Source organism: Colwellia sp. C2M11 (assembly GCF_018860915.1).
Lineage (GTDB): Bacteria > Pseudomonadota > Gammaproteobacteria > Enterobacterales > Alteromonadaceae > Colwellia.
Genome location: NZ_JAHKQD010000036.1, coordinates 1 through 57,671 on the forward strand (window position 1 = coordinate 1; position 57,671 = coordinate 57,671).

Genomic DNA, 57,671 nt, shown 5'->3' on the forward strand with positions numbered 1-57,671 from the left:
GTGTCTTGGCTACCCATTAAGTTGGGTACCACAACACTTAACATCATACCGATAATAACAATTACCACCATAACTTCTAATAGGGTAAAACCTTGCGATTTTTTGTACGTATTCTTTAATTTATTACTAACCATTATTTTTCCTAACACCTATCTAATTTAACTAATTTTGTTAACCTAATAATGACTCAACCCCAATTTATGTTGGGATCTAACCATTAATCTTCTCGCGTAACGCGCAATACTTCTTCCAGCGTTGTTTGCCCCAACATGACTTTATCAAAGCCATCACGTCTAATTGACGCAGTGTTGGTGCGTATATATTTCTCGATGCCTTGCTCACCATGCCCATTATGAATAAGCTCACGTACAGTATCATCAACCACTAATAATTCATGAATACCGGTTCTGCCGCGATAACCTTTAAAGTTACATTCTTTACACCCTTTAGGGTGATAAATGACTTGTTGGTTATCTTTAGGTAAACCAAGTAACGCACACTCTTCTTCACTAGGTAAGTGACTTTCTCTACAATGTGGACAAAGCGTTCTTACTAAGCGTTGTGCAAGTACGCCCAATAAACTAGACGATAATAAAAACGGCTCTACGCCCATATCTTCCATTCGCGTTATTGCCCCTGCTGCGGTATTGGTATGCAAGGTTGATAACACTAAATGACCGGTTAAACTGGCTTGTACACCAATTTGTGCCGTTTCTAAATCTCGAATTTCACCAACCATCACTACATCTGGGTCTTGACGTAAAATAGCACGTAACCCTCGAGCAAAGGTCATGTCGACCTTGGTATTCACTTGGGTTTGTCCGATGCCTTCAATAGCAAATTCTATCGGGTCTTCGACGGTCAGAATATTACGCTCTCGAGCATCTATTTGTGTTAACCCAGCATACAAGGTGGTACTTTTACCAGAGCCGGTTGGGCCCGTGACAAGTATAATACCGTGTGGTTTTTCAATTAATTGACTAAAGGCGTGACGATTAACGTCGGTCATACCTAAATCTTGTAAATCTAATCGCGCAGCGTTTTTATCAAGTAAACGTAATACAACGCGCTCACCATGCCCGGTTGGCATAGTTGATACACGTACATCAACCGCACGCCCACCAATACGCAATGAAATACGACCATCTTGTGGGATACGTTTTTCAGCGATATCAAGCTTCGCCATGACTTTAATACGTGAAACAAGCAATGAGGCAAGTTTACGGTTTGGTTTTAAGACTTCACGTAACACACCATCAACACGAAAACGTATTTGTAGCGCATTTTCAAAGGTTTCAATGTGAATATCACTGGCACCTTCTTTAATGGCTTCACTTAACATGGCATTGATAAGTTTGATGATAGGCGCGTCATCTTCATTTTCCAATAAATCTTCGCTTTCGGTCATCTCATCAGCAAGTGAGTATAAGTCGACTTCGTTACCAATATCTTCCATCATCTGTTGTGCTTCTGATGAATCACGTTGATACGCTTGTGTGAGTAATAACTCAAAGGCGGCAACCTCTTGTACGCGAAAGCTAAACGGCGCTTTAATAATGCGGCGTACTTCAACAATGGTCTCGACACTAATCGTTGGTAAGCAATGCAGCACATAGTGCTCATCTTCTTTCGCGAGTAAAACACTGTAGCGTTTTGCAAAGGCGAAGGGTAAACGCCAAGCAATAGCGGTCTCTTCACTGATTTGTGCTAACTCATCGCGCTCACTGTCACTAAGGTTATCAGTATCTTTGTTAGACTCGCTGTCAGTGACCTCATGGTTGGTGTGACTAACTAAACTATCAACCAAGTTATCAACATCATCAGCAATCGTGCCACTGTCTAAATCAACCGACTCACCAAGCGCTGTTGCGTTTTGCTCATCGATTGTATTTACCGGACTACTTTTGCTTGCACTGCTGCCTTTTATTACATCGTCAGACATTATTCATCATTCTCATTCACATCATTGACCGGCAAATCATCTTTTACTGAGTATGCTTTAAGGCGCTTATCATCTTGTACTGATTCTTGGTACGCTTCAAACGATGGAGGTAACGCTAATGCATCATTCCATTTTGGCAGAATAGGTAAGTTGTCATCATCCATCAATGACAAGCCTTCTTCTTGCTTACGTAATTGGTCAGCGCGAATAAAGTTATACTTATCTTTCGCCATATTATGCATCATCGTTGAATCAGTAATAATTTGTGGCTTAAGAAATACCATCAAGTTACGCTTACGTGTCGTTGTGCTAGTTGATTTAAATAAATGTCCTAGAATTGGAATGTCGCCAAGTAACGGAACTTTCTGCTCACTCTCTTGCACGTCTTCATCAATGAGGCCACCTAAAATAACCGTTTGGCCACTTTCAACCATTACGGTAGTTTTGATTTCACGTTTGTTAATTGAAATATCAACACCCGTTGCGCCACTAACAGAAGAGACCTCTTGCTCAATGGTAAGTTGTACACTGTTACCTTCGTTAATTTGTGGTGTTACTAAGAGTTTAATCCCCACTTCTTGACGGTCAACGGTTTGAAAAGGGTTTGAGCTGCCAGTACTTGACGCTTGCGAGCCAGTAATCACCGGAATCTCTTGACCTACCAAGAAGTACGCTTCTTCGTTATCCATCGTCGTGATACTTGGCGTGGCAAGAATATTAGAATTGGTGTTTGAGTTAACCGCTTGAATAATTGCGCCCCAGTCATTTTTAGCAATACCAAACATACCGCCACTTACAGTGCCAAGTAGTTGTGCCAAAATAGTATAGTCACCATTCGTATCAGGGTTTTGTGTTTCGCCAGACTCGGTAATAACCACAGTACCTTCTGTTTCTTCAGCGGCTTTAACACCCGCGGCAATACCTGATATAGGCGCTACACCGTTAGTAAACTGAGTAAAACCACCCGCTTCACTGTACCACTGCACACCCAGTTGTGCGCCATCGCTTTCATACACTTCAACAATAATCGCTTCAATGTGTACTTGTGCGCGTGGTACGTCTAGTTGGCGAATAACCCCTTCTAATGAACGTAACATCTCAGGTTGCCCGGTGATAACAACCGTATTGGTTGCTTCATGCGCTTCAATACTGGTTTCGTTTTGTGCGTTGCTCTTACTCGCTGCCCTTGTGGCTTGTGCTTCAGAGGAAATAGTTTTACTCACACCACTAAGCACTTTGACTAAGTCTTCAGCTTTTGAGTATTTTAAGTAGTAAACACGAGTATTGCCGTTAGTTTCTAATTCACTGTCAAGTCGCTTCACTAAACGCACAACGCGCTCACGTGCTTTAACTTCACCGCTAACAATAACGCTATTACTACGGTCATCAGCAACAATCGTTGGAATTAAAAATGTCGCTTGCGTAGTTTTACCACCGCTTGGCTTATTCATTGCCTCGATAATACGCACCATTTCACCCGCAGATGCATATTGTAATTTAATAATTTCTACGTCTTGGTCACCCGCTCTATCAACACGCTCAATGATGTTCACTAAACGATTAACCGTTGCCGCTGTGCCCGTTAACATAATCACGTTTGCCGGGTCATAGTTTGTGACGTTACCACCACCTGCTTGGTCAGACAGTTGACGTAATAACGGCACCAGCTCACGTACCGTCACATTCTTTACTTCAACAATACGTGTCACCATTTCATCGCCAATAAGACTGCCGCCACTATCAACCACCGGAATCGCCGAGGTCTTAGCATCTTTATTACGAATGATTTTTACAATGTTATTTTCACGCTCAATCGCAGAAAAACCATACACCGCCAACACGTTTAAGAAAAACTGGTAGTACTGCTCTTCTGATAATAAGTCATAACTGCGCACGTTAATTTTACCACGCACGTTCGGGTCAACAATCATGGTCTTTTTCAAGTTTTTACCCACAATAGTGACAAACTCGACAATTTCAGTGTCTTTAAAGCTTGGTGAATACTCCGCCGCGCTCGCTTGTCCCACGGCAAAAATACCGCTAAAGCTCAATGCGGTCACTAAAACCAAACTCAATGATTGAAGTTGCTTAAACTTGTGGCGTAATGGCTTAACCACAATGGCGTTTAAGGTTGTGCCCATGAAAAATTCCTTATTGCTTCTTTGCTATCCACGATGAATACCAAAGGTTAATACTAATGGCTCACACTCAAGATAAGTGCAAACGTTAATGCTAAAATAGGTTGTTATTCAATACTAAACATTATTTCAATCAGCTCGTTGTTTCGCTCAACTAACAATGAAATGTTTTGTGCTGTTTTTAAGGCTGACATTGCTTGTGCTGCCTCTAAAGGCACCAATAAATCATGCCCATTCATTTGTGTTGCCACATCGCCTGACTTTAAGCCCGATAAAGCAAAAAACTCAGGGTTTTTGCCTGGTGATAAGCGATACCCCGAAATCTGACCGTTTTTACGTGCCGGGGTGATGCGCAAGTAATCCGTTATTTTCCCTGGGTTGTTGTTTAAATCATTACGTAATGACTGTGCCGCTTGTTTGAAATCATTATTCTTGCGTTGGTCAATAACAGTGCCTTTCGTTGCGGCCACTTTCGGACCACTTTTTTCAGCGCGCGTCGCCTTAGCCGCATTCGCATTACTCGCTTTTTTATGAGACACACTTTGCGCTGGTTGATTATAGTCTGCACCATCAAGCATCAAGGTTTCTAAACGCCCCGACTGTTTAATAATAACCCGGTCGATTAATACTTTTTCAAGTGTAGCTCGGGTGCCTTCAATAATGTCATCAATACCATAAGTTGCTTGTTTTTTCTTATGCTCAATAACCGCAGCCGCAATCGCCATATCATCACTAGCGACTAACCCTGATAACGTTAACTGTAAACGGGTTTCAGGTGCTGAAGCTATTTCTTCTATCGTTTCTGTTTTGGCTGCTTGATTATATTCACCAAACAAATGTAACGATTGTAGCTGTGATAAATCAACCTGGCCACCTTGTAATTGGCTTTGTGCTTGTCGTTGAGCTGCCGTTAAGTTGCCCGCATTTTTATTACCAATGTTTTGTCCCGCCGTTGGCATGACCAGCCACGTGATCTTGGCCAAGATAAAAGCGATATAAATTAATAACAACACACTTATTGCTTGTGCAATAGTTCGTTGTGGTAATTTTGCTAACGCAGTCGAGAGTGATGTAAAATTATTAGTTAAAGTCATTGATATTTTAAACTTCTTTTTTACTTCATCATTTAAAGTGATTTATCACTTTAAATGTAAAATATGTGCAATTACAATATAAGGCTACCGATAATACTTGACCATTAGCCCACCAACAAGCGATGACCGTCGTTTTTAACTAATATTTACAAAAAAACACAAAAGAGTGCGCAGTTTATACTGGAATATGCTATTTTTCTGCTAAATAAATCTCTAAAATTAAATACATGCATTTTATAGTAACAACATCAATAAAACAGTCTCTATATGGCAACAACGCTTAAAGTTAGTTCAATATTATCGTGATTAACAAAAGTTAATATAGATCTCTGAATACTTATCATTGATAACTCTGCCAAAGCCCATATTATAATCAAAAGCTAATAGTTATTTAAGCACTGTTAACGTGATGGATTTTTAATTATATGACAATCATAAAGAACGCTGAACTTACCTCAGCTAGATTAGATAAATGGCTCTGGGCTGCACGTTTCTACAAAACTCGTGCTATAGCAAAGCAAATGATAGATGGCGGCAAAGTCTTTTATAATGGGCAACGAGCCAAATCAAGTAAAGCTGTTGCTATTGGTGATTTTATCAAGGTGCGACAAGGTTTCGACGAAAAAGAAGTAGAAGTCATTGCGTTAGCCGATAAACGCCGAGACGCAACTTTTGCTCAAACCTTATTTAACGAAACGGCAAAAAGTATTGAGATAAGAGAGAAGAATAGCTTAGCTCGCAAACAAGGCATTTTACTCAGCCCTGCAAGTGATACTAAACCCGATAAGAAACAACGCCGAAAATTACGAGAATTCAAAGAAAGGATATAATCACTATGTCTACAACCGACATCAGTAAAACCGACGTACTAAACCGCTACTTATTTAACGATAGACATGTACGTGGCGAATTAGTGCAATTAAGTCAAAGTTATCAATCTATTATTAATAACCATAACTACCCTCTTGGTGTACGTTTATTATTAGGTGAATTGCTTGCTGCTACTTGCTTGCTTACAGCTACCTTAAAATTTGAAGGAGAAATAACCGTTCAATTACAAGGAGATGGTCCGGTAGGTTACATGTCTGTTAATGGTGATAATAATCAAAAATTACGTGGTATTGCTAAAGTTGTAGAAGTAGAAACTGCTAATAAAGCACATTCCCTAAAAGAGCTTATGGGTAAAGGTAATATGATCATTACTGTTAAGCCTGAGAAAGGTGAAGCCTATCAAGGCGTAGTCGCGCTAGATCAGCCGACTCTTGCCCAATGCTTTTCCCAATATTTTGAAATATCAGCACAAATTCCAACACAAGTATGGTTATTTAGTGATGATGAGAAGCAGCAAGTTGCTGGTAGTTTAGTTCAATTATTGCCTGACGGTGATGGCAGTAATGAAAATAAAGCCCAACAACAAGATGATTTTCAGCATTTAGCACAATTAACAAATACCATCAAAGCCGATGAAATTTTTTCGCTCGAAGCTGAAGCACTACTTTACCGCTTATATCACCAAGAAAAAGTTAGTTTGTTTGAGCCTCAAGCAGTGAGTTATCAATGCGGTTGTTCAAATGAAAAATGTCTTAGCGCTATTGCGCAAATAGAAGGCGATGAAATTGAAAAAATACTGGCTGAACAAGGAAAGATTTCAATGACCTGTGACTATTGTTTGACTACATATGACTTTTTTAATGAACAATTAAAAAGTTTCATTTCGAAAGATAGCCATTAGTTACTAACTTTCAATTGTAACGCTAATTTTCTTTATCGATGCCATTTTGGTTAATTATTACTTAAATGGTGTCGTTCTTCACCCTTCTACAGCCCTTATCAGTATTAATGTTGTAAACTTACAAACAATATTAGCACCGCTAATTTAACCATTCATGTCGCTTATACTGAAAACTTTCATCTTAGGTTATTTTTTACTTTCGTTTTGAGTATTTATCAAATAGAATGTCGGATTATTAGCTAGATGAAAACTTTTATACCCTATTACACAGTAATAAATACTAACCAGATCGAACTAAACCACAACTTAAAATTCGTCATACCTTAGGAGTAAAGTCGCTATGACCGCCCAAAAAAACTCAATTGATTTGTCGCAATACGGCATTAGTAATGTTGCAGAAATTGTTTACAATCCATCTTATGAGTTGCTTTTTAGTGAAGAAACCAAAGCAGGCCTCGAAGGCTTTGATAAAGGCGTAGTCACAGAGCTTGGCGCTGTCAATGTTGATACAGGTATTTTTACTGGTCGTTCACCTAAAGATAAGTACATTGTTCGTGATGATGTAACGCGAGATACTGTTTGGTGGTCTGATCAAGGTAAAAATGACAACAAAGCTATGAGCCAAGAAACATGGTCTGAGCTTAAAAGTTTAGTTACTACTCAGCTTTCTGGCAAACGCTTATTTGTTGTTGACACTTATTGTGGCGCAAACGATAACACTCGTTTAAAAGTACGTTTTATCACAGAAGTAGCTTGGCAAGCACACTTTGTAAAAAATATGTTTATTCGCCCAAGTGACGAAGAACTTAAAAGCTATGAACCTGATTTTGTTGTAATGAATGGTGCTAAAGCCACTAACCCTAATTGGGAAGCACAAGGTTTAAACTCTGAAAATTTTGTGGCCTTCAATTTGACTGAAAAAGTACAGTTAATTGGCGGTACATGGTACGGCGGCGAAATGAAAAAAGGTATGTTCTCAATGATGAACTATTACCTTCCATTGCAAGGTATTGCCTCAATGCACTGTAGTGCTAATGTTGGTAAAGATGGTGATACGGCAATTTTCTTTGGCTTATCAGGTACAGGAAAAACAACACTTTCAACAGATCCTAAGCGCCAATTAATTGGTGATGATGAACATGGCTGGGATGATAATGGTGTGTTTAACTTTGAAGGTGGCTGTTATGCGAAAACAATCAATCTAAGTAAAGAAAATGAACCTGATATTTATAATGCTATTCGTCGTGATGCGTTATTAGAAAATGTAACTGTTAATGACGAAGGTAAGATTGATTTTGATGATAACTCAAAAACTGAGAACACTCGTGTATCTTACCCAATTCATCACATTGATAACATTGTAAAACCGGTATCACGTGCTGGTCACGCTAAGAAAGTAATTTTCTTAACAGCTGATGCTTTCGGTGTATTACCACCAGTAGCTAAATTAACACCAGAGCAAACTGAATATTACTTCTTGTCTGGTTTTACTGCTAAGTTAGCAGGTACAGAACGAGGTATTACTGAGCCAACACCTACTTTCTCTAGCTGTTTTGGCGCAGCTTTTTTAAGTTTACATCCTACACAATATGCTGAAGTATTACATAAACGTATGGAAGCTGTTGGCGCAGAAGCTTATCTAGTCAATACCGGCTGGAACGGCACAGGTAAACGTATTTCAATTAAAGCGACTCGTGCGATTATTGACGCTATTTTAGACGGTTCAATTGATGAAGCTGAAACAACAGTAATACCAATGTTCAACTTAGAAGTACCTAACGTTGTTGCAGGTGTAGAAGGTGATATTCTTGATCCAAGAAATACTTATCACGATACTGCTGAATGGCAAAACAAAGCAACTGACTTAGCAGAACGTTTTGTAAATAACTTCAATAAATTTACTGATACAGATAATGGCAAAGCGCTTGTTGCTGCAGGACCTCAACTGTAATAACAGTATAAAGTGATAAAATAAAAAGTCGCTAACAAGTCATTGTTAGCGACTTTTTTTACAAAAATATTCAGCTAAATATTCTTATAACTGACTAAGTTAATAATCAAAAACCACACCAAAAGTAATTAAATCTGCGCCTTTTAATTCAACTGATATTTTTATATTAGCTCGTTCAGCTAAAGTTTTAACAATAGCTAAACCTAAGCCAAAATGGGTTTCAGATGTTCTGGCATTATCTTTTTGCCACAGCGGTTCGAACATATTATTTATATCTGCTGCCGTTAATTGCTGCAGTGGTATGTTAGATATGGTTAGTTTTGGCTTGTCATTAATAATATTCAGTTCAATTGTTACTATACTTGCTTCTGGGCTGTAATGGATCGCATTGTTAATAAGATTTGTTAGTATTGCTTCTAAGGAAAACACATCATTCGTAATAACAATGTTATTGGTAAGCTTGGTGCTAATTCTTTGTTCAAAATTAGGTATTGTTATTGCTAGCCTTTCTAAAATACAGAACACTTTATCTGATAAATCTATATCAACCATGGTTAAGTTAAATTGCTCAGTACTCACTTTATTTAATAGCAATAATGACTCTACAATATTTTTCATACGTGTAGATATAGATAAAACATCATCTTTATAGTTTTCGATAACCTCTTCATTTTCTGGATATTTAATTGCTATTTCACTCACACTCATTAATTCAGTAATAGGTGTTTTTAACTCATGTGCAATATCAGAAGTTAATCGTTTTTCATTTTTAAGTAATGCCCTGTTTTCAATTAAAAATTGATTTAATTCATCAATAATTGTTTTAATTTCACTCGGAGGATGATCAATGAAAAATTTTTCTGATTCATTATTAATGTCAATTTCTCTGATCTGTTTATTAAGTAAGGTGATTGGCTCTACCCCCTTAGAAACAATTTTATTCACTAAATAGCGAACAAAAAATGCAGTACCGATAGCAGTAATTAAAAAAACAATATCAATTAATATTAAAATTTGTTCAAGCGTTGCACTTGACCGAGCAAAAACTAGGTATATAGGAGACTGAATATCTGTGGCGTCATTGTCATTCGTCGGTATAAATTTAAATAAAAAAACACGCCCACTTTCACCATTGGGTAAATCAGCTTGCGTAATCATATGTCCGCCAAGTGACAATGCTACGCGATTAAAGTCAAATTCAGGTGTTTGATTTAATGTCGGTGAATATTTTAATATTTTATCATTTGACCAAATTTGAAAATATTCAGCATGTTCTGTGCGGCTAAACTCCGTCATCACATCAATTAGCATGGTTAATTGTAATGAATTTTCTTTATAACTAATTAAATTAACGAGACTCTTACCTTTCTGTTCTAAAGCATCATCAAATTGTTTATCTACATACGTATCGACACTAATGTCTAAAAATAAGAGAACAATAAATAAAATAAAGGTAATAAGTGTGGTTAGTTGCTTAACTAAAGACTGCTTTATTGACTTCATGTTGAACCTTACAGTTTATTGTTAATAATGTATTGCTCAAGCATTAGTAGCAACATAGCCAAATCCACGTTTATTTTTTACAGGGAATACAGCTGAAAACTTTTTCAATTTTTTACGAATAGATGAGATATGAGCTTCTAATGAGTTTTTATTAATGGCATCGTATTTACCAACAATATACTCCCCCATCTTTTCAGCGCTCACTACTTTCTCTTTATTAATAAATAAACATTCTGTAATTTTATATTCTGTTGGGGTTAAGTCTATCGCTTTACCTGAAAAGCTAAGCACTTTTGCTTGTAAATCGACAACAAAATCATTAATAGTGATTGTGTTTGATGTTCTTAATAACTCACCTCGCCTTGTTAACGCGATAATTCGAGCATGCAACTCATCAAATGAAAAAGGCTTAGTCATATAATCATCGGCACCGGTAAACAAACCATCAATGCGATCTGACAGTTGATCTTTAGCAGAAAGAATAAGTACCTTACTTTGTTTTTTATGCTTTCTTAGCGATTTTAATATTGATAAGCCATCAACACTGGGTAACATTAAATCTAAAATAATAATGTCATAATCATCTGATAATGCCATCGCCAAAGCATCGGCTCCGTCACCTGCTTCATCAACAGCAAATCCTAAGGCAACTAAGCCTATACGCAAACTACGCCTTAATTTATCAGAATCTTCAACAAGTAAAATATTCATATTAATCATCAATAGCATTTTTCTTTAATTTATCACGCTAAACTTAAGATTGGCTGAATTTTATAAAAACCGCGAATAAAAGAGACCTTTTATAATATAAACATCGGTATATTCAGTAAATCTTAAGCTCCCCTTCAGGTGCACTTAAGTTCACTTTGCTAAATTAATGATGAAAGATTATTTATTATTGAGTTAACAATGACAATACAAAAACATAAAGGTGCTAAACGCATTTTTCTAGCCTTAATTAATTCATTACAAGGCTTTAAATGGTTAATAAAAAATGAAACAGCTTTCCAACAAGAGTTAATTATAATCCTTGTATTATCAAGTGCTAGCTGCTTTCTCAATATCAGCTTATTACTGCATTTATTACTAATTGTGTCACTGCTGTTTGTTCTATTAGTTGAAGTTATTAACACCGCAGTAGAAGCCACGATTGATCGCATCGGGTTAGAGCATCATTCATTATCTGGTTTAGCAAAAGACTTAGGATCTCTTGCTGTATTGATTAGTTTAGCAATCGCTATTGCTACCTGGGGAGTAGTTTTATGGGAGCTATAATTTATCCGTAAACAAGAAAATTCAGCAAAAATTCAGTTTACGCTCAGTTTTAATTAAGGTTGAAAAGGCACACTATTATTTTTACTAAAGAGATAAGATTGTGCAAAAAATATTTTCTAAAACGCTATCATTAAATTCAGCAACAATATTGTTAAGCCTTTATTTTTCGCTTGTTTTTAACTTTCCGTTTTTACAAAAAACGTATTATGATTTAATTAAGTTAGATAGCTTTGATTTTGCCTACTTTATATCTCTCCCCTTATTTTTAAGCACTATTTTTGTTCTGCTATTTAGCCTATTGCCGAGAAGGTATGTTTATAAAACAGCGATGACTGTTCTGATCATATTATCAGCCGTATTCTGCTATGCAATGAGTAGTTATGGCATTATTTTTGACTACGGTATGGTTGAAAACATGGTTGAAACATCTACGTCTGAGGCTTTTACCTACCTTAATTTATCAGCTATTTTTTATATAGCATTATTAACAATTACGCCTTTAGTGATATTAAGAAAAATTAATTATCGGTCAAATTCGCTGGGCTTAAGCGTAAAACACCGTTTAAAGCTAATTGTTTCTGCCCTAATCATCTTTATCATTATTTTTTTTAGTCTGTATTCTAGTTACGCATCTGTTAACCGAAATAATAGAGATTTAGCAAAATATATTGTGCCAATACCAACATTAATTGCGAGCTATAAATACATTAAACGAAACCATTTCGCTGAGCCAATAGTATTTAAAGAGTTAGATTCTCATCCTAAAATGCAAACATCACTTAAAGCAGATAAAAATGTCGTGGTAATGATTGTAGGAGAAACAGCAAGAGCAAAAAACTTCTCGTTAAATGGTTATGCTAAACTAACCAACGAATATACAGAGAAGTTTAATATACAGTCTTTTAAGCAAATGTATTCCTGTGGTACAGCAACGGCCGTTTCTGTTCCTTGTATGTTTTCATTATTAAACAAAGACCAGTTTAATAAGCAATCAGCGTCTTCACAACAAAATCTATTAGATATTGCGCAATTAGCAGGTGTCGATGTGTTGTGGGTTGATAATAATGAAGGTTGTAAAGGTGTCTGTAAGCGAGTAAAAACTATTAATATTGACAAAAATAAAAGTAATTCATTATGCGATGGTGACTATTGTTTTGATGAAATATTATTAACGCAATTAGATAATAAACTAACCACGTTAAGCGCTCAAACCACATTAATTGTTCTGCATTTAATGGGTTCACATGGGCCAACATATTATCGTCGTTACCCACAAGAATTTGCTACTTTTCTACCTGACTGTCAGCAAAGTGATATACAAAACTGTACATCAGAGCAACTAGTAAACACTTACGATAATACAATACATTATTCAGATTATGTGATTTCTGAAGTAATAAATAAATTAGCTAAATTTACCAAAAACAATACTCAGACGATAAATGCAAAAATGATTTATGTATCCGACCATGGGGAATCATTAGGTGAAAATGGTCTCTATTTGCATGGTTTTCCATACGCCATTGCGCCTATCGAACAAACCCATATCCCGCTATTATTTTGGTCAAATAACACTCAGGAATACTTCCAAAATAATTGCTTAGAACAGAGTACGCAAACGATATATAATCATGACAATATATTTCATTCCATGCTTGGTGTATTAAATGTAGCGTCATCAACATATCAACCAAAGCTTGATGTTTTTAAACCATGTCGAGATAACACCAACATAATGCGTATCGCTCAAAATTAAATGAACAAAAATCGATAAGCAGTTTAGCCAACGTCGAGCTGATATATAGCAGTAATTTAGATGCCGAAAATGAATAACCTATAATAACATTAGTTTCTTATTATTATTCTACAAACTATGCCAGCCAAACATATCCCGCGACAGGTTTAGAATATATAGATGGATTTAGATTTAACGTTGTTTTCTGGTGCACTTAAATTTCAGCTCCCGTTAAATGATTCAACTATAGGAACATGAGATCTTACCGGTAGCTCAATAGAACAAAAATATAATGTAGATTTCAACTTTACAGAGTTAAACTCGACTAAATCATCAAGCAAACTCTAGCGTGAATTTTACAAACAACAATTCTTATTCTAGTAATTGACAATCAATATATTGTTATAAAAAATCACTAATTCTCGTTAGAACTAAGAATTAGTGATAAGGCTAAGTCTATTATTTAGTCTAGAGATATACCGGTTGGTAAGCTCATACCACGTTGAACAGCAGGACGTGAGCCAACATGCTGGTACCATCTTAAGAGATTTGGATAATCTTCAATATTAAGCGTTGTCCATTCGCTAACGCTAATCCAAGGATAAGCAGCCATATCGGCAATCGAATACTCTCCGGCTAAATATTCATTATCTGCGAGGCGATCATCTAACAGACGATAAACACGTGCGGTAAAATTGGCATGGTAGTCTAATGCTTGAGGTAACTTTTCTACGGCTAAATCAGACCAATAATGTGCAGACGCACTATGTGGCCCTAATCCAGTTAATGCCACCATTAGCCACGACAGTGTTTCGCCACGCTCTTTACTGTCGACAGGAAGAAATTGTTTACCCGCTTCAGCAAATTGTATTAGAATTGCGCCTGATTCAAATAAAAGACGTTGCTCTTCACGCTCTTGCCAAACAACAATTGGCACTTTTCCAAATGGATTCAGATCAGTAATTTCAGTAGCAAATTGTTCTTTCGCTCTGATATTAACAGGGTGAACATCAAAATTAAGACCCAATTCTTCAAAAAGAATTGATATCCGTCGCGAATTGGGCGTTGCCCACATATATAGTTTAATATTATTCATTTGTATAGTATGACTTAATGATATAACAAACAGCACTACCCGAAAGAGTGGATATCAATAAACTACCCCTTTGGGTGGTATAGCGGTTGTTGCTAAGGAGTATCTTAATTTGAGTAAAATAAACTGTTCAACGTATCGACTTTGAATAGTTTAAAGCAAGGCCATCAAACAATAACAATAATTATAAAAAGATCACTATAACAAAAATATATTTAAGGCGAGGTAATTACCCCATGTTCAAATTTAGAATGAAAAACTCATTATCATCTGCGATCACCGCAGCTTTAGCTTTATCATCTTTAGCCCCCGTTTATGCATCTGCACAGTCTACAGCACCTTTACAAGAAGAGGTACCTGCGCAATCAGACATCGAGACTGAAGAAATTGAAAAAATATCTGTTACTGGTTCACGTATCCGTAGTGGTCGACAAGCGGCCTCAATTCCAGTTGATGTCGTTTCGTCAGAACAAATAAAATTATCAGGCTTTCAAAACGTTGAAGAAATTCTAAATAACATGCCACAATTTGTGCCATCTGGTACAGCCTCAACAAACTCTACAGCAAATCCAACAGCCACAGGTGCTGCAACCCTAGATTTACGCGGACTAGGCTCTACTCGTAGCCTAGTATTAGTTAATGGTCGACGATACACTTTTTTCGATTCTAGCCAAACAACCGATATTAATACTATTCCAGCTTCACTAATTGAACGTGTAGAAGTGGTTACCGGTGGCGCGTCAGCGGTTTATGGCTCAGATGCGGTAGCTGGTGTTGTTAACTTTATAATGAAGGATGATTTCGAAGGTGTTGAATTACGTACTCAATTCAACCAAACCGCGGAAGGTGATGGCAATACTAAAGACTTTACCCTAACTATGGGTGGCAATTTTGCTGATGGAAGAGGTAATGCTGTTATTGCCTTAAATTATTTAGATCGCGATGCAATTTATACAACAGATCGTGATTTTTCTTCTTCTGTTTTAACTGATGGTACTGATGCCAACGGCAATAGAGTTTTAGTACCTGGTGGTAGTAGCTTTGTACCAAATGGTCGTTTTACCGGACTACCAAGTTCAGCTGAAGGTATTGCTGCTATTCCTGGCTTAGATAGCGCACTCGCAGCAGCAGGGCTTACCGGTATCGGTGGTGACGGATTCATTCCAGATGCAGATGGTAATGTTCGCCCTTTTTCTCGCCCTGATGATCTATATAACTACACCTTAGATAATTTTCTACGTATACCGCAAGAGCGACACAGCTTAACGCTGTTCGCTGATTATGAGATCAATGATGATTCTAAGTTATATATTGAAGGTGCTTATACTCACAACGAAACCTCTACAGGTTTTGCCCCTTCTTTTATCAGCACATCATTACCTATTGACGTTACCAACCCTTATATCAGCTCAGAATTAAGTGATGTATTACAACTTGTAGATGCTAATGAAGCAGGTGTTGCTCAAAATGATGGTTTAGTTAATCTTGGTGTTAATCGTCGTTTAGTTGAAACTGGCGCTCGCCGTAATAACGATAGCCGTCACTCATTCAGAGCATTAATTGGTGTAGAAGGCGTTATCGATGATTACAACTATGATCTGTATTATTCTTATGCCCGCTCTGACAATACACAAACTCAAATAGGTAATGTATCTAGTTCTGCTTTTGCTGCTGGAATTTTATCCGTTGATGGTGCTGCACCGATAGTGAACCCATTTGGTCCGAATATTTCAGCTGAAGGAGTAGATTATATCAGTATTGATACTATCAATACTGAAGTCACTGAACTCAACGTGTTTGGTGCCAGTATCAGTGGCGATTTATTAGAAGTACCTCATGGCTTTCTATCGGCTTCATTCGGCGTAGAATGGCGCTCAAATAAAGTTGTCTTTGCTGTTGATCAGGCTTTACTTACAGGTGATGTTGCCGGATTTAATGCCGTACAACCAACCGCTGGAGAAATTGAAGTTTGGGAAGTATTTGGTGAAGTCTTTATGCCTATATTAGCAGACGTAGCAGGCATTAAGTCTTTAGATGCTACCGCAGCATACCGTTATTCAGAGTATGATCTTGAACAAACAGATGGCGTAAGTACTTTTCTTGTTGGCTTAGATTGGATGGTGAATGATTCTCTTGCCTTCGGTGCTCAATTCCAAAAAGCAATTCGTGCTCCTAGTCTTGGAGAAGCATTTGGGGGTCAACAGCTGTTCCCAGTTGCCGCAACAGATCCTTGTGCCCTGCCTAGTGCTGCAACGGATGCAACTATTCGCAGCCTTTGTGAAGCAACAGGTGTACCTGCCAGTCTTGTTGGCAGCGCAAACCTTCAGCCAAACAACGAAATACCAGGTGTTTTTGGTGGTAACCCCAACTTAAGCGAAGAAGAATCAGATACTATTACTGTTAGTGCAATTATTACACCTACCAGCATACCTAACCTACGTGTTTTAGTAGATTATTTCGATATTGAAGTTGATAACGCAATTGGCGCGTTTGGTGGTTCAGTAAATAACATACTCGATATTTGTTATAGCCAAGTACAAGATATCAATAGTACTGCATGTCAGGCTGTTAGTCGTAATTCTACTAGCGGAGTTATTGATACTCTTAATCCAGTTACTGCAACCAATGTTAACGTTGGCGGTTTAGCAACATCTGGGGTTGATTTCCAAGTAGACTATAAAGTTGAATTGGATGCTAGCGAGATTAATATTTTATTTAATGCAACCTTACTTAATGACTATGACCTAACCCCTATTGCCGATTTAAATACAGTGAATGACTGTGCTGGCGCATTTGGCACAACCTGTGGCGAGCCTAAATCAGAACTGAAAATGAACACTTCAGTTACATGGACAGATGGTGATTTAACTCTTGGTTTGAGACATCGTTGGTCTGAGGACACTACCCTTGACCAAGTACAATTTGGCGCTGATCCATCAACGTCTGCGGTTCCTGAACTTTCAGGCTACAGCTATCTTGATATTTCTGTTAACTATAATCTTAGTGATAACTCAACTATATGGGGTGGTGTAAATAACGTGTTAGATAAAAACCCTCCGCTATTAGGTTCACGTCAAAGTAGAGCAAATACTAGACCTGATACCTATAATGCAACAGGTGCTGAATTATTTATAGGTGGATCTTACCGATTCTAAGTTAAGGTAGAAGAAAGGAAGGTTTATTAGCCTTACTGGCATTAAACCTTCCTTCCTATAAACATACACCATACTTTAATAGGTAACTTAATGGACAATCAGAATGATAGTCTTTGGGAATGGAGTGTTTTCTGGCACTCTAACCAGTTGCATTCTTGCATGCCAGTTAACAATGAATCTGACGCATTAGCACCGATATGGCGCAATTTTTTTAGTGAGTTACCCTCAGGCGCCAAGATTTTAGATTTAGGAACAGGAAATGGAAGTTTAGCTGTACAAGCCGTTGCAGTTTCCCATAAAAAGCATCCTCCTTTTTCAATTCATGGGGTAGATCTCGCAGATATAGCACCTGCTAAGTATGTTGCCAATGCCAAAGAACAGTTATCAGATGTAATTTTTCACCCCCGAACTCCTATGGAAAAATTACCTTTTGAAGCCGATACATTCGATGCTATTGGCAGTCAATTCGCTATCGAATATTCCACAATTAATGAGAGTTTACGGGAAGCGTGTCGTGTATTAAAACCTGGAGGACGATTACGATTTTTGTTACATGCGAATGACGGCATATTAAAAGAGCGTTGTCGTCAGCAATATGAACAAGCCCAGATAATTTTAGCTAGCGAATTATTTTCAATCACGACTCAATTACTAATAGCACTAAATGAAGCTGAAACTTGCAATACACCACAAGCCATACAAACAGCAGAAAATTTAATATTATCCGTTAAGCAGGTATTTGATGAATTAGAAAAACGCTTTGCTGGAACCGAAGAACGAAGTCTTATCGATAACTTGTTTGCTGCTGTTCGCAACCTTCTAGGATTACGCAAGTCTTACGAAATTCAAGTTATCATAAAAATGAATGAAGATATAAAACTATTATTATTAGCACAATCAAAGCGCCTGCAATCCATGCAAAACGCAGCTTTAGATGACACCACGGTGACTGAAATGGCTGAACAATTGCACCAGCTTAACATTGATAACGTGTCATTAGAATTAGCTACAACAAATACAGGAAACCGTAGCATCGGCTATTGGTTATCCGGAGAAAAGCCCCAGCGAGTGGGTGAGGAAATATTATGAAAAGACGTGAATTTTTAGTAGCTGCTGCTGCCTCGGCTACGGGTATTATGCTCTCTGGTTGTACGCCGCCAGACAGATCAAACGTGTTACGAGCAGTTATGCACGCCGATTTACAATCTTTAGATCCTATTGTGACAACCATTGGTATTGTACAGCGACACGCATTAATGGTTTATGATTTTTTATTCGGTCGTGACACCAATGGCGTTCCACAACCTCAAATGGTTGGGCACTGGAATGTAAGTGAAGACCAACTCAATTGGGAATTCACCTTACGTAATGGACTGTTATTTCACGATGGCAGCCCAGTAACAACAACAGATGTTATTGCTTCACTGAAACGCTGGGGACAACGCGATGTTTACGGCCGACAAATATTTGCTGTAACAGAGCAGCTAGAAGCCATTGATGCGCAAAAATTTGTTTGGAAACTTAATCAGCCATACAGCTTATTATTGCATGCATTATCTAAAACTGGTGGACCGGTTGCTGCCATCATGCCTGCAAGTATTGCAGCAACAGATCCATCAACGTCAATTCAAAGTAGTATCGGCTCAGGTCCTTATGTTTTTGACACCGCAGCCTGGGTTCCAGGTGCAAAAGTTGTTTACCGAAAAAACCAGCATTATATACCACGTAATGAAACCCCAAATGGTACCTCAGGTGGCAAACATGTTTATATAGATACAGTAGAATGGCTGAATATTCGAGACCCTCAGTCTGCAGTCTTAGCCCTTGCTAACGGTGAGATAGACTTTTTTGAAAACCCATCACCTGAATTTTTACCGCTTTTGCGTGATTCAGGTGTTGTTATTCAACGTGCTGATCCACTTGGATTTCAAGGCATGTTACGCATGAATCATTTACACCCTCCATTTGATGATCCACGCGCGCGTCAGGCCTTGTTATACCTAATCGATCAAGATCGCTACTTGCAAGCCATGTTTGGTGATCCTGAAGTCACCAATAACTGTAGCGCATTTTTTGTTTGTGGCTCGCCACATGAAAGCTTAGCAGGTGTACCTAAAGGTCTTGGTAAAAACCGTGAAAAAGCAAAAGCATTAATGGCTGCCTCAGGTTATGATGGCCGTCCAGTCGTCATTTTACACCCCACAGATATTCAGTTTATGAATCTTGCTACCTTAGTGCTTGCTGACGACTTAAGATCAATTGGTGTTAATGTTGACTTACAAGCAATGGATTTTGGTGCTATGGGGTCACGACGTATCAATCGCTCTAGTCCACAAAATGGCGGTTGGGATCTTGGCTTAACTTATTGGCCAGGCGGTAACATTACTGACCCTATTGGTAATGTACCTATGCATGCAAACTGTGAAGATGCTTGGCCTGGCTGGCCATGCGATGCTAAACATCAAGCTTTAATTGAGCAGTACCCTTATGCGCCTAATGAACTTGAACGTAAGAAATTAGCTGACAAAATCCAAACCAGCGCTTATGAATTAGTACCTTATGTGCCAATTGGACAATGGTTTGCTCCCGTTGCTTATAGTCCACGTATAACGGGGATGCTTGAAGTGCCTGGCAGCACTGTTTTTTGGAATATTAAGAAAAAACCTTACCAACCAGCTTAGTTCACCCAGACTCAGTTTAAAGTGTTTTTAATCAGTTGAAATAAAACTATTTCAACTGATTATACTAACTTACCTGAACTCGGTTTAAGATATTTTTAATCCATTGAAATAATTACTAATAAAATTTAACTTATACTCTAGCTTGATAGTTTTTCTTTCTTCAAGGCAAATTTCGCGTTAATAGCTAGTCTATTGAAAGTAAATTTAACGATGAAGCAAGTAAAAGTAGCTGTTAGAGAAGAATATATTAAGCGAGCTCAGGTTAACTTGATAATTGCTCTACTTTGGCAATAACAAATAGCTAAATTTCACCTCAATCACGAGTCTCTGATCAATAAATTAAGGATGAAATCAGCAAAAGCAATCACTAGATAAGCATATGCCCCATCAGACATGCTTTGTGCTTACTCGGTTAGCTAATAAGTATGACTTAACCGATATTCTAGGCTAAGTCATCCTCTTTTCTAAGCTTCTTCTTTCGCGAAATGACAAGCTGTTTTGTGCCCTGGGCCTTGTACTTCTAAGGCTGGCTCTTCACTTGTACAAATAGGTTGAGCGATTGGACAACGAGTACGGAAACGACAACCTGAAGGCGGGTTTGTTGGACTCGGAATATCACCTTTCAAGACAATACGATTATTGATAGCATCTGGGTCACTATTTGGTACTGCGGATAACAATGCTTTGGTATAAGGGTGCTTAGGCGAATTAAAAATACTCTTTTTATCAGCAATCTCAACAACTTTCCCTAAATACATTACAGCAACATGTGTCGATATATGCTCAACAACAGCTAAATCATGGGCAATAAAAAGATATGCAATCCCGAGCTCTTTTTGCAAGTCCACCAGTAGGTTAATCACTTGAGCTTGTACTGAAACATCAAGCGCTGATACTGGTTCATCAAGAATAATCAACTTAGGGTTTGTTGCCAACGCACGAGCAATCCCAATACGTTGTCGTTGACCGCCTGAAAATTCATGCGGAAATCGATCGACCTGATCCGCACGTAAACCAACACGTTCAAATAAGTCTTGTACTCTATTCTTCAATTCGTCGCCGCTTTTTAAGCCATAATTCCCAATAGGCTCTGCAACCGTTTGGCCAACAGTACGACGTGGGTTTAATGATGCAAACGGGTCTTGAAACACTACTTGTAAATGCTTCCTTAATGGGCGTAATACCTGTTCAGAAACATGTGAAATATCCTGCCCGGCTAATTCAATTGTACCTTTTGTTGGTTCAACTAGACGCAAAATAGAGCGTCCTACGGTTGATTTACCACAACCACTTTCCCCAACAAGCCCCAAAGTTTCACCTTCAGCAATACTAAAACTAACGCCATCAACTGAACGTACAACACTCGCTTTTTGACCAAGCATTCGGTCAATAATACCTGTGCCACCAATCTCATAATGTTTAACCAGATCTTTGACAACTAATATATCGCTCATCGCGGTACTCCAACTTTTTCGCTATGCCAGCACGAAGCCAAATGGCCCGTGTTACCAACAGGTTGTAATTCAGGTGCATCTGTTCGGCATTTATCTGTCGCCAATGAACAACGCGGAGCAAAAGCGCAACCTATGATTGGCTCAAGTAATGAAGGAACTGTTCCTGGTATTTCTGTTAGCCGAGCCTGAGAGTTTGTGTCACCTAATCGTGGCATTGCACCAAGCAAACCTAAGGTATAAGGGTGCTTAGGGGTTCGCAATAAATCACGCACAGGTGCTTCTTCAATTTTTCTTCCGGCATAAACCACAATAACGCGATCAGCCATTTCAGCAACAACCCCCAAATCATGCGTGATTAAAAGAATTGCGGTACCTAAACGGTTTTTTAAATCTCGCATTAAATCTAAAATCTGCGCTTGTATTGTTACATCAAGCGCTGTAGTGGGTTCATCCGCGATAAGTATTGAAGGAGTGCAAGCTAACGCCATTGCGATCATTACACGCTGACACATTCCTCCTGACAGTTCATAAGGATATTGATCTAAGCGCTTTTCAGGTTCGGTAAGCTGTACAAATTGCAACATTTCCAACGCACGGGCACGAGCAGCCTTTTTGTCAAGATGCTGATGTAGCTGCACCGCCTCACAAATTTGCTCAGCTATTGTCAGTACAGGGTTAAGACTAGTCATTGGCTCCTGAAATATCATCGCGATTTCATTACCGCGAATTTTTTGCATTTCACTCTCAGTCATACTGAGAATCTCTTTATCGTTGAACTTAATAGAGCCACTATCAATTTTACCCGGCGGATTAGGAATCAAACGCATCAATGCCAACGCACCAACGCTTTTTCCTGAGCCAGATTCACCAACAATCGCCAAGGTTTCACCTTCATTTAAGGAATATGAAAAGTTTTGCACTGCTGGAACATTACCTCGCTCGGTACGAAAAGTAACCGAGAGGTCTTCTACTGTGAGTAAAGGATTTAATTTTTTCATGTGCGACTCACAAAACGAGGGTCAAAGATATCACGTAAGCCATCACCTAGTAGATTTACACCCAGTACAGTAAACGATAACGCTATACCTGGGAACATTACAATGTGCGGCGCGATTGAGAATACGGTGCGACCTTCCGCAATAATATTACCCCAACTCGGTGTTGATGGCGGTGTGCCAGCACCAATAAAGCTCAATATAGCTTCAGTCAATACCGCTGAGGCAAATATATAGGTCGCCTGCACAAGTAAAGGGGCCAAGGTATTAGGCAGTATATGTCGCCATAAAATCAGAATAAAAGGTGTTCCTGCTGTAATAGCCGCCTCAACATAAGGTCGTTCTTTCAATTGCAATACAACACTACGAACTAACCTAGCAACCCTAGGAACTTCCGCAATTGAAATAGCAATAATGACATTTTTCAAACTGGCGCCAGTCAAAGAGATTAATGCCACAGCAAGTAAAATAGAAGGGATTGCCATTAAGCCATCCATTACTCGCATAAGTATCTGGTCAACCCAGCTGACAAAACCACTCAGAATACCAATGAGTAAACCGAAGAAAATACCGATAACGACAACACCAAGCCCTACAGCAAGAGAGATACGTGCTCCGTAAATTGTTCGGCTATATACATCACGGCCAACTAAATCACCACCGAACCAAAATTCAGTACCCGGGACTTCCAGTCGATTAAAAGGCGCAATCGTTTGTGGGTCAATAGTACCTAACCATGGGGCGGCAATAGCAGCGAAAACTGCAATGGCCAACATAGCACCACCAATAATAATATTAGGATATCGCTTCCAAATTCGCATAAGACCGGTGGGCGAAGATGGGGTCTGTGTTATTGCTGAAATACTCAATATTTAATCCTCGGATCAAATAAACTATAACTGAGATCTATAAGTAAATTAACCACAACATAGGTTGCAGAAAATACCAATATAACTCCCTGTATCACGGGATAATCTCGACGAAGAATGGCATCAACCGTTAAACGACCTAGCCCTGGTATATTGAATACAGTTTCTGTCACAACAACACCACTAATCAACAGAGCAAAGCTAATGCCTATAACGGTAACAATAGGAATCGCAGCATTCTTTAATGCATGTCGAATCAACACTCTACGTACCGAAAGACCTTTCGCTCTAGCAGCTCGAATATAATCTTGATTTAGTATTTCAAGCATTGTAGTACGTGTAATTCGGGCAATAAGCGCAGCGTTAATTATACCGAGTGATAACGCAGGTAAAATAAGATGTTCCAAGAAAGGGCCAATACCATAAGCAATGGGTACATAGCCTTGAACGGGCAATAGCTTCAAGTCAACCGAAACGACAGCGATTAGGATATAAGATAAGACAAAGACTGGTATTGAAAAACCAAGTACCGCGAAACTCATCGCCATACGGTCAATCAAGCCACCTGCACGCCACGCAGCAATAACACCAAGAGGTACAGCAATTGTTACCGCAATAAATAACGAAGCGATTGTCAACGCTATTGTTGGCTCTAGTCTTTGAACTATTAATTCCATCACCGGCCGTTGAGAGAAAATAGAGATACCGAGATCTCCTTGAAACACACCACCGATCCATTGACTAAAGCGAACCAGAAAAGGCTGATCCAGACCAAGTGTGCTACGTAAGCGATTAATATCTTCTATAGAAGCTTGTTCTCCTGCTAGTACGGCAGCTGGGTCACCGGGCGTTAAATAAAGCAGTGAAAATACGATAATGGCGACAACTGCCATGACCGGAATTGTTGCTAATATTCGCCTAATTGCAAGCGCTAGCATTTACAGACTCCTAGGCGCAGAACGTTTGTTTTAAAGTAATTTAACATGCGACTCTCGAACAGTAATTTTCAGCTATTATGTCCTTATACTCGATAACTGTACAACTACCCCTTAGGGTGGTTTGCTGTGATACCCTAAAGACTATCCTTTTAATAGGCGCTATGCAGACTTACATCGCGCACCAATAATAGGATAAACAAAACTAATGTGTCGTTGGTTGGCTTATATCGGAGAACCCAGACTTATAGAACAATTTCTATATGATGGTCCACATTCCCTGTGTGAACAGGCTCTACATTCACATAAAGCAAAACTCGGTGTACATGGCGATGGTGGAGGCTTAGGCTGGTATGGTAAACCAAGCGCTCCTGGCTTGTATCGAGATGCTGGCCCTGCATGGGCTGATACGAATTTGCGGGAATTAACCCGTGTCATTGAAAGTGATGTTTTTTTTGCACATGTGCGCGCTTCAACTGGCGCAGGTAACTTATTGGTAAATTGCCATCCATTTCGCGCTGGTCGATTGTTATTTATGCACAATGGCCAAATAGGTGGCTTTCATCTTTTACGGCGACAGCTGTTATCAATGCTATCAGATAAGAGTTTTGACTGTATTGAAGGTGGTACCGATAGTGAATTGTTATTTCAACTCATGATCACTTTTGGCCTTAGAGAAGACCCAGATAACGCGATTAGAAAAACCATTAGCGTGGTCGATGAATTACGACAGAAAGAAAACATTCAAGAAGCTTTTCGCGCAACATTTGCAATAACCGATGGAAAAACTTTACGGGTCGTCAGGTGGGCTTCAGATACATACGCACCGTCTTTATATATAAACCAGACACAAAGCGGTACACTCGTCGTATCAGAGCCATTAGATGAAGATATTTCAAAATGGGTATCCGTATTGCCGAACACTTTAGTACGCCTTGAGTTACAAAACAATAATGAAGTTAAGGTACATAGCGAGTTGTTTTTAATATAACATGATAAATAGTTTACAAAAAAGTTGTCATTGGTATGAAAACTAAATTTATTACCCCTATTAGCCGTTCAAAAATGATGAATCGGCATAAGCTATTAAAATCAAGCAAAAATAAACGAGAACCAAAACTGACATTAGTTGCTGCGCCCGCCGGTTTTGGTAAAACGACATTGCTAACTCAATCACGAGAAAGTTTACTGTCTGATGGTTATTTAGTTCCTTGGATATCTCTCGGTGCCGACGATTGCAGTGTTTCTAATTTGCTAAGAAATATTGTCGAAGCTATTCAATATGCAATCCCAACCTTTGGTGCTCGAACAGCACGAATTATTAGTGCTTGCGCTCGCCTTGATGTCACTCGTACACTGAGCGATTTGGTTGAAGACATACGTGATACAGAAGCTCCATTAATTTTGATTCTTGATGATTATCATTGTGTTAGTGGTGGCGAAACGGATGAGTTGATCGAATTATTGCTAAACCTTGCCCCTGAAAATTTTCAGATGATTGTTGCCTCAAGAACACGACCACAGTTTGGTTTAGCCGCACTGCGTGTTAGAGATGAGCTACGAGAAATAACGCCTACTCAATTACGATTCGACTTATCTGAAGCGTCAGAATTTCTCCTGGAAATTCGTAATTTAGGCTTAAACGACGATCAAATTGAAAAAATTCACCAGCATAGTGAAGGCTGGGTTGCAGGTCTGCAACTTGCTTCCTTATCCCTACGAGATCCTGAACGACGAGACGGATTTATCGAGTCTTTTTCCGGTAGCTTACAGGATATTGCCGAATATTTGGCAAGTGACGTACTAAACCAACAACCCAAAGCAGTACAAGAATTTCTATTGCGAACATCGGTGTCCAATCGTATTAACGGTGAGCTTGCCGCCTACCTAACAGGTAATGATAATGCTCCTACAATGTTGGAAGAGATAGAACGTGATGGATTATTTGTATCGCCGTTAGATCAAAACCGAACATGGTATCGCTACCACCAGCTTTTCCATGAATTCTTGCTTGCTGAGTTACGTCGACGTCACCCTGGCGAACTAGTTTGTTTGTATCGTAAAACAGCTATATGGTTTCAAAAACAAAACTTATCACGTGAAGCTGTTGAGTACGCATTACTCGCCGGCGATTTTAACATTGTAACCACATTAGTAGAGCAGCAATCATGGATAGAGTTAATGGCAGGACGCATGCCGCAAGTTATCACTTCGATTCGTAGAATTCCAGATGACGTGCGTAACGAAAACCCTAAAATACTCTACTTGTTAGGTACAGCACTTTACCATGCGAATAGCGCCGATGAGAGTGACGACGTACTGTCAAAAATGATTTCGCTTGTTGATAAGCAAGAAGCCTCTGCAGCATCAGACGAAAGTAAATACTTAAGTGAGCAAACACGTTTATTGTCGGCTGGTATAGCTATTGCTAGGGACGATCCTCATAAAATAATTGAACTACTCTCAGATGAATTTTATTACTTAAGTGACTTTGAACGTGGGCTTGCCTGTAATTTTCTAGGTTATGCACTATCGGAATTAGGTGAATTCGGGCCAGCAGCAAAAACCTTATCTGATGGTAGACACTATCATTTATTAGCTGGTTCAGAGTTTGGTGCTATTTACTCAGAGTGCTTCTTAGCGTTAACGGACTTTTCTAATGGTAACTTGGATCATTGTTTTGCACGCTTTTCTCCCGAAAGTAGAAGTTTTTCGAAAGAGAAGTACGTGGCACCGATACCGCAAGTAATTCAGGGTATTGTCTTATACCAATGGAATAGAATCGATGAAGCCCTAGAATGTTTACAGCCTAACCTGCCTTTAATTGGCGAAGTTGGTTTTACCAAATTACTCGTGTTTGGCTATACCGCACTGGCTCGAATAAGTGGCTTACACGGTGATCATCGTGCGGCAATGCGTTGTTATGATTTAATTGCCGCTGTAGGCGCTCGCTGGGGTGCTCCTTATGAACGCCATCAAGCACTAGTTGTCGGTGCTCGCATTGCTTACCTTTTACAAGCAGAACGCCTAAATGAAGCCTTAGATCATGCACTAATTAATGACATAGATGTAGACGCCGATACTTTATCACTACCGGCAGAATGGGCTCGTAAACCTTGTCGAAACGCACTCACTTGGGCAAGGCTACAAATAGCCACGGGCCGACCTGAAGTGACACTTCCTGTGTTGGCTGAGTTACGCAAACTTGCCACTGAATCACGTTGGGGAATGCGTGTCCTTGAATGTTATATTCTTGAAGCTCGCGCTCGATTTTTACAAGACAAAATTAAAGCGCGTAGTCTAGTTGATGAGGCACTTGCAATTGCCGCGCCCAACCATTCCGTGCGTTGTTTTGTTGATGAAGGTAGTGAAATTGACTCATTACTACTCGATTTACGACAAAGTGAAATCAAAGGTTGGTCGTCTTCTAAAAGAAGTTTTTTGGAGGATGTTACTCTATCAATCGTAACCGAAGAATCTGAAGAAGCTGAGGTTACTAATAATATAAGCCCTGTTGCTGGTTTAATTGAACCGCTCAGTGATAGGGAGTGCCAAATATTAGGGCTTATTTCCGCCGGTTGTACAAACAATACAATTTCCACAACCTTGTTTATTAGCTTAAATACCGTTAAATGGCATTTGAAAAATATTTTTGGCAAACTTGGCGTGAATAATAGAACTTCTGCAGTAGCTGTCGCTCGACAGCTAGACTTGATACCTATGTAAAAATCGATAATAGCTACTTAAACCTTGAAGTGTCCTATATATAATCTATAGTACACTTCAAGGCGCTACTTTGGAGTTAACTTAATTACTGACACTCATCGGCAGCAAACGGGAAATACCTTCGCCATCCACGCCTAAATAAATATAACCATCACTCCCTTGAATCACATTTCGATATCTACCACCAGTTTCAGTTACTACCTTGGTTTGTTTTACTACTTTGCTATCTTTCACTTCTAATAATACTAGGTGATTAAATTTCAATGATCCAAGCAATATTTTCCCTTGCCATTGTGGATATTTATCACTGGTAATAACTGCCATACCAGACGGTGCAATAGAAGGATCCCAAAAAAGTTTAGGCTGTTCCATCCCAATTTTTTCAGTCAAGTCCGTAAATGCTGAGCCATTATAATTAACACCGTAACTTATTATCGGCCAACCATAGTTTTTCCCTGCTTCAATTAAATTAACTTCGTCTCCGCCCTTTGGTCCATGTTCATGTGACCATATGACTCCTGTATCACCTAATTTAACTAATCCTTGAGGATTACGATGTCCATAAGAAAAAATAGCTTTTTTCGCACTATTACTCTGAACAAATGGATTATCATCCGGAATAGAGCCATCTAAATTTAAGCGATATATTTTACCGCCATCACGCGATAAATCTTGTGGATTTAAATCACGTGCTCCTCTGTCGCCTATTGAAAAATAAATATAATCATCATCTACCACTATTCGGCTACCATAATGTGAGCCTTTGGTGGTATTTCCTTCACCTTTATAAAGAACTTTTTGCTGTGTAAGGCGATTATTTTTTATGTCTAACTTAGCTTGCATTAATGCCGTATGACTGCCTTTACCCTCACCTTCAGGGCTAGCATACGAGAATAATATCAAGTGATTTTTTTCATAATATGGATGCAGAGCAATATCAAGTAAACCACCTTGATTATTTACATGTATTTTCGGTAAACCTTGAATTTCAATGGCGGGTTCATTCTCTGTTAATAAAAACAAGGTACCCGAACGTTCAGTCGCTAGCATTTCTCCACCGGGGAGTTGTACCATACCCCAAGGAATCGATACCTCTGGCCACATTAACTCAGTTTTATAAGTACCTTTATTCTTTTCTAAGTAAATAGAATGCTTTGCGTGTGCTGTTGATGATAAAAAAATCAACACAGTTACTATCAAATATCTCATAGTGTTCCTTATAATTTAACTCGGATTATTTGGCTATGGTGCAAAATTTATAAACCTTACATAAGAAACAGTAGACTTTTATCGTGTTGAAATCAATAAAGCCAATTGACTCATATTTATCGATAACACTACCTGATTTTTTATAAACCAATAAGAAAACAAAAACTTAGCTCAATAGTTTAAATAAAAAAGCATCGTTAAAAACGATGCTTGACACTATTTGACACAATTTTAATCACTGCTAAGCTGACGAAGCTATATCAAAAAAGCTTCAGCCAATCGCGACATTTACACCTTAAATGTACTTGCTATATCTTGTAACGAAGCAGCTAGCCTTGCCTGCTCTTGCGCTGTCAGTAATATTTGGTTTGCACCGGCCGTTGTTTCTATTGATTTTTCTTCAACAGAAACAACATTTTTTGCAACATCTTGAGTGACAAGGGCTTGCTCTTCTATAGCCGTTGCAATTTGATCTGTCATAGCAAAAATATCACCTACTGATACAGTGATTTCTTCTAACATGTGTTCAACATCTTTCGAATTACTCACCGCATCAACCGCTTTTTTCTGACTAGTTTCAATAACATTAAAAGCAGAGTTGGCATCATTTTGTAAGGAGCCAATAAAGCTCTCAATTTCAGCTGTCGACTCTTGAGTACGTTGAGCTAAGGTGCGCACTTCGTCAGCAACAACCGCAAAGCCACGCCCTTGCTCTCCTGCTCTTGCTGCTTCAATTGCAGCATTTAAGGCCAATAAATTTGTTTGTTCCGCAACCGCTTTAATTACATCAACAACACTGGTAATTTTTTGACTACTTTCATGCAACTTATGAATTCGTAGGGCTAAACTATCAATTTCATCTGCTAGTGCTTCAATTGAATGGTAAGCTTTTTGTACTATGCATAAGCCATCTTTCACCTTCTCGTCAGCATTTTTGGCTGAATTAGCAGTGTTTTGCGTATTTTCTGCCACTTCATTTACCGTAGCAGAAAGTTCTTCAATAGCGGCCGCAATTAAGCCAATACCGTTTTGCTGCTCAAATAACGATTGAGAATTATATTCACAAGTTTGTGCCGTCTCTTCTGCTGCTGACGCCAAAGTTAAGCTTGAAGATGATATATCAGTAACAACATGAGAAAAACTATCGATAGTTGCGTTTAACGCAATTGATATCTGTCCTAATTCACTACTACCACCGTAAGGACTATGCACAGTTAAGTCATTTTCAGCTCGTACTTTCGATAAAACATTCGTTAAACTTCTCACCCTGCCGGTAAGCTCATTGATAACATAAATACTAATAACTAACGCCAAAATAATCAAAATAACGCTAGCAATACTATTCACTAGCATGCTGATAAAAGCATCATGCTGCTTTGTTCTAACTAATGCTAATATTCTCTTATCCAACTGATTTTCTATTTTTTTTAGTTGTCCAATACGTTTGGTAGCTTGTTCAAACCAGTATTCAGCATCAACACTAAAATCAACTTGCTTGTCGCGAGCAATGTTTCGCATTTTATTTACGGCTGTTGACGAACTATTCGCTAATTGTTGATCAAAATAGGCCTTGTTATCCGAGTTACTAAAATATTTAAAGTTATCAAAATAGGTATTTTGTTCACTAACTAGCGTAATAAACTTAACAAACATACCTGGACCAAATTGATTTTGGGCAAAGGTATTACTTAATACTGCACGCTCAATTCCGGCACGTTCTTTACCTTGTAAAAAGCTAAAATATGCGATGGTTTCTTTGGTAATAAGAGCATCCGAACTGATTTCAGCGTTTAAAATAGCAACACTTAATAACTTTTTATTCAATTGAGTATAATAAGAAATAGCTGCGGTATTGGATATTAACTGGTTATCAACTTGTTGACGTATAGTGCTTAGCTGTTGAATTAGTTCAGTTATCGAAGAGTTCAACTGTACTATACTAGGTAAGGTAAAATCATGATCTAGCCAAAAACTCTCATATTTAGCACGTTGTTGGTCGGTACTTCGGCGTTGGGCGTTCAAGCTATTAACAAACTTAGCCCCTTTAGAGCCTAAGAAACCAGCTGTCATGCCTCTCTCTTTCTGTAGTTCATGCACTAAATCACTATAAACAACTGATAGTTCAGTTAAAGGTGCAATAGTTTGCATCTCGCTTTCAATTTTTATCGTGTCAAATATAGTGCTAATACTTAACCAAAGAAATCCTAAAGCAGGTAAAGCCAATAAAGTAAAAATTTTATTCTTAAAAGAGAGATCAGAAATATTCATCCATGTTCCAAAGGTTTGTATTAAATTAAAAACCTAATCATTGTATGTTGTAATAAAATGATAATTAAGCTCTAAATTAGATTTTATCTTGATATAAAACAATTAAATAGTAATTGACACACAAGAAAACTAATGGTTTATAATCAATGTATTACACAATTTTAAGGTAAAAAAAAGCCGATAGCAAAGCTATCGGCATATTAGCTATGGGGGAGAGCTAAAATATAAAATTATTACAAAAAGAGTTCATATAAGGAGAACAAAAAGAATTATAGAGTATATACTCTAAAAAGACAAGTTGAATATGTAATTAAATTACAATTATGTTATTTTTATTCTTTATCTACATATAGGTTTTAACTACAACGCATTATCGTGATAATTTTTAACTGATATTCAGCACTAACGAGTGTTTTAAATCAATAAAAGACACTTCGATATTTGGTTATCCTACTGACATAAAGTAAACTATTACCAATTTTCGTTATTAGTGAATAAAAGATGCCTGCTCAACAACAAAATCAATCACCAAAGCAACCCGAACCGTCGTCAGATAACACCACTCACTTTGGTTACAAAACCATTGATAAAGAGGATAAAGTGCCTATGGTGGCAGGTGTATTCCATTCGGTTGCAAAGCAATATGACGTAATGAATGATTTAATGTCATTTGGTATTCATCGCCTATGGAAACGCTTTACGATTGATGCAAGTGGTGTACGACCTGGTAATAGCGTTTTAGATTTAGCTGGTGGTACCGGTGATTTAACGGCAAAGTTTTCTCAATTAGTAGGTAAAGACGGTAAGGTTGTACTAGCTGATATTAACAGTTCAATGCTTAATGTTGGCCGCGATAAGTTACGCGATAAAGGTTTAGTACAGAATATAAAGTATGTGCAAGCGAATGCCCAATATTTACCTTTTGAAGATAACACTTTTGATATAGTCACTATCGCTTTTGGTTTACGTAACGTTACTGATCAAGATATGGCTCTGCGCTCTATTTACCGTGTATTAAAGCCAGGTGGTCGTCTATTAATACTAGAGTTTTCTAAACCTGAACATGAATTACTTAATAAAGCTTACGACTTCTACTCATTCAATATCTTACCAAAAATGGGGGAATTAGTAGCAAAAGATGGCGACAGTTATCAATACCTTGCTGAGTCAATTCGCATGCACCCTAATCAAGAAACATTAAAAAGTATGATGGATAACGCTGGTTTTGAGCAAACGAGTTTTAAAAACTTAACCGGTGGTGTAGTCGCTTTACACAAGGGTTATAAATTTTAATCAGGTATTATTAACCGTAAATACAGGGTTATTATCATGTTACAGCAAGTCTTCACTGCGTCAATAGAGTTATTAATTAATAAAGTATTAGCATTAAATACTGAGAAGATTGATCTAAAAAAGTTAGAACAAAAAACCCTCTCAATTTTTTTGTCTGAATTAAAGTTTCCAATTAGTTTAACAATTAATGCTAATAAAATATTGGTCTCTGGACTAACAGAAAATGTTGATTGTACGGTAAAAACAAGCATCAAGACCTTACAAGTATTAAAAGCCGAACAACAGTTAACAGAACTAATTAAACAAAATAAACTTGATTTAACTGGAGATATAAAAGTTGCTCAACAATTCATGCAGCTGGCAGAAAGCCTAAATATTGATTGGCAAAGCGAGTTAGCTAGCCATATTGGTGATGTACCAACACACAAGTTAATGCAACTAGGTAAGCGTGTTGCAGGAAAATTACAATTTGCGAGTAAACAAATTAAAGCAGATGCTAGCGAGTACCTAGTGCATGAACAACGCTTAGTAGTTACTCGCAGCGAACTTGAAGCGTTTAATCAACAAGTCAGCCAAGTGAGTAAACACGTTGATAACATATCAACGCGACTCGATGCATTAACCAAAGGATATTCAAACACGTGAGTAACAAACGACTATATCGCATTGTTAAAACATTTTTAGATTATGGTTTGGACGAGCTGGTACCCAAGAAAATGTTACCGTGGTACGCAAAACTTGGACGTTTATCTTTATTTTGGTTACAAAACAAACACAAAAATAAAACTGTTGCTCAACGTTTCCGCCTAGCAATTGAAGAGCTAGGCCCTGTCTTTATTAAATTTGGACAAATGCTCTCAACCCGTCGTGACTTATTACCACCTGACTTCGCTGATGAATTAGCCTTATTACAAGATCAAGTTACCCCCTTCGATGGTGAGCTGGCAAAAGCAATAATTATTGAAGCCATGGGTACTGAAATATTTGAGCAACATTTTAGTGCTTTTGACGTTAAACCCCTTGCTTCGGCTTCTATTGCCCAAGTTCATACTGCAACCTTAATTGATAATGATAAAGAGCAGAATATCGTTATTAAAGTACTGCGTCCAAATATAGGTGAGACGATTCTAGCCGATATAAAAGTGATGTCACGTATTGCTGCTGTAGTGGCTCGATGGCTACCAGACGGTAAGCGCTTACGACCCGTTGAAGTCGTTGCCGAATATAAGAAAACTATTTTAGATGAACTAGATCTTAATCGAGAAGCGGCAAATGCTATCCAGTTAAGACATAATTTTGAACAGGGACGAAACTATGACAATGTTCTTTATGTCCCTGAAATATACAGTGAATATAGTTACAAAAACATTCTAGTAATGGAACGTATTTACGGGATTGGGGTCGGTGAAATCAACCAATTAAACGACCTAAATGTTGACATGAAATTACTCGCTGAACGTGGTGTAGAAGTATTTTTTACACAAGTTTTTAGAGATAGTTTCTTCCACGCAGATATGCACCCAGGTAATGTTTTTGTTAATGCGACCAACCCAACAGATCCTACTTGGATTGCTATAGATTGCGGTATTGTAGGTACATTAAACCGAGAAGATAAACGTTACTTAGCAGAGAATTTCGTTGCCTTTTTCAATAGAGATTATCGTAAAGTAGCACAACTGCATGTTGATTCTGGCTGGGTACCCGCTAACACGAGTGTTGATGAATTTGAATTTGCAATTCGCGCAGTGTGTGAACCTATCTTCAATAAACCTTTATCTGAAATTTCTTTTGGTCAAGTACTCGTCAACTTATTTAACACCGCACGTCGCTTCAATATGGAAGTGCAACCTCAGCTCGTTTTATTACAAAAAACCTTACTTTATATTGAAGGACTAGGCAGGCAGCTGTATCCACAATTAGATTTATGGCAAACAGCTAAACCGTTTTTAGAAAATTGGGTAAAAGAGCAGATGGGTGTTAAAGCTGTCTTTACAAAAATAAAAGACAACATACCTTTTTGGAATGAAAAACTACCCGAAATGCCTGATCTTATTTATGATTATTTAAAAGCAGGCAAAGAAAGCCAACTTCAACATATGCAATTAATAGAGCAAATAACCCAACAACAACAAACAAACAATCAGCGTTTAATTTTCAGTGTGTTAACGGCAGGTTTATGTATCACTTCAGCCCTGCTATTAGACCAAAGTAACAACATATTTGCGGCTATAAGTGCTGGCGCAGCGGCCATTAGTTTTATTTATTGCATTAAAAAATAAAACACGCTCTCAATTACTTACCTTTAGCTAATTGCGCTCTTAAACTTGCCATTCCTTGTTTATTGGCCTGTTCTTTATGGACTTGTGTTTTCTTCACTTGTCCTAACTCCCAGTTTAAATCATCTTGTGGCAGCTCATGCAAAAAGCGACTGGCTTCAGTGCGTGATACTTCACCAAACTGACGACGTTCACGCGCGTAAGTAAATATTAACTCACGTTGTGCACGCGTTATGCCTACGTAAGCTAAGCGACGTTCTTCTTCAACACTGCCTTCATCAATACTAGTTTGATGAGGTAGTAACCCTTCTTCCATACCAATTAAAAATACATAAGGAAACTCTAAACCTTTTGATGCATGCAAAGTCATTAATTGTACTTGATCACTATCATCTTCATCTTCATTACGCTCCATCATATCGCGCAACGTTAAACGAGTGACAATTTGCGGTAAAGTCATTGGCTCTTCATCATCAGAGCCTTCAAGCATTTGCGTAACCCAGCTAAATAGCTCGGTAACATTCTTCATCCGCATTTCAGCTGCTTTCGCACTAGGCGAAGTGTCATAGAGAAAATCTTCATAATTGATTTCTCGAATCATTGAGCGTAATACTGCCGCTGTATCGCCACGCTCTGCTTGATCTGCAACATCAACTAACCATTGTGTGAAAGCTTGCATTTTCATTAATGCACGCCCTGTTAATGTTTGCTCTAACCCCAATTCAAAACTCGCGGCAAACATACTTATTTGACGCATATTAGCATAATTACCTAACTTTTCTAATGTAGCAGGACCAAGCTCTCGCTTCGGTACATTAACAATACGTAAGAAAGCATTATCATCATCAGGGTTAACCAATACACGTAAATACGCCATAACATCTTTAATTTCAGCACGAGAGAAAAACGATGTGCCGCCACTAATTTTATAAGGGATACGGTTTTGCATTAATGCTTTTTCTAATAATCGAGATTGATGATTACCACGATATAAAATAGCATAATCTTTATGGCGGCTTCGATTCATAAAGCGATGACCAATCAGCTCACCAATAATGCGCGAAACTTCATCTTCTTCATTTTTAGTTTGTACTACACGCAGTTCTGGCCCATACGCTAATTCACTAAATAATGCTTTATCGTAAACATGCGGATTATTCGCAATTAATATATTGGCACATTTTAAAATACGGCCACTTGAACGATAATTTTGCTCCAGTTTAATCAGCTTAAGTTGAGGAAAGTCTTTACCCAACAAGACTAAGTTTTCAGGTTTAGCACCACGCCAAGAATAAATAGATTGATCATCATCCCCTACCACCGTTAAGCGCCCACGTTCACCTGCAATGAGTTTTACTAATTCATATTGACTCGCATTAGTATCTTGATATTCATCGACCAACAGATAACGGATTTTACTGCGCCAGCGTTCACGCACCTCAGGATAGTTTTTCAATAACAGTGTAGGAATAAGAATTAAATCATCAAAATCAAGCGCATTGTACGCCTTCATATGCTGATGATACCGCTGATAAAACTCAGCGAATTCTTGAGAGCTGGCATCATTTGCTATTTTTAAAGCTGCATCGGGTAGTAATAAATCATTTTTCCAGTTAGATATTTTACTTTGTAATTGACTCAATAAATCTTTATCACCATCAAGCTCATCTAAGGTTAATTCTTTTAATAATGAAAGACTATCTTGATCGTCAAACAGTGTAAATCCTGGCTTATAGCCTAGTGTTTTAATTTCTCGACGTACAATATCGAGCCCAAGCGAATGGAAAGTAGAAACCGTTAAGCCACGCGTTGACTCCTTACCGAGCATTTTGATAATACGCTCTTTCATTTCTCGCGCAGCTTTATTGGTGAAGGTTACAGCGGCAATATTACGTGCTTTGTAATCACACTTTTGAATTAAGTAAGCAATTTTTTGACAAATAACTCCCGTTTTACCTGAGCCAGCGCCAGCCAATACAAGGCAAGGACCACTAACATATTTTACGGCTTCGTTTTGTCCGGGGTTAAGTTTCATAATTGCAGAAATGATTAATTTTAAGGACAGTAATTTTACCTGTTTTTACTCGTTAGCAAAACAGTTACAATGTGTTCAAGTGAAATTTTGTGTAATTATTTGGATCGTTATTTTATATAAATAGTAGATAAGAAATTCAAATAAATAATTCGAACCGATAATTTGGACCTATAGTATGATTAATGCAAAAAAAATTGAAGAAATAGCCAAACAAGTAACTGACGCCATACCTCCTGGTTTAAAGAGCATGGCTAATGATTTTGAAGACAAAACCAAAACCGTATTACAACGTAAATTATCACAACTTGACGTAGTAACTCGTGAAGAGTTTGATATACAAACACAAGTATTGATTAAAACACGTACTAAGTTAGCAGAGCTTGAAGCACGATTAACTGAGCTAGAAGCGAGTAATAACAATATCGAATAAAAATGTCGAACAAAAAAATTATAAAATAAGAATAGTCACGCTTACGAACATTACAAATCACCGATTTTATTTATCCGTAAGCATTGTGGTTCATAGGTAGTAAATTAACAGTCGGAACAAATGATTATGTTTAAATATACGCTTATTATCTTAATACTCGTTGGATTTATGACAAAAATTAACGCGAATAACTTTACTACTGAAGCACAACTTGGCAACCGTTATAGCAATGAAATTGCGCAATTTTGGCTTCAAGGTGAGTTTTCAAGTTTTAATGGTGTCAATGATAAGCGCATTGATTATGCAATATTCAATCATAATGAAACTGATCTAAAGACGGCTAATCCCGCCAATAGAAAATGCTTAATTATTTCCTCAGGACGCACTGAAGGTTATTTAAAATATAAAGAGCTAAGCTTCGATTTATTCAATCTGGGTTTCAATGTTTTTCTCGTTGATCACCGTGGCCAAGGTATATCAGCACGTTTATTAGATAACCCACATAAAGGCTATGTAGAAGACTTCCAATATTATGTTGATGACTTTGCTAGTTTTATTGAAAAAGCCGTTAAACCTTATTGTGATGTTAATGGAGAGAGCCAAAAGCCCTATTTATTAGCGCATTCAATGGGGGGGGCCATTGCTGCCAGATACTTACAAGATTATCCTAACAATATACAGGCGGCGGTATTATCTTCACCTATGTTAGGATTTAATAGCGGCCCTATTCCCCGTGTTATCGCTGAATCATTAGTTAAAGTGACCAACCAAATTAATCAAATAGTGTCTGATACACCTTGGTATTTTTTAGGACAAAAAGATTACACGCCAAAAGCAGATGATCCAACTTCATTCACCAATAACCCGCTAATGCATTCAGAATTACGTTTTCAACAATTTATTCAACTTTATCAAACAGAGCCTCAACTACAACTGGGCGGCATTACGGTAAAATGGTTATCTGAATCAATTACCGCACTTGCAACACTATTTAATAATATAGATAAAATAACGACACCGACATTAGTTATTCAAGCAGGTGCAGATACCATAGTATCAAATGAAGCACAGCATGATTTTTGTCAGCAATTACATCAACACTACCCATACTCATGTCCTGGGGGAAAACCCTTAGTAATAGAAGGTGCGTATCATGAACTATTTTTTGAAAGTGATGTTCATCGTGACAAGGCATTAACTGCAGCTGTTGAGTGGTTTAAGCAGCATTAAAACTAAATTTTTCTGATAATAACTAACATTACTTAGTAGCAGAGATTCTGTATTAAATGACCCACGGAATAACGGCAATAAAGCTAGAGATTCTGTATTAAATGACCTACGGAATAACAGCAATAAAGCTAGAGATTACATATTAAGTCCCCTACGGTATAGTGACGTGTGTAACTAACGCTAACCTAGTAACCCCTTAACTATCAAGCTTGATCATTCTATCAGACTCGTCATCCTGAACTTGATTGAGAATATCAATCACTTGACTCAACTTTAAGCTCTTCAGGCACAACTGAATTAGGATCATGGTGAATAAAAACCTCACATGGTGCAAGCGCTTGGCAGATTTCTGCTTCAATTTCGTTACCAATACTATGGGCTTCTAATAACGATAAATTATCTTCTAACTCTAGGTGAAATTGAATAAAACGCTGTGCACCTGACTGTCTTGTTCGTAATTCGTGTAACCCTAAAGCATGCTCATGTGACAAAATAATACTTTTAATTTGTGCTAAATCTTCAGCATTTAACTCATGATCCATCAATTGATAAACACTTTGATAAATAATCTGTCCTGCACCAAAAATTAAATATAAGCCAACAGCAATAGTAAATACACCGTCAGCTTGCAACCAAATGCCCTGACTTAAAAAGATAGCAGCCAAGACACCTAAATTTAATAATAAGTCTGATTGATAGTGCAGTGCATCGGCACTAATCACTATAGATCCTGTACGCTTGATAACATAACGCTGAAAAGCGACTAAAAATAATGTCAGTAATATCGCAATAATAGACACCCAAATAGCAATATCACTATGTACAATAGGGCGTGGATTCATCACTCGCTCAACACCATTAAAGATTAATAATATAGCTGAGCCTAAAACAAAAGCGGCTTGTACCAAGCCCGCTAAACTTTCAGCTTTACCATGACCAAATTTGTGTTCTTCATCAGCTGGAGCCAAAGCAAAACGAAGAATAACAATATTCATTACCGAAGCAAATAAATCTAAAATGGAATCTGTAGTTGATGCTAACATTGCACTAGAATCACTTATTATCCAAGCATATAACTTGATAAGCACTAAGAGCAAAGCAACCGAGGATGCGGTTATAGCGGCCAATCGGACCCAATAAGCATAATCAGTACTATGAGTTAAGTTACTTTGTACGTTACTGTGCGAGTTGTGTGGTGATTTTTGTTCTGACATGAAAAAACAGACTTTATCGAAAGATTGTCGCTATAATAGCAAGAATTATTAAACTTATACCAATTTGATTAAATCATTATGTTAGATGTAGTTCTTTTTCAACCACAAATTCCACCTAATACTGGCAATATAATTCGCTTATGTGCCAACTCAGGATTCCGCTTACACTTAATTGAACCATTAGGATTTGATTTAGAAGATAAGAAACTTCGCCGTGCAGGGCTTGATTATCATGAATTTGCGGCACTGCAACGACATAAAGATTTTAATGCTTTTGTTGAACATGAAAAACCAAAACGTATACTTGCGATTACCACTAAAACTGATAATTTTTATGGTGATGTTACTTTTACCGAAGGTGATTATTTACTGTTTGGATCTGAAACTGCAGGCTTACCTGAAGAAGTGCGTGTACAAATTCCTGATGAGCACAAAATTAGAATTCCGATGTTAAAAGAAAGCCGAAGTATGAATTTATCAAACGCTGCAGCCGTAATCGTTTACGATGCATGGCGACAGCTAGGCTTTATAAATGCTGTGTAGTTATAGTCAATATTTACGACGTCTTCTTAGCAAATCACCATACAATAGCTAAGCTTTGTATGCTATCAAGCGTCGTCATCCTACCAAATCTTGTCATCCTATAAAGCCTCGTCATCCTAAACTTGATTCAGGAACTTAAGCAATTTAGTGCATAACTCTCAAGATTCCGTGCCAAAACACCAACGAAATAATGGTAGTAAAAAAAATGTTTGTAAAAGGTAGGGCTATTCTTGTTTTTGATCACGAGAGAGTAAATCAGCTGCAGCAAGTTTTGCTTCTTTACCTTGATACAACACTTCATATACTTGCTCTACGATAGGCATTTCAACATTCATTCGCTGAGCTAAAGTGTATACTTCTTTGGTATTGCGATAACCTTCAACCACTTGCCCAATATCAGCTATAGCTTGTTCAACACAAGCACCTTGCCCTAAGGCTAAACCAAAACGACGATTTCGTGATTGATTATCAGTACAAGTTAAGACTAAATCGCCTAAACCAGCCATACCCATGAACGTTGCAGGATCAGCACCTAATGCAGCACCTAAACGTGTCATTTCAGCTAATCCACGAGTAATCAAGGCAGTACGAGCATTCGCACCAAAGCCAATACCATCAGCGATACCTGCGCCAATAGCAACAACATTTTTCACGGCCCCACCTAGCTGAATACCAATAAAATCTTTATTTGGATAAACACGGAAGCATTTTTCACAATGTAATAAATCTGAAAGTTCTAAAGCGAAATTTTCATCCGTAGAAGATAAAGAAATAGCCGTTGGCAGCCCTATTGCCATTTCTTTGGCAAATGTAGGTCCAGACAATACCGCTAAAGCAACGTCGTCACCTAAAATCCTATTCGCTACAGTTTGCAGTAGATCTCCCGACTGAGGATCTAAGCCTTTGGTTGCCCAAGCGATTTTTGCACCTGGTTTCAACATTGGCTGAATGCTTTTAAGCATATCGCCAAACGCATGACTAGGTACCACTACTAGAATATTATCACTTGCACTAACAGCGGCGGCCAAATCACTAATAGGTTCTAAGCTATCAGGAAATGGGCAACCCGCTAAATATTTAGTATTTTCTCGCGCACTAATCATGTCGTTCACTTGATTAGCATCACGGCCCCATAATAATGTCTTATGTCCGTTCCTAGCCAAACAAATAGCCAATGCCGTGCCATAAGAGCCAGCACCTAACACTGTGATTTTAGCTGAAATTGTCATAATTACCTTGTTATAGAAGGGAGATAAATAACTTTGTAGTACTAAAGCTTAATCTAGGATTAATGCGTTTCTACACTTTCTGGTGCGTTAACTTTTGCTTCAGCTGCACGTTGTTGTACATAAGATGCAAATAATGCTTCAAAGTTCACTGGCGATAAGTTGAATTGTGGGAATGAACCGCGGTTAACTAAACTTGCTACTGTTTCACGTGCATATGGGAATAACGTTGTTGGGCAAAATGCACCAATCGTATGTGCCAATTGTGCTTCTGGTAAGTTACCAATAGTAAAAATACCCGCTTGCTGTACTTCAGCTAAAAATGCAGTTTGGCCTTCAACTGTTGCAGTTACTGTTACTGCTAAAACAACTTCATACGTATCATCAGCTAATTTATTAGAACGGGTGTCTAAATCTAACTTAATTTCAGGTTTCCATTCTTTTTGAAAGATAGCAGGAGAGTTTGGTGTTTCAAATGAAACATCTTTAGTGTAAACACGTTGAATAGCAAATTGTGGTTGTGCTGGTGCTGCTTCGCCTGCTGGGCTTTGATTTTCATCACTCATGAGTATTTTCCTGTATTTTTATAAATGTAATATTTGTGTATTTTTAAGCGTTAAAAAGTTTTTACTAGTTACTAGCAAGTAACTCATCAAGCTCATTATTTCTGTCTAAAGCGACTAGTTGATCACAACCACCAACATGAACATCATCAATAAATATTTGTGGTACGGTATAACCACCTTTACTGCGTGCAATCATTTTTTCACGTAATGCCATATCACCATCAATACTGATTTCTTCTACTTGTAACGATGGGTAAGTCGTTAATTTTTTCTCAAGCAATGCGAGCGCATGAGAACAAAAAGGACAGTACGCTTTAGTGTAAATTTCTACTTTTGCCATAGTTTTTCCATTATTTTTATTAATGCTAATTCATAAAGCACAGTCGGTATAATGTCACAACTGTATAGCTCAATTATTTACAAGCTACTTTAAGATAGTTCTAGCCTATTTTTTAGTAACAGGTAAGCCTGCGCCTATCCAAGCTCCCATGCCGCCTTTTAATATACTAACGCGAGCAAAACCCGCTTTATGTAAATCGCTCGCCACTTTTGAGGCAACAAGACCAGCACTGCATACAACTATGATGGGATTTTCTTTGTGTTTTTCAAGGCTAGCAAAGCCATTTTTAGTGATTTTATCGTTTGATAAATTGATCGCATCTAAAATATGACTCGTGTTAAATTCTTTTTCTTTACGAATATCAAGTGCAACACCTTGCTCTCTATTCATTAAAAAGGTTAATTCTTGTGTACTGATTTGTTTAATCGGTGATAACTGAATTCTAATTGTTATTACGATAATCATAACAACAAGCGCAACCCAAACCGCACTTAACAAGCCGTTATTGCTGGCAAAAGTAATAAATTGTTCCATAAATGGGGACTCTATTAGTAAATAGTGAAAGTAATGACTTTATTTAATAAATAAAAAAATCGTGACATTATACCCAAGCTGATTGGAATTGCGAGTTTAGTTCTTAGCTTTAGTAACCGCGAATGGATCATTTCTTACTTAATTAAATTGAAATGAATGTGTACAATGCGGATAACTAAATTTGAATACCAATTCTATTAAATTTATTCTCTCTTCAGAGTTAACTTAATATAGTTTGTATAAGCACTAATACAAGGCCAGTAATTATGTCTAATAGAGAAGCATCGACAAAAAAAACAACTGTGTTAATTATTTTAGATGGTTGGGGATATCGTGAAAACAGTGACTCAAATGCTATACAAGCAGCTAATACTCCCATATTAGATAAACTGAAAGTTGATTATCCAAACATGCTCATACAAACCTCGGGCATGGCTGTTGGGCTGCCTGATGGCCAAATGGGTAACTCTGAAGTTGGTCATGTAAATTTAGGCGCTGGACGCATTGTATATCAAGATTTTACTCGCATTACAAAATCAATAGCAGACGGTGAATTTTCACAAACACCAGCATTGTGCCAAGCGGTTGATAAAGCAGTTACGCAAGATAAAGCTGTACATATATTTGGTTTATTATCCCCTGGTGGTGTTCATAGCCATGAAGATCATATTTTTGCCATGATGGAACTGGCCAAAGAGCGCGGTGCAACAAAGGTTTATTTACATGCATTCTTAGATGGTCGAGATACACCACCACGCAGTGCAAAAAGTTCGCTAGAAAAAGCGCAACAAAAATTTGAGCAGCTTTATGCTGATTCGGCTGGCGAAGGACGAATAGCATCTGTTATTGGTCGTTACTATGCAATGGACAGAGATCAGCGCTGGGACCGTGTAGAGGCTGCATACGATGTTATGGTTTCAGGTATTGGTAAGTATCAATATCCAGATGCATTGTCGGCACTAGAAGCTGCATACCAACGTGATGAGAATGATGAATTTGTTAGTGCCAGCGCTATCGTAAACGAACAAGGTGAAGCCGTTGAAATTAATGATGGCGACGCATTAATCTTTATGAATTTCAGAGCTGATCGCGCACGTCAATTTAGTCGCTGCTTTACAGAAAGCGATTTTGATGGTTTTGCCCGTAAAAAAGTGCCTGCTATTAGTGATTTTGTTATGTTAACGCAATATTCGGCTGATATTAAAGCCAGTTGTGCTTTTGGCCCGACACCATTAAATAACGTGATGGGGGAGTGGCTTGCTAAACACAACAAAACTCAACTACGTATTTCTGAAACTGAAAAATATGCCCATGTCACCTTCTTTTTTAGTGGTGGTCAAGAAAAAGAATTCGACGGTGAAAAACGCATATTAGTGCCTTCTCCTGATGTTGCCACCTACGATTTACAACCTGAAATGAATTCAACTTTACTGACAGATAAATTAGTCGCAGCAATTGAAGGCGGTGAATATGACTTTATTGTTTGTAACTACCCTAATGGTGACATGGTTGGTCACACAGGTGATTTTGATGCTGCAGTTAAGGCTTGTGAAGCTGTTGATACCTGTATAGGCCGTGTGGTTACTGCATTAAAAAGTACTGGCGGTGAATGTTTAATTACAGCTGACCATGGTAATGCAGAACAAATGTTAGATGAAGAATCTGGCCAAGCTCACACCGCACATACGTGTGAGCCTGTACCGCTTATTTATGTTGGCAGAAAAGCGACACCGGCAAACACTGGTGCATTAAGTGATATTTCACCAACCCTATTACACTTAATGGCGATGGAGCAACCTGAAGAAATGACAGGTTCGGTATTGATGCAATTAGATTAATGGGGCAAACTGTAGGCTAATTTCAGCCGTCAATTAAGTTGATAATGCAGAATAAGATTATTTCTGCCATTTTCATTTAACATGTCGGGCTAAAGCCCAACCTACAGAAGATAATAACTTATTGATGCACATAATCACTACATACTTCCCAAAGATAATAAGCAACTTAATATTGATAAGTTGCTTATTAATATCTGTTCATTGTGCAGCTAATGACGAAAGTGACAATGAAAAAGCAAAACAGCGCAACAGCGCTCGACTCAACAATGTTCAGCAAGAAATTGCCAAACAAGAATCAAATATTTTTAACACCAACAAAGCAAGAGCGACTTTAGAGAGACAATTAAAAAATGACGATCTAGCAATTGCTAAAGTAGCCAAAGCAATAAATGATACTGAGCAATCATTAAAAAGTACTCAAGAGAAAATAACGTCATTAAGTGAAGAAAAACAACAACTAACCTCACAAAAAATAACACAAGAAAAATTACTCGCCAAACAGCTTCGCTCGGCTTATACCACAGGCCAACATGATTATTTAAAGCTATTATTAAACCAACAACAAAGTGAAAAAATCCAACGTACTATTACTTATTATCAATATATGAATAAAGCTCGGATTAATGAAATTGAAAAGTTTCAAACGACCATCGAGCAGTTAGTACAGGTTACTTCACAACACCAAGCACAAGTAGAAAATTTAAAAACACTCAAAATGAACCAGCAAAAACAACGTGCTATATTAAATGATAATAAAAGCAATCGTAGTAAAACGCTGGAATCTTTAAGCAAAGAACTACTATCAAGTAAACAACAATTGGCCAAATTAAAAACTGATGAAGCTAACTTGGCCGCCGCCCTACAAAAACTCACAGAAATTATTCGTGCCGAAATTGATTTAAACGGATTAAGTAAACTTAAACATAAATTGTCATGGCCGGTTAAAGGCCGATTATTACGTAGTTTTGGTAGTAAAAAACAAGGTTATTTAAAATGGAAAGGTGTTTTACTCGGCGCTTCTATTGGTAGCCAAGTACAAGCGATATATAACGGCACGGTAATCTTTTCTGATTGGTTAAAAGGTTATGGTTTATTAACGGTTATAGATCACGGTAATGGCTATATGAGCCTATACGCCCATAATCAAACATTGTTAAAATCAGTTGGAGACCGAGTAGAAACCGGTGAGCCTATAGCACTTGTAGGGCAAAGTGGTGGGCAAGATCGCCCAGGGCTCTATTTTGAAATTCGTCATCAGGGCAAGGCGGTTAATCCTAAATTATGGTGCCGCTAAACCATACTTCAACTTATATATTACAAAGAACCATAAAAGTTACTACTAAAAAACACAGTCAAATGTTACTCTTTTAAAACCCCTACTATTATAAAAACTTATTAAATGATTTCAGCTGTTTCGAAATTCGCACTCCTTATTATTCTATTTATTATCAGTGTATTACACAGCACATCTATACAAGCCCAAGCTATACGCGTGGCGATTGTTATCGATGACATTGGTTATCGTTATACCGACAAAGATGTTTTATCATTACCTGGCGCTATTACTTTCTCTATTTTACCTCATACCCCTTACGGTAAAAAAATAGCGATTATAGCCAACGAAAAGAATAATGATGTAATGCTGCATATCCCAATGGAAGCTGAAAATGGTAAAAAATTAGGTCCTGGTGGGCTCACTAGCACCATGAATGAAGAAGAAATCTTAGCAAGTTTAGGCAATTCTTTAGCTGATATACCTTTTGCTATTGGTATCAACAATCATATGGGTAGTCATTTAACACAATTAAATAAACCCATGACTTGGACGATGAACTTTTTAAAACAACATCACTTACTTTTTTTAGACAGTAAGACAAGTCCAGATTCAAAAGCAGGAGATATCGCAAAGTTAATTGGAGTGCCTATACGAAACAGACATGTTTTTCTCGATAATCATTTAACCGACAGTTATATTACTCAGCAATTTCAATCTTTAGTGCGTTTTGCTAAGTCACAAAAAACAGCTATTGCTATAGCACACCCGCACCCCGAAACAATTCAAACACTAAAGCGTTTAATTCCAACACTAGCACAAGAAAATATTGAACTAGTACCTTTATCTGCTTTATATAAAACCATAGAAAACGTATCAACAGAAGTAGCAAGCAATGAATAATAATTCACTATTTTTCTTATAATTTAATATTATTTTCTCTTAATATTTGATGTAAGTACTTAACAGGAATGGCATAAGTAATACCACTAGGATTACTAATAACAGCTTCTTTTGTTGCTTGTACAAACACCTTATTGATAACACCCAAGACTTCACCAGTTTTCATGTCGTACATAGCGCTACCACTATTACCAGGGTAAGCCGTTGCATCAAGTTGATACGCCAAATAAGGGTTTCGCATACGTTTAAGCATTTTTAAATTAATTTGTTCTGCTGCTTGTGCTGGCACAACTGTCGGTGTAGTACTAGCGATTATGCCTCGATGAGTCACTGGATATAAACCGAGAACAGTGCCAATAGGAAAGCCTGTAAACGCTACATAAGTACCGTCTCCACGAAATTTTTCATCAGCTAAGTCAATGCTGGTAAAGCCGATCCTGATAGTTTTAAAATGGCTAAATCATATAACTCAGAAGTAACAACAATTTCAGCTTGCCTAACTTTCGCTTTTTTACCTGAGCCAATGAAAACTGCCATTTTTTGCAATAAACTTTCATCTAATTCAGTTGGTAAAACATGAGCATTGGTTACCACATAATGTCCATCACCAATAACAAATCCTGTTCCACGTAAAATATTTTGTGGTCGACTCGTCGGTGTATGAATACCAATACCAACGACTGAGGGTTTGACCTTGGCAACTACATCCACAAATTCTGCTTGTGCTTCCTTTAATGGTGTAAAAGCAACTATCAGCAATACTATAAAAAACATTTTAAACATAACGAGCTCTATCTGAATTAATTTCATCACACTACTCTACGCAATTTTTTATTTAACAACCATAATTAATCATAAGCTAATTTTAATCATTCCCTTTATTGGCAGTTGTACTTCATCTAGAGTAGATAAATGAACGTACAATTATTATTAAATTATTAGCCAAGTGATAAGCACCATTTTATTATATTAGTCTATACTCTACTGATAGCCTAAAACATTAGCATATGGTGTTCATTTGCTATGGTATTATTTTGCTCTATAGTAAGGTTTATATAGGCTATAATAATAAATTAATATTTATTTAGTTAACATTCACTAAATATTTGTTTATATTGGTTAAAGTATAATGATTCAAGTGCCTCTATACAAAATGGTGTTTTAGTATGATATGGAATTCAAAATGGCTCATGAAAACATTAATGTTAACATTTGTATTAACATGAAAACTTGGAAATTAAATGAACTGGAATAAACGCCTACTAAATACACCTATTATTGGTGATATCACCAAAAAAATAGCCTCAATCAAGGTTAGTCGTGATGCTTATAATATTGCTGAGCATTTCACTCAGTTTTTAGAACCCCAAGTTGCCATTAACAATGAATTAAAAGAAGAAGCTTTTAAAATACGTCACAATGTTTACTGTGAAGAATTAGCTTTTGAAGATATAAAAGAAGGTGGACTAGAAAAAGATGAGTTCGACGATCAATCAATTTTTTCTTTAATCAAGCACAAGCCTTCAAATACATATACCAGCTGCGTTCGTATTGTTAATATTCAGCAATCGGATCAGCTTTTGCCAATAGAAAAATTCTGCCTCGACTCCATTACAAACGAAGAACTGCACCCCAAAAACTTTAATCGCTCTGAAATTGCTGAAATTTCACGATTAGCAGTAAAATCTGATTTTAGGCGTCGTAAAACGGATCAATTTAAGGGCTCGGCTACCGGTGCTATTCAAGAAACTACATACTCTGAAGTAGAGTTACGTTGCTTCCCATTTATCGCTATTGGTTTATACATGGCAGCAGCAACCATGGCGATTGATACCGGTGTGAAACATGTTTATGTCATGATGGAGCCAAGGCTTGCTCGAAGCATGAAGTTTGTTGGCATAAAGTTTCAACAGTTAGGCGACCCTATTGAATACCACGGATTAAGAGCACCCTATTATATTAGCCCGGATATCTTTCTTGAAAATTTATCGCCTGGCTTCCAACATTTATATCAATCGATAGAGCATGATATTAGCGGGCAATTAAACAGCATTAGCTTAGCTTAATAAACATTCATACTAACCAAATAAGCGTATAAAAATAAAGGAGCAATATAATGCTCCTTTATTTAGTTGAAGTTATCAGTAAGTTATTTATTATTTTGATAGCTTCTGTTTTTTCTCTTTTTGTGCAGGTGTTATCGCTGTAACTTCCGCTAAAATAAGCTTAGCTTCTTCATTATCATTATTCGCTAATAATGCTTCGGCAAGGTTCAATGCTATATCAATATCCTTACCTTTCGCTAATTCATAAGCTTCTTTTGCTTTCGTTAACGCCTCGGCCTTATTACCTGACTTTAATAAAACTTGAGCATAAGTATCAACCACATTCGGTATTTCGCTCGTAATACCATAAGCTTGCTCTGCGTATTTTAATGCTTGAGTAAACTCTCCTTTGTCCATATAAAGCCATGACAAGTTGTTTAATACCACCACATTATTGGGTGAAACGGTAATAAGACGCTCATACTCACTAATCGCTTTATCTTGATTTTCAGCTAAATACATATTCGCTAAATGTAAACTCACATTAGGATTAACTTTATTGTCTAAAGCTTCCTTCGCGACATGCTGCTCAAGCAACGCTATTGCTTCTGGTTTCTGATTATTTCCTTCAAACGCAAAGGCAAGATGATTAGCGTTATTACCACTAGGCTTTATTTGGTAAAACTGTTGTAGTTTAGGTATTGCTACGGCGAATTTTTTCTCAAGTAAGAGGATTCGTCCTTCGATACCTGCACGTAAATCTTTATTAAGATCAAATTGCTCCAAGCTTTCAAGGAATGATTTAGCCTCATCCACACGCTTGTTATCTAACAAGACCTGCATTTTAACCAGGTGAAGAATTAAATTTTGAGGATGCTTTTTAAAGGCGTCTTGTAATACACTTAGCGCTCTATCAGGCGATCTTTTTTTAATCCAGTAATCAGACAGTAACAAGACAGGCTCAATATGATAAGTATTCGTTTTACGCCACTTTTCTAATATTAAGAAAACATCTTTGCCTTCAGCTTGTCTCGCATTCGAAGCAAGTAATAACTGCCAATAACGCTTAGGCGTTTTAGTCGTTAGCTCGTAGCCGTCTAAAATAGCGCTAGCCTGCTTGAATTTTTCGACTCGCATTAATGCTTCTGATAAAAGTATGCCATATTGAATATCATCAGTATTACGCTCTTGCACTTGTGTAATAACATTTAAGCCTTCCTCACCCTGATGAAATGCTAAATATTGGCGTAGTATTTCAATATTATTTGGATGGGCTTTTAGTGCTTGCTCAGTCAACAATGTTGCTTGTTTTATATCTTTTTGATGGCTAGCAAGCTGTACCATTTGTGTCAGTGCGAAGACATTATTCGGTTCCACTTCTAAACTTTTCGCTAATGCCGCTTTACCCTGCTCTAATTCATTTTTCTTAAAAAAGATGTTTGCTTGTAGATTATAGCCACTCGCCTTATCTGGGTATTCTTTTAGCCACTTATCAGCTATTTTACTCGCTCTTGGCAAATCTCCTAACTTAATGGATGCAAACGCTAAGGCAAGCTCTGCTGATACTAATTCTGGACTTTGCTGTAAAGCTAATTCTAATGTCTCAACACCTGATGGATCGTTCATCATTAATTTCAATATACCCGATCTTGCTGTTTGCTCTGCAGTCATGTCATTAGCACTAGCAGCTTGTTCCGCTAGTTTTTGTGCTTCATCAACAGCACCTACTTCTAATAATTCATAACTTAATGTTGATAAAAATTGAGCATTGTCTTTCGATGAAGGATCATAACCTGTTAATGTTTCACTAATATCATCAATAAAGCCCAGCTGTAGTTGGCTTACGGCAAGCATTCTTCTAGCTGGATTATCGATAGGAAGATACTCCACAATATCTTTTAAGTGAAAATTACTTTGTTCATAGTTTTGCAAATAGAACGCACTAGCACCTGCGACCAACTTCAATCTAAAAGTATTAAAGCCTGAGCTTAAAGACTGATTAGCATACTCGCTTGCCGTTTTATAATCTTTATTTTCAAAGCGTGTCACTGCTTTAATGTACTGTAAAAACGGCTGTGTCGGTACGGTAGCCAATATTGCATCAGCAATCTCTTCCGCTTCTTTAAGCTGACCATTTTTCAATAACGCATCAGCAATAAATAATTGCACTTTTCCTGAACTAGGCTGCAGTTGAAAATACTGCTTAAAACTATCTACCGCTAAAGCAAAGTTTTGGTCTGCTATCGCTATTTGCCCTTGTAACATCAAAGCATCCACATTATTAGGTGTTGCTGTAAGAATACGCTGAACTAATGTACTGGCATGAGGAATATCTTGCTCAGAAAATGCTAAATATGCACTTGCTAACATACTGTAACTATCACTTTCTGAAAACGCTAATGCGGCCTCAACTGTTGCTTGTGCTAGCGCTTTATCATTTGTACGTAAAGCTGCCATAGTTTTATATGCAAGGTATTGTGCACTAGGAGCCGAAAGCAGTTTTTCTTGTTCGGTTAATGATAAAATATCTTCATCATATTCCATCAACATATAAGCACGAGCTAGTAAAGGAAGCACTTTATCTATAGTAAATTTTAGCTGGTTAGCACGATTTAATTCTTTAGCTGCATTTTCAGCGTCGCCATCATTTAAATAAAGTTGCCCCAACAAGAATCGTGCTTTAGCATTTTTTGCATCAATTTTAATGGCATTCTTTAATGAAATAATCGCTGTATTGTTTTGTTTTTCTGCAATTAAACTTTCTGCTTTACTGATATACGTTTGTGCCGTTTCATTATCGCCACACGCTGATAGTGCAATAACAATACTTGCACAAACCATTGATTTTAAAAATTTCATTTAACTTCCCTTAAAATAAAAAGACCACTGAGTAGTGGTCTTCTTGCAATTAGGCTCTAGTATTTAACATAGTAGTATTTAGTGATAAATTAGTATAACACTCGTGATCTGTAACTAAAATAATTACATCAGCCCACTCATCCATTTCATCAATTGTTTTTATTCGTGGGCAATCCCAACTTTCAACATAAGGATCATGATAACTAACCTCAACACCAGCTAAATTAAAGTATTCTAAAACAGTTTCAGCTGGAGATTCTCGACAATCATCAACGTTTGCTTTATAGGCAACACCTAGAATACCAACTTTTTTATTTTTAACATCTGCGCCTAATAAATCTAAGGCTTGCTGTGCAACTATACTAGGTCGTTTATCATTAATTGCTCTTGCTAAACGAACCAATTCACCTGACTTAGTATTTTCTACCAAAAACCATGGGTCAATTGGAATACAATGACCACCAACACCTGGGCCTGGTGTTAAAACATTCACACGTGGATGTCTGTTTGCTAAGCGAATAACTTCATAAACATCGACTTTTAGCTCTTTAGCAATTTCAGATAGCTCATTCGCAAAGGCAATTCCCACATCACGAGAAGTGTTTTCAACTAATTTAATACACTCTGCTGTAGTCAAATCGGTTAAGAATACCTCTCCCTTAACAAAACTTTGGTAGATGGTTTTTACTTTTAATTGTGCTACTTCATTACTCGCACCAATTATGCGGTCATTGTGAACCAGTTCATGCAAGGTTTGCCCTGGTATTGCTCTCTCAGGACAATGAATAACATCAATAGATAAACCTACATCTTTAAAGCGTTCTTCAACCATTAAGCTTGTTTGTGGTGAAATAGTTGACTCTACAATAACCGTTTGACCATTTTTAGCTACTTTAGCAATAGCATCAACTGCACTAAAAACATAAGAGCGATCACAACTATTATTTTGATGTGGAGTAGGCACAGCAACTAGATAGGTTTCACTTGAAGGTATTTCTGTACTAGCTGTTAAAAATTTCTGACTAACAACTTGCTTAATTAATTCAGGTAAGCCGGCTTCATCAAATGGGCATTCAGCTCGATTAATAGCATCAACTTTATCACGATTTAAATCTACTCCCGTAACACTATAACCCGCTTGTGCCAACAAGCTTGCGATAGGTAACCCCATATAGCCCATACCAATTACCGCTATAGTTTCATTTTTTGCATCAATAATTTCATCGAATTCATTTGATTCAACATTAGTGATAATATCTAAAATCAATTCAGCGACATGACCATCACCGAATGGGTTTGTCCAACTAAAGTCACCATTTGACTGTGATAACCATTTATCTGCAGCAGCTAAGGCTTTATCAGCATCCCTACCAACAAGTACATTAGCACCAACCTCTATAGACTCTGGACGTTCAGTATTCTCACGTAAAGTAATACACGGCACCCCTAATAAACAGGCCTCTTCTTGAATACCACCAGAATCAGTCAAAATTAACTGAGCATGTTTTTGTAGTTGAATAAAATCTAAATAACCAATAGGTGGGATTAATTTCAAATAGCCAGGTACTTCAATACCAAATTCTTTTAATTTTGCTTGAGTTCTAGGATGTATAGGCCAAACAATTGTTTGACTATATTTTGCATGTAATTTATCAAACAAGGCTAATAGTTCTAATAAATTAGCCATTACATCAACATTAGATGCTCTATGCGCGGTCACTAGAAAAAAGTTACCTGACTTAACAGATAAATCATCCAAAATAGTACTAGAGCTCGCAGAAATATCTAAATGTTGGAATAAAGAGTCTGAAACCGTATTACCAACAGTGAAAATTTTATCAGAATCGATGCCTTCTTTTGCTAATATAGCATGTTGATTTGGCCCTACTGCAAATAAAAAATCACTAATATGATCCGTCATAATGCGATTAGTTTCTTCTGGCATAGCTTTATCATAACTACGAAGGCCAGCCTCGATATGCCCAACTTTAATACCAAGTTTAGAAGCAGCTAATGCACCCGCTAGCACAGTATTGGTATCCCCTTGAACAAGTACTACATCCGGCTTCTCCAGAATAAGAATAGGCTCCATTTTAATTAAAATATTACCCGTTTGATTACTATGTAACCCGGAACCAACACCTAAATTATAATGAGGGGCTGGTAAATGTAATTCTTTAAAAAAGATACTATCCATTTCTTCTGAGTAATGCTGATTCGAATGGATTATAAAATAAGGAATGTCACGCTTCTGACATTCACGAATAACAGGTGCCATTTTGATGATTTCGGGGCGGGTGCCAACGATAATCCCTATTTTCATTTGTAAATCCTTAATTATTTAAAATTTTTTAATATAGTATTCAGTGTACTTTGCTAGCACTATTTTTTCAGCGTTTTTTTAACTATTTACGCAGTAAAACTAATACTTCCTTAACTTTTTCTTTCATTAATTCTATATTACCCTTCGATTCAACATTTAGCCTAACGACTGGCTCAGTATTACTGCTACGTAAGTTAAAACGCCAATAACTAAACTCCATACTAATACCATCTGTATTATCTATCAACTGAGCATCACTTTGATAAAAATTAAATACACGAGTAATCGCTTTTTGAGCATCAGCAACGCGGCTATTAATTTCACCTGAAGTTGGGTAAGCTTTAATACGTGCTTGAACTAAATTTGATAATGGTTCTTGGCGTAAGCACATTAATTCAGCAATTAATAACCAAGGAATCATACCGCTATCACAATAAAAAAAATCTTTAAAGTAATGGTGAGCACTCATCTCTCCCCCATAAATAGCATCTTCACTACGCATACGCTCTTTTATAAATGCATGTCCTGTTTTATTTTGAATCGCTTGACCACCAGCTTGTGCAACTATATCAATGGTATTCCATGTTAAACGAGGGTCATGAATGATTTTTTGTGGTGACGAAGTTACCTGACGATTATTATTTTTAGCTAAAAAATATTCCGCTAATAAACCAACAATGTAATACCCTTCAATAAAATGCCCTTGCTCGTCAAAGAAAAAACAACGATCAAAATCACCATCCCAAGCAATGCCCATATCAGCACTGTGCTCTATTACCGCTTTTTGAGTAACTGATCTATTTTCTACGAGTAAAGGGTTTGGAATGCCGTTAGGAAAGTGACCATCGGGCTGATGGTTCACTTTAATGAATTCAATAGGAACGTTTAATTGTTTGAGAGCAAGCTCAAGTGCATCTATTGTTGGGCCTGCCGTGCCATTTCCGGCATTAACCACTAATTTTAACGGCTTAACTGATTTTGAATGTAATAAAGAAAGATTTTTAACATTAATATAAGTTAACAAATGCTCAGTATAGGACTGACTGATGTCATAAGTTGCATACCTTCCTTTTCGCGCAACGTTAGTAAACTCATTTTGCTCAGCCAACGCCTTAATATCAAAAAGGCCAGTATCACCACTGATAGCCTTAGAGCTTTCTCGTACTAGCTTCATACCATTGTAGTCAATCGGATTATGGCTGGCAGTAACAGCAATGCCCCCTTCGGCCCCGAGGTAACTCGTCGCAAAGTAAATATGTTCAGTGCCACACAAACCTAAATCAATAACGTCACTACCTCCGTCCATCAAACCGTTAGCAAGTGCCAACTTCAATGACTCACTCGTTAAACGTATATCAGCACCTATAACCACTTTATTTGCTCTAGTAAATTGAGCAAAAGCACGTCCAATACGATAGGAAATTTCTGTATTTAATTCTTCGCCAATTTTGCCACGAATATCATAAGCTTTAAAACACGTAAGGTTGGTCACTATTTTATGCGCCCATATTTGTCTTCAAAACGAACAATATCGTCTTCTCCTAAATAGCTTCCCGATTGTACCTCTATCATTTCTAAAGGAAGTAATCCTGGATTTTCTAGCGCATGAACAGCGCCAATAGGAATATAAGTAGATTGGTTTTCTTTTAAAATAATAATTTCATCATTAAGTGTCACTTTAGCTATGCCTGAGACAATAATCCAGTGCTCAGCCCTATGCTGATGAACTTGTAGAGATAATTTAGCGCCAGAGTTTACCGTAATACGCTTTACTTGAAAGCGTTCACCTTGATCAACCAAGTCATACTTCCCCCATGGTCGATATACTGCTCGGTGCAACTGTGTTTCCGGTCGTTGTAGTGCTTTGAGTTCATTTACTATAACGTCGACATTTTGTACTTTATTTTTATCCGCAACCAGAACAGCGTCAGGCGTATCAATAACAACTAAATTATCTACACCTAACGTAGCAATAAGTTTATTTTGGCTATGTAAATAACTATTGTGAGTGTCGTGAGCAATGACATCTCCTTTTAGGACATTATGTTGTGAATCTTGCTGACCTACTTCCCAAAGCGCAGAATATGAGCCAATATCACTCCAACCTGCGTCTAAAGGCACAACCACAGCATCGTCAGTTTTTTCCATAACCGCATAATCAATTGACACATTGGCACATTGTAAAAAAGCATCACGATCGGGACGAATAAAGTCTAAATCTATTGCAACATTAGCCATTGCTTCTTGGCATGCTGTTAAAATATCCGGTCTACACTTTGCTAACTCTTCTAAATAGCGACTTGCTTTAAATAAAAACATGCCGCTATTCCATAAATAATCACCAGACTCTACATAACTTTGTGCTTTATCAATAGTTGGTTTTTCAACAAATCGAGCTACTTGATAAATACCAGCACCTTTTTTGATGCCTTGCTTAATATAGCCATACCCTGTTTCAGCATGTGTAGGCACAATACCAAAAGTAACCAATGCTCCTTGAACAGCCGTAATACACGCAATATCAATGGCTTGATGAAATTTTTTTATATCGTTAATTACATGATCTGCAGCTAAAACAAGCAATAGCGCATCATCACCTTTTGCCAACGCATTTAAAGCCGCAATAGCAACGGCAGGTGCTGTATTCCTTCCTTGTGGCTCAAGCAAAATACTCGCCCCAGAACAATTCACTTGTTTAACTTGCTCTGCCACTAGAAAGCGATGATCTTCATTGCAAATAAAGACCGGTGCTTGGTGCTGCATTGGTAATCGCGTCAAAGTCTCTTGCAACATACTGTTTTCATTAATCAGTGCTAAAAATTGTTTAGGAAATTGCGCACGTGAAAGAGGCCATAAGCGAGTCCCACTACCGCCACACATAATGATAGGTGATACAGATAACTTAGTTGCATTTACTTTGGGCATTTATCTTCCATTTAATTTAGAGTGAGATATTATTAAGGTAGTAATAGAGCATGATAATAGTTT

At 37.6% G+C, this 57,671-nt stretch carries 45 protein-coding genes; 20 read left to right on the forward strand and 25 right to left on the reverse strand.

The features are described from left to right. The 4 genes from KO509_RS09050 to gspC all read right to left on the reverse strand — a co-directional run. On the reverse strand, nucleotides 1-134 hold a 134-nt coding region (locus KO509_RS09050), incomplete at its 3' end, for a prepilin-type N-terminal cleavage/methylation domain-containing protein (RefSeq protein ID WP_215973062.1). 83 nt (nucleotides 135-217) lie between these two features. Next, entirely contained in the window at nucleotides 218-1,942 is a 1,725-nt protein-coding gene (gene gspE / locus KO509_RS09055) for a type II secretion system ATPase GspE (RefSeq protein ID WP_252727468.1), read from the reverse strand. Beyond that, nucleotides 1,942-4,083 (reverse strand): type II secretion system secretin GspD, encoded by a 2,142-nt coding sequence (gspD, locus tag KO509_RS09060; RefSeq protein WP_215972960.1) that lies wholly within the window; start codon nucleotides 4,081-4,083, stop codon nucleotides 1,942-1,944. The genes gspE and gspD overlap by 1 nt, the downstream gene beginning before the upstream one ends. A 104-nt stretch (nucleotides 4,084-4,187) precedes the next feature. Continuing rightward, the gene (gene gspC / locus KO509_RS09065; RefSeq protein ID WP_215972961.1) at nucleotides 4,188-5,174 is read right to left on the reverse strand and encodes a type II secretion system protein GspC; all 987 of its coding nucleotides are present in this window, start codon (nucleotides 5,172-5,174) and stop codon (nucleotides 4,188-4,190) included. A 425-nt stretch (nucleotides 5,175-5,599) separates the two neighbouring features. Here gspC and hslR point away from each other — a divergent pair, with 425 nt between their 5' ends. The 3 genes from hslR to pckA all read left to right on the forward strand — a co-directional run bounded on the left by hslR (nucleotide 5,600) and on the right by pckA (nucleotide 8,857). Then, nucleotides 5,600-6,004, forward strand: coding sequence for a ribosome-associated heat shock protein Hsp15 (gene hslR / locus KO509_RS09070; RefSeq protein WP_215972962.1), 405 nt, complete (start codon nucleotides 5,600-5,602; stop codon nucleotides 6,002-6,004). A 20-nt stretch (nucleotides 6,005-6,024) separates the two neighbouring features. Beyond that, a complete protein-coding gene (gene hslO / locus KO509_RS09075; protein ID WP_215973064.1) occupies nucleotides 6,025-6,906 on the forward strand; it encodes an Hsp33 family molecular chaperone HslO in 882 nt (293 codons plus the stop codon). 340 nt (nucleotides 6,907-7,246) lie between these two features. Next, nucleotides 7,247-8,857 carry a phosphoenolpyruvate carboxykinase (ATP) gene (gene pckA / locus KO509_RS09080; protein WP_215972963.1) on the forward strand — a complete coding sequence of 537 codons (1,611 nt, stop codon included), beginning with the start codon at nucleotides 7,247-7,249 and terminating at the stop codon, nucleotides 8,855-8,857. A gap of 99 nt (nucleotides 8,858-8,956) precedes the next feature. On the opposite strand, the gene KO509_RS09085 is transcribed toward pckA, so the two are convergent. Further along, nucleotides 8,957-10,360 carry a HAMP domain-containing sensor histidine kinase gene (locus tag KO509_RS09085; RefSeq protein ID WP_215972964.1) on the reverse strand — a complete coding sequence of 468 codons (1,404 nt, stop codon included), beginning with the start codon at nucleotides 10,358-10,360 and terminating at the stop codon, nucleotides 8,957-8,959. Nucleotides 10,361-10,396: 36 nt separating this feature from the next. Continuing rightward, nucleotides 10,397-11,071, reverse strand: a complete 675-nt coding sequence (locus KO509_RS09090; protein ID WP_215972965.1) for a response regulator transcription factor — start codon at nucleotides 11,069-11,071, stop codon at nucleotides 10,397-10,399. 198 nt (nucleotides 11,072-11,269) lie between these two features. Here KO509_RS09090 and KO509_RS09095 point away from each other — a divergent pair, with 198 nt between their 5' ends. Both KO509_RS09095 and KO509_RS09100 read left to right on the forward strand, forming a co-directional pair. Further along, complete coding sequence (locus KO509_RS09095; protein WP_215972966.1) at nucleotides 11,270-11,635, forward strand: diacylglycerol kinase; 366 nt, start codon at nucleotides 11,270-11,272, stop codon at nucleotides 11,633-11,635. 100 nt (nucleotides 11,636-11,735) lie between these two features. Then, nucleotides 11,736-13,391, forward strand: a complete 1,656-nt coding sequence (locus KO509_RS09100) for a phosphoethanolamine--lipid A transferase (RefSeq protein ID WP_303495414.1) — start codon at nucleotides 11,736-11,738, stop codon at nucleotides 13,389-13,391. A 442-nt stretch (nucleotides 13,392-13,833) separates the two neighbouring features. Here the strand turns inward: KO509_RS09100 and KO509_RS09105 are convergent, their stop codons facing one another. Then, complete coding sequence (locus tag KO509_RS09105; protein ID WP_215972967.1) at nucleotides 13,834-14,466, reverse strand: glutathione binding-like protein; 633 nt, start codon at nucleotides 14,464-14,466, stop codon at nucleotides 13,834-13,836. Nucleotides 14,467-14,699: 233 nt separating this feature from the next. Here KO509_RS09105 and KO509_RS09110 point away from each other — a divergent pair, with 233 nt between their 5' ends. From KO509_RS09110 to KO509_RS09120, 3 genes are all read left to right on the forward strand, one after another. Next, entirely contained in the window at nucleotides 14,700-17,618 is a 2,919-nt protein-coding gene (locus KO509_RS09110) for a TonB-dependent receptor (RefSeq protein ID WP_215972968.1), read from the forward strand. Nucleotides 17,619-17,708: 90 nt separating this feature from the next. Continuing rightward, nucleotides 17,709-18,707 (forward strand): class I SAM-dependent methyltransferase, encoded by a 999-nt coding sequence (locus tag KO509_RS09115; RefSeq protein ID WP_215972969.1) that lies wholly within the window; start codon nucleotides 17,709-17,711, stop codon nucleotides 18,705-18,707. After that, entirely contained in the window at nucleotides 18,704-20,299 is a 1,596-nt protein-coding gene (locus KO509_RS09120) for an ABC transporter substrate-binding protein (protein ID WP_215972970.1), read from the forward strand. The genes KO509_RS09115 and KO509_RS09120 overlap by 4 nt, the downstream gene beginning before the upstream one ends. Nucleotides 20,300-20,763: 464 nt before the next feature. On the opposite strand, the gene KO509_RS09125 is transcribed toward KO509_RS09120, so the two are convergent. Genes KO509_RS09125 through KO509_RS09140 form a run of 4 tightly spaced genes read right to left on the reverse strand, consistent with a single transcriptional unit; the run spans nucleotide 20,764 to nucleotide 24,555 of the window. Continuing rightward, entirely contained in the window at nucleotides 20,764-21,753 is a 990-nt protein-coding gene (locus KO509_RS09125; protein ID WP_215972971.1) for a dipeptide ABC transporter ATP-binding protein, read from the reverse strand. Next, nucleotides 21,750-22,751, reverse strand: coding sequence for an ABC transporter ATP-binding protein (locus KO509_RS09130; protein ID WP_215972972.1), 1,002 nt, complete (start codon nucleotides 22,749-22,751; stop codon nucleotides 21,750-21,752). The genes KO509_RS09125 and KO509_RS09130 overlap by 4 nt, the downstream gene beginning before the upstream one ends. Continuing rightward, nucleotides 22,748-23,617, reverse strand: a complete 870-nt coding sequence (locus KO509_RS09135) for an ABC transporter permease (protein ID WP_252727470.1) — start codon at nucleotides 23,615-23,617, stop codon at nucleotides 22,748-22,750. Before KO509_RS09135 ends, KO509_RS09130 begins: the two co-directional genes overlap by 4 nt. After that, entirely contained in the window at nucleotides 23,614-24,555 is a 942-nt protein-coding gene (locus tag KO509_RS09140) for an ABC transporter permease (protein WP_215972973.1), read from the reverse strand. Before KO509_RS09140 ends, KO509_RS09135 begins: the two co-directional genes overlap by 4 nt. A gap of 205 nt (nucleotides 24,556-24,760) precedes the next feature. On the opposite strand from KO509_RS09140, the gene KO509_RS09145 reads away from it, so the two are divergent. Then, nucleotides 24,761-25,543, forward strand: coding sequence for a class II glutamine amidotransferase (locus KO509_RS09145; RefSeq protein ID WP_215972974.1), 783 nt, complete (start codon nucleotides 24,761-24,763; stop codon nucleotides 25,541-25,543). 35 nt (nucleotides 25,544-25,578) lie between these two features. Continuing rightward, a complete protein-coding gene (locus KO509_RS09150) occupies nucleotides 25,579-28,278 on the forward strand; it encodes a LuxR C-terminal-related transcriptional regulator (RefSeq protein ID WP_215972975.1) in 2,700 nt (899 codons plus the stop codon). 81 nt (nucleotides 28,279-28,359) lie between these two features. Here the strand turns inward: KO509_RS09150 and KO509_RS09155 are convergent, their stop codons facing one another. Together KO509_RS09155 and KO509_RS09160 are read right to left on the reverse strand one after the other, a co-directional pair. Then, entirely contained in the window at nucleotides 28,360-29,487 is a 1,128-nt protein-coding gene (locus KO509_RS09155) for a PQQ-dependent sugar dehydrogenase (protein WP_215972976.1), read from the reverse strand. 288 nt (nucleotides 29,488-29,775) lie between these two features. Next, nucleotides 29,776-31,755, reverse strand: a complete 1,980-nt coding sequence (locus KO509_RS09160) for a methyl-accepting chemotaxis protein (RefSeq protein ID WP_215972977.1) — start codon at nucleotides 31,753-31,755, stop codon at nucleotides 29,776-29,778. 501 nt (nucleotides 31,756-32,256) lie between these two features. Here KO509_RS09160 and ubiE point away from each other — a divergent pair. Genes ubiE through ubiB form a run of 3 tightly spaced genes read left to right on the forward strand, consistent with a single transcriptional unit; the run spans nucleotide 32,257 to nucleotide 35,327 of the window. Then, nucleotides 32,257-33,048, forward strand: a complete 792-nt coding sequence (ubiE, locus tag KO509_RS09165) for a bifunctional demethylmenaquinone methyltransferase/2-methoxy-6-polyprenyl-1,4-benzoquinol methylase UbiE (RefSeq protein ID WP_215972978.1) — start codon at nucleotides 32,257-32,259, stop codon at nucleotides 33,046-33,048. A gap of 36 nt (nucleotides 33,049-33,084) precedes the next feature. Continuing rightward, on the forward strand, nucleotides 33,085-33,693 hold the full coding sequence (locus KO509_RS09170; protein ID WP_215972979.1) for an SCP2 sterol-binding domain-containing protein: 609 nt from the start codon (nucleotides 33,085-33,087) through the stop codon (nucleotides 33,691-33,693). Then, complete coding sequence (gene ubiB, locus KO509_RS09175; protein WP_215972980.1) at nucleotides 33,690-35,327, forward strand: ubiquinone biosynthesis regulatory protein kinase UbiB; 1,638 nt, start codon at nucleotides 33,690-33,692, stop codon at nucleotides 35,325-35,327. Before KO509_RS09170 ends, ubiB begins: the two co-directional genes overlap by 4 nt. A 13-nt stretch (nucleotides 35,328-35,340) precedes the next feature. Here ubiB and rep read toward each other — a convergent pair whose 3' ends face one another. Next, entirely contained in the window at nucleotides 35,341-37,359 is a 2,019-nt protein-coding gene (rep, locus tag KO509_RS09180) for a DNA helicase Rep (protein ID WP_215972981.1), read from the reverse strand. 175 nt (nucleotides 37,360-37,534) lie between these two features. Here rep and KO509_RS09185 point away from each other — a divergent pair, with 175 nt between their 5' ends. Then, nucleotides 37,535-37,789: an accessory factor UbiK family protein gene (locus KO509_RS09185; RefSeq protein ID WP_215972982.1), complete on the forward strand. Its 255-nt coding sequence runs from the start codon at nucleotides 37,535-37,537 to the stop codon at nucleotides 37,787-37,789. A gap of 168 nt (nucleotides 37,790-37,957) precedes the next feature. Further along, nucleotides 37,958-39,019, forward strand: coding sequence for an alpha/beta fold hydrolase (locus KO509_RS09190; protein WP_215972983.1), 1,062 nt, complete (start codon nucleotides 37,958-37,960; stop codon nucleotides 39,017-39,019). Between the two features lie 254 nt (nucleotides 39,020-39,273). On the opposite strand, the gene KO509_RS09195 is transcribed toward KO509_RS09190, so the two are convergent. Then, on the reverse strand, nucleotides 39,274-40,233 hold the full coding sequence (locus KO509_RS09195; RefSeq protein WP_215972984.1) for a cation diffusion facilitator family transporter: 960 nt from the start codon (nucleotides 40,231-40,233) through the stop codon (nucleotides 39,274-39,276). A 78-nt stretch (nucleotides 40,234-40,311) separates the two neighbouring features. Here KO509_RS09195 and trmL point away from each other — a divergent pair, with 78 nt between their 5' ends. Then, nucleotides 40,312-40,776, forward strand: a complete 465-nt coding sequence (gene trmL, locus KO509_RS09200) for a tRNA (uridine(34)/cytosine(34)/5-carboxymethylaminomethyluridine(34)-2'-O)-methyltransferase TrmL (protein ID WP_215972985.1) — start codon at nucleotides 40,312-40,314, stop codon at nucleotides 40,774-40,776. Nucleotides 40,777-41,000: 224 nt separating this feature from the next. On the opposite strand, the gene gpsA is transcribed toward trmL, so the two are convergent. The 4 genes from gpsA to KO509_RS09220 form a co-directional block, all read right to left on the reverse strand. Continuing rightward, nucleotides 41,001-42,005, reverse strand: a complete 1,005-nt coding sequence (gene gpsA, locus KO509_RS09205; protein ID WP_215972986.1) for an NAD(P)H-dependent glycerol-3-phosphate dehydrogenase — start codon at nucleotides 42,003-42,005, stop codon at nucleotides 41,001-41,003. Nucleotides 42,006-42,064: 59 nt separating this feature from the next. Continuing rightward, nucleotides 42,065-42,568: a protein-export chaperone SecB gene (secB, locus tag KO509_RS09210; protein WP_215972987.1), complete on the reverse strand. Its 504-nt coding sequence runs from the start codon at nucleotides 42,566-42,568 to the stop codon at nucleotides 42,065-42,067. Between the two features lie 64 nt (nucleotides 42,569-42,632). Continuing rightward, complete coding sequence (gene grxC, locus KO509_RS09215; RefSeq protein ID WP_215972988.1) at nucleotides 42,633-42,908, reverse strand: glutaredoxin 3; 276 nt, start codon at nucleotides 42,906-42,908, stop codon at nucleotides 42,633-42,635. 105 nt (nucleotides 42,909-43,013) lie between these two features. Further along, complete coding sequence (locus KO509_RS09220) at nucleotides 43,014-43,442, reverse strand: rhodanese-like domain-containing protein (RefSeq protein WP_215972989.1); 429 nt, start codon at nucleotides 43,440-43,442, stop codon at nucleotides 43,014-43,016. A gap of 266 nt (nucleotides 43,443-43,708) precedes the next feature. Here KO509_RS09220 and gpmM point away from each other — a divergent pair, with 266 nt between their 5' ends. The 3 genes from gpmM (at nucleotide 43,709) to KO509_RS09235 (ending at nucleotide 47,456) form a co-directional block, all read left to right on the forward strand. Continuing rightward, entirely contained in the window at nucleotides 43,709-45,280 is a 1,572-nt protein-coding gene (gpmM, locus tag KO509_RS09225) for a 2,3-bisphosphoglycerate-independent phosphoglycerate mutase (protein WP_215972990.1), read from the forward strand. Between the two features lie 172 nt (nucleotides 45,281-45,452). Then, nucleotides 45,453-46,574 (forward strand): peptidoglycan DD-metalloendopeptidase family protein, encoded by a 1,122-nt coding sequence (locus KO509_RS09230; RefSeq protein WP_252727471.1) that lies wholly within the window; start codon nucleotides 45,453-45,455, stop codon nucleotides 46,572-46,574. Between the two features lie 198 nt (nucleotides 46,575-46,772). Then, entirely contained in the window at nucleotides 46,773-47,456 is a 684-nt protein-coding gene (locus tag KO509_RS09235) for a divergent polysaccharide deacetylase family protein (RefSeq protein WP_303495406.1), read from the forward strand. 16 nt (nucleotides 47,457-47,472) lie between these two features. Here KO509_RS09235 and KO509_RS18030 read toward each other — a convergent pair whose 3' ends face one another. Together KO509_RS18030 and KO509_RS18035 are read right to left on the reverse strand one after the other, a co-directional pair. Then, nucleotides 47,473-47,787, reverse strand: coding sequence for a S1C family serine protease (locus KO509_RS18030; protein ID WP_252727472.1), 315 nt, complete (start codon nucleotides 47,785-47,787; stop codon nucleotides 47,473-47,475). 80 nt (nucleotides 47,788-47,867) lie between these two features. Beyond that, entirely contained in the window at nucleotides 47,868-48,239 is a 372-nt protein-coding gene (locus KO509_RS18035; protein WP_252727473.1) for a serine protease, read from the reverse strand. A 458-nt stretch (nucleotides 48,240-48,697) separates the two neighbouring features. Here KO509_RS18035 and KO509_RS09245 point away from each other — a divergent pair, with 458 nt between their 5' ends. Then, on the forward strand, nucleotides 48,698-49,522 hold the full coding sequence (locus KO509_RS09245; RefSeq protein WP_215972993.1) for a PEP-CTERM/exosortase system-associated acyltransferase: 825 nt from the start codon (nucleotides 48,698-48,700) through the stop codon (nucleotides 49,520-49,522). A gap of 90 nt (nucleotides 49,523-49,612) precedes the next feature. Here KO509_RS09245 and prsT read toward each other — a convergent pair whose 3' ends face one another. The 4 genes from prsT to KO509_RS09265 all read right to left on the reverse strand — a co-directional run bounded on the left by prsT (nucleotide 49,613) and on the right by KO509_RS09265 (nucleotide 57,608). Beyond that, on the reverse strand, nucleotides 49,613-52,360 hold the full coding sequence (prsT, locus tag KO509_RS09250) for an XrtA/PEP-CTERM system TPR-repeat protein PrsT (protein ID WP_215972994.1): 2,748 nt from the start codon (nucleotides 52,358-52,360) through the stop codon (nucleotides 49,613-49,615). Nucleotides 52,361-52,409: 49 nt separating this feature from the next. Beyond that, nucleotides 52,410-54,683 (reverse strand): UDP-N-acetylglucosamine 2-epimerase (non-hydrolyzing), encoded by a 2,274-nt coding sequence (gene wecB / locus KO509_RS09255; protein WP_215972995.1) that lies wholly within the window; start codon nucleotides 54,681-54,683, stop codon nucleotides 52,410-52,412. Between the two features lie 82 nt (nucleotides 54,684-54,765). After that, nucleotides 54,766-56,178 (reverse strand): phosphomannomutase CpsG, encoded by a 1,413-nt coding sequence (locus KO509_RS09260; protein WP_303495422.1) that lies wholly within the window; start codon nucleotides 56,176-56,178, stop codon nucleotides 54,766-54,768. Continuing rightward, nucleotides 56,175-57,608: a mannose-1-phosphate guanylyltransferase/mannose-6-phosphate isomerase gene (locus tag KO509_RS09265; protein WP_252727474.1), complete on the reverse strand. Its 1,434-nt coding sequence runs from the start codon at nucleotides 57,606-57,608 to the stop codon at nucleotides 56,175-56,177. Before KO509_RS09265 ends, KO509_RS09260 begins: the two co-directional genes overlap by 4 nt. Nucleotides 57,609-57,671 lie beyond the last annotated feature (63 nt).

Coding starts and splice junctions, on each gene's coding strand:
- gspE (WP_252727468.1), bottom strand. CDS start 1,942: ATGTCTGACGATGTAATAAAAGGCAGCAGTGCAAGCAAAAGTAGTCCG.
- gspD (WP_215972960.1), bottom strand. CDS start 4,083: ATGGGCACAACCTTAAACGCCATTGTGGTTAAGCCATTACGCCACAAG.
- gspC (WP_215972961.1), bottom strand. CDS start 5,174: ATGACTTTAACTAATAATTTTACATCACTCTCGACTGCGTTAGCAAAA.
- hslR (WP_215972962.1), top strand. CDS start 5,600: ATGACAATCATAAAGAACGCTGAACTTACCTCAGCTAGATTAGATAAA.
- pckA (WP_215972963.1), top strand. CDS start 7,247: ATGACCGCCCAAAAAAACTCAATTGATTTGTCGCAATACGGCATTAGT.
- KO509_RS09085 (WP_215972964.1), bottom strand. CDS start 10,360: ATGAAGTCAATAAAGCAGTCTTTAGTTAAGCAACTAACCACACTTATT.
- KO509_RS09090 (WP_215972965.1), bottom strand. CDS start 11,071: ATGAATATTTTACTTGTTGAAGATTCTGATAAATTAAGGCGTAGTTTG.
- KO509_RS09095 (WP_215972966.1), top strand. CDS start 11,270: ATGACAATACAAAAACATAAAGGTGCTAAACGCATTTTTCTAGCCTTA.
- KO509_RS09105 (WP_215972967.1), bottom strand. CDS start 14,466: ATGAATAATATTAAACTATATATGTGGGCAACGCCCAATTCGCGACGG.
- KO509_RS09110 (WP_215972968.1), top strand. CDS start 14,700: ATGTTCAAATTTAGAATGAAAAACTCATTATCATCTGCGATCACCGCA.
- KO509_RS09115 (WP_215972969.1), top strand. CDS start 17,709: ATGGACAATCAGAATGATAGTCTTTGGGAATGGAGTGTTTTCTGGCAC.
- KO509_RS09120 (WP_215972970.1), top strand. CDS start 18,704: ATGAAAAGACGTGAATTTTTAGTAGCTGCTGCTGCCTCGGCTACGGGT.
- KO509_RS09125 (WP_215972971.1), bottom strand. CDS start 21,753: ATGAGCGATATATTAGTTGTCAAAGATCTGGTTAAACATTATGAGATT.
- KO509_RS09130 (WP_215972972.1), bottom strand. CDS start 22,751: ATGAAAAAATTAAATCCTTTACTCACAGTAGAAGACCTCTCGGTTACT.
- KO509_RS09140 (WP_215972973.1), bottom strand. CDS start 24,555: ATGCTAGCGCTTGCAATTAGGCGAATATTAGCAACAATTCCGGTCATG.
- KO509_RS09145 (WP_215972974.1), top strand. CDS start 24,761: ATGTGTCGTTGGTTGGCTTATATCGGAGAACCCAGACTTATAGAACAA.
- KO509_RS09150 (WP_215972975.1), top strand. CDS start 25,579: ATGAAAACTAAATTTATTACCCCTATTAGCCGTTCAAAAATGATGAAT.
- KO509_RS09155 (WP_215972976.1), bottom strand. CDS start 29,487: ATGAGATATTTGATAGTAACTGTGTTGATTTTTTTATCATCAACAGCA.
- KO509_RS09160 (WP_215972977.1), bottom strand. CDS start 31,755: ATGAATATTTCTGATCTCTCTTTTAAGAATAAAATTTTTACTTTATTG.
- ubiE (WP_215972978.1), top strand. CDS start 32,257: ATGCCTGCTCAACAACAAAATCAATCACCAAAGCAACCCGAACCGTCG.
- KO509_RS09170 (WP_215972979.1), top strand. CDS start 33,085: ATGTTACAGCAAGTCTTCACTGCGTCAATAGAGTTATTAATTAATAAA.
- rep (WP_215972981.1), bottom strand. CDS start 37,359: ATGAAACTTAACCCCGGACAAAACGAAGCCGTAAAATATGTTAGTGGT.
- KO509_RS09185 (WP_215972982.1), top strand. CDS start 37,535: ATGATTAATGCAAAAAAAATTGAAGAAATAGCCAAACAAGTAACTGAC.
- KO509_RS09190 (WP_215972983.1), top strand. CDS start 37,958: ATGACAAAAATTAACGCGAATAACTTTACTACTGAAGCACAACTTGGC.
- KO509_RS09195 (WP_215972984.1), bottom strand. CDS start 40,233: ATGTCAGAACAAAAATCACCACACAACTCGCACAGTAACGTACAAAGT.
- trmL (WP_215972985.1), top strand. CDS start 40,312: ATGTTAGATGTAGTTCTTTTTCAACCACAAATTCCACCTAATACTGGC.
- gpsA (WP_215972986.1), bottom strand. CDS start 42,005: ATGACAATTTCAGCTAAAATCACAGTGTTAGGTGCTGGCTCTTATGGC.
- secB (WP_215972987.1), bottom strand. CDS start 42,568: ATGAGTGATGAAAATCAAAGCCCAGCAGGCGAAGCAGCACCAGCACAA.
- grxC (WP_215972988.1), bottom strand. CDS start 42,908: ATGGCAAAAGTAGAAATTTACACTAAAGCGTACTGTCCTTTTTGTTCT.
- KO509_RS09220 (WP_215972989.1), bottom strand. CDS start 43,442: ATGGAACAATTTATTACTTTTGCCAGCAATAACGGCTTGTTAAGTGCG.
- gpmM (WP_215972990.1), top strand. CDS start 43,709: ATGTCTAATAGAGAAGCATCGACAAAAAAAACAACTGTGTTAATTATT.
- KO509_RS18035 (WP_252727473.1), bottom strand. CDS start 48,239: ATGTTTAAAATGTTTTTTATAGTATTGCTGATAGTTGCTTTTACACCA.
- KO509_RS09245 (WP_215972993.1), top strand. CDS start 48,698: ATGAACTGGAATAAACGCCTACTAAATACACCTATTATTGGTGATATC.
- prsT (WP_215972994.1), bottom strand. CDS start 52,360: ATGAAATTTTTAAAATCAATGGTTTGTGCAAGTATTGTTATTGCACTA.
- wecB (WP_215972995.1), bottom strand. CDS start 54,683: ATGAAAATAGGGATTATCGTTGGCACCCGCCCCGAAATCATCAAAATG.
- KO509_RS09265 (WP_252727474.1), bottom strand. CDS start 57,608: ATGCCCAAAGTAAATGCAACTAAGTTATCTGTATCACCTATCATTATG.